At 68.7% G+C, this 45,208-nt stretch carries 40 protein-coding genes and 2 tRNA genes; 22 read left to right on the top strand and 20 right to left on the bottom strand.

Annotated features, from left to right (window positions below; genetic code table 11):
• The 3 genes from D7Y11_RS14455 to D7Y11_RS14465 all read left to right on the top strand — a co-directional run.
• The coding region (locus D7Y11_RS14455) for a ParB/RepB/Spo0J family partition protein (protein WP_233607289.1) at nt 1–917 on the top strand (917 nt) is incomplete at its 5' end.
• Nucleotides 918–920: 3 nt separating this feature from the next.
• Entirely contained in the window at nt 921–1,496 is a 576-nt protein-coding gene (gene pyrE, locus D7Y11_RS14460) for an orotate phosphoribosyltransferase (RefSeq protein WP_126933990.1), read from the top strand.
• A complete protein-coding gene (locus D7Y11_RS14465; RefSeq protein ID WP_120581550.1) occupies nt 1,493–2,122 on the top strand; it encodes a hypothetical protein in 630 nt (209 codons plus the stop codon). The genes pyrE and D7Y11_RS14465 overlap by 4 nt, the downstream gene beginning before the upstream one ends.
• A 17-nt stretch (nt 2,123–2,139) precedes the next feature.
• On the opposite strand, the gene D7Y11_RS14470 is transcribed toward D7Y11_RS14465, so the two are convergent.
• The 3 genes from D7Y11_RS14470 to nadB are packed head-to-tail and all read right to left on the bottom strand — an operon-like array spanning nt 2,140 to nt 5,102.
• The gene (locus D7Y11_RS14470; RefSeq protein WP_120581551.1) at nt 2,140–2,742 is read right to left on the bottom strand and encodes a TIGR00730 family Rossman fold protein; all 603 of its coding nucleotides are present in this window, start codon (nt 2,740–2,742) and stop codon (nt 2,140–2,142) included.
• A gap of 2 nt (nt 2,743–2,744) precedes the next feature.
• Entirely contained in the window at nt 2,745–3,509 is a 765-nt protein-coding gene (locus tag D7Y11_RS14475) for a rhomboid family intramembrane serine protease (protein WP_199745892.1), read from the bottom strand.
• A gap of 6 nt (nt 3,510–3,515) precedes the next feature.
• Nucleotides 3,516–5,102 (bottom strand): L-aspartate oxidase, encoded by a 1,587-nt coding sequence (gene nadB, locus D7Y11_RS14480; RefSeq protein ID WP_120576662.1) that lies wholly within the window; start codon nt 5,100–5,102, stop codon nt 3,516–3,518.
• An 89-nt stretch (nt 5,103–5,191) separates the two neighbouring features.
• Here nadB and D7Y11_RS14485 point away from each other — a divergent pair, with 89 nt between their 5' ends.
• The 11 genes from D7Y11_RS14485 (at nt 5,192) to D7Y11_RS14535 (ending at nt 19,217) form a co-directional block, all read left to right on the top strand.
• Complete coding sequence (locus D7Y11_RS14485; RefSeq protein WP_120576663.1) at nt 5,192–5,881, top strand: transglycosylase SLT domain-containing protein; 690 nt, start codon at nt 5,192–5,194, stop codon at nt 5,879–5,881.
• Nucleotides 5,838–7,598 (top strand): tetratricopeptide repeat protein, encoded by a 1,761-nt coding sequence (locus D7Y11_RS14490; RefSeq protein ID WP_126933991.1) that lies wholly within the window; start codon nt 5,838–5,840, stop codon nt 7,596–7,598. Before D7Y11_RS14485 ends, D7Y11_RS14490 begins: the two co-directional genes overlap by 44 nt.
• A gap of 11 nt (nt 7,599–7,609) precedes the next feature.
• Nucleotides 7,610–8,299 (top strand): CDP-diacylglycerol--glycerol-3-phosphate 3-phosphatidyltransferase, encoded by a 690-nt coding sequence (pgsA, locus tag D7Y11_RS14495; RefSeq protein WP_126933992.1) that lies wholly within the window; start codon nt 7,610–7,612, stop codon nt 8,297–8,299.
• 85 nt (nt 8,300–8,384) lie between these two features.
• Nucleotides 8,385–8,459, top strand: a tRNA-Gly gene (locus tag D7Y11_RS14500).
• A gap of 30 nt (nt 8,460–8,489) precedes the next feature.
• Nucleotides 8,490–8,564 (top strand) — tRNA-Gly (locus D7Y11_RS14505).
• 155 nt (nt 8,565–8,719) lie between these two features.
• On the top strand, nt 8,720–9,499 hold the full coding sequence (locus D7Y11_RS14510) for an ABC transporter permease (RefSeq protein WP_121752067.1): 780 nt from the start codon (nt 8,720–8,722) through the stop codon (nt 9,497–9,499).
• The gene (locus tag D7Y11_RS14515; protein WP_126933993.1) at nt 9,496–10,806 is read left to right on the top strand and encodes an ABC transporter ATP-binding protein; all 1,311 of its coding nucleotides are present in this window, start codon (nt 9,496–9,498) and stop codon (nt 10,804–10,806) included. The genes D7Y11_RS14510 and D7Y11_RS14515 overlap by 4 nt, the downstream gene beginning before the upstream one ends.
• 50 nt (nt 10,807–10,856) lie before the next feature.
• On the top strand, nt 10,857–11,654 hold the full coding sequence (locus tag D7Y11_RS14520; protein WP_233607290.1) for a glycosyltransferase family 2 protein: 798 nt from the start codon (nt 10,857–10,859) through the stop codon (nt 11,652–11,654).
• Nucleotides 11,651–13,072 carry a glycosyltransferase family 2 protein gene (locus D7Y11_RS14525; RefSeq protein WP_126933995.1) on the top strand — a complete coding sequence of 474 codons (1,422 nt, stop codon included), beginning with the start codon at nt 11,651–11,653 and terminating at the stop codon, nt 13,070–13,072. The genes D7Y11_RS14520 and D7Y11_RS14525 overlap by 4 nt, the downstream gene beginning before the upstream one ends.
• 109 nt (nt 13,073–13,181) lie before the next feature.
• Entirely contained in the window at nt 13,182–15,440 is a 2,259-nt protein-coding gene (locus D7Y11_RS14530; protein WP_126933996.1) for a glycosyltransferase, read from the top strand.
• 150 nt (nt 15,441–15,590) lie between these two features.
• The gene (locus D7Y11_RS14535) at nt 15,591–19,217 is read left to right on the top strand and encodes a class I SAM-dependent methyltransferase (protein ID WP_126933997.1); all 3,627 of its coding nucleotides are present in this window, start codon (nt 15,591–15,593) and stop codon (nt 19,215–19,217) included.
• Nucleotides 19,218–19,280: 63 nt separating this feature from the next.
• Here D7Y11_RS14535 and D7Y11_RS14540 read toward each other — a convergent pair whose 3' ends face one another.
• The 6 genes from D7Y11_RS14540 to D7Y11_RS14565 all read right to left on the bottom strand — a co-directional run bounded on the left by D7Y11_RS14540 (nt 19,281) and on the right by D7Y11_RS14565 (nt 25,030).
• Nucleotides 19,281–20,678, bottom strand: a complete 1,398-nt coding sequence (locus D7Y11_RS14540; protein ID WP_120576672.1) for a DUF2142 domain-containing protein — start codon at nt 20,676–20,678, stop codon at nt 19,281–19,283.
• Between the two features lie 26 nt (nt 20,679–20,704).
• Nucleotides 20,705–21,121 (bottom strand): DUF2304 domain-containing protein, encoded by a 417-nt coding sequence (locus D7Y11_RS14545; protein ID WP_233596966.1) that lies wholly within the window; start codon nt 21,119–21,121, stop codon nt 20,705–20,707.
• Nucleotides 21,121–21,819, bottom strand: coding sequence for a glycosyltransferase family 2 protein (locus D7Y11_RS14550; protein WP_120576673.1), 699 nt, complete (start codon nt 21,817–21,819; stop codon nt 21,121–21,123). The genes D7Y11_RS14545 and D7Y11_RS14550 overlap by 1 nt, the downstream gene beginning before the upstream one ends.
• 59 nt (nt 21,820–21,878) lie before the next feature.
• Nucleotides 21,879–22,790, bottom strand: coding sequence for a bifunctional 2-polyprenyl-6-hydroxyphenol methylase/3-demethylubiquinol 3-O-methyltransferase UbiG (locus tag D7Y11_RS14555; protein ID WP_120576674.1), 912 nt, complete (start codon nt 22,788–22,790; stop codon nt 21,879–21,881).
• A 64-nt stretch (nt 22,791–22,854) separates the two neighbouring features.
• Nucleotides 22,855–23,394 carry a hypothetical protein gene (locus D7Y11_RS14560; RefSeq protein ID WP_126933998.1) on the bottom strand — a complete coding sequence of 180 codons (540 nt, stop codon included), beginning with the start codon at nt 23,392–23,394 and terminating at the stop codon, nt 22,855–22,857.
• Nucleotides 23,384–25,030, bottom strand: coding sequence for a glycosyltransferase (locus D7Y11_RS14565; RefSeq protein WP_120576676.1), 1,647 nt, complete (start codon nt 25,028–25,030; stop codon nt 23,384–23,386). The genes D7Y11_RS14560 and D7Y11_RS14565 overlap by 11 nt, the downstream gene beginning before the upstream one ends.
• 114 nt (nt 25,031–25,144) lie before the next feature.
• Between D7Y11_RS14565 and rfbB the strand changes: the two genes are divergently transcribed.
• The 5 genes from rfbB (at nt 25,145) to D7Y11_RS14590 (ending at nt 29,777) form a co-directional block, all read left to right on the top strand.
• On the top strand, nt 25,145–26,170 hold the full coding sequence (gene rfbB / locus D7Y11_RS14570; protein WP_120576677.1) for a dTDP-glucose 4,6-dehydratase: 1,026 nt from the start codon (nt 25,145–25,147) through the stop codon (nt 26,168–26,170).
• 4 nt (nt 26,171–26,174) lie between these two features.
• Nucleotides 26,175–27,074, top strand: a complete 900-nt coding sequence (locus D7Y11_RS14575) for an SDR family oxidoreductase (RefSeq protein ID WP_120565563.1) — start codon at nt 26,175–26,177, stop codon at nt 27,072–27,074.
• 72 nt (nt 27,075–27,146) lie between these two features.
• On the top strand, nt 27,147–28,028 hold the full coding sequence (gene rfbA, locus D7Y11_RS14580; RefSeq protein ID WP_120576678.1) for a glucose-1-phosphate thymidylyltransferase RfbA: 882 nt from the start codon (nt 27,147–27,149) through the stop codon (nt 28,026–28,028).
• Nucleotides 28,025–28,570, top strand: a complete 546-nt coding sequence (rfbC, locus tag D7Y11_RS14585; RefSeq protein WP_126933999.1) for a dTDP-4-dehydrorhamnose 3,5-epimerase — start codon at nt 28,025–28,027, stop codon at nt 28,568–28,570. The genes rfbA and rfbC overlap by 4 nt, the downstream gene beginning before the upstream one ends.
• A 145-nt stretch (nt 28,571–28,715) precedes the next feature.
• Nucleotides 28,716–29,777 carry a YihY/virulence factor BrkB family protein gene (locus D7Y11_RS14590; protein WP_120576680.1) on the top strand — a complete coding sequence of 354 codons (1,062 nt, stop codon included), beginning with the start codon at nt 28,716–28,718 and terminating at the stop codon, nt 29,775–29,777.
• A gap of 53 nt (nt 29,778–29,830) precedes the next feature.
• Here D7Y11_RS14590 and D7Y11_RS14595 read toward each other — a convergent pair whose 3' ends face one another.
• Genes D7Y11_RS14595 through D7Y11_RS14605 form a run of 3 tightly spaced genes read right to left on the bottom strand, consistent with a single transcriptional unit; the run spans nt 29,831 to nt 31,506 of the window.
• Nucleotides 29,831–30,316 carry a hypothetical protein gene (locus D7Y11_RS14595; RefSeq protein WP_126934000.1) on the bottom strand — a complete coding sequence of 162 codons (486 nt, stop codon included), beginning with the start codon at nt 30,314–30,316 and terminating at the stop codon, nt 29,831–29,833.
• A gap of 39 nt (nt 30,317–30,355) precedes the next feature.
• Nucleotides 30,356–30,976 carry a hypothetical protein gene (locus tag D7Y11_RS14600; RefSeq protein ID WP_126934001.1) on the bottom strand — a complete coding sequence of 207 codons (621 nt, stop codon included), beginning with the start codon at nt 30,974–30,976 and terminating at the stop codon, nt 30,356–30,358.
• A 23-nt stretch (nt 30,977–30,999) separates the two neighbouring features.
• Complete coding sequence (locus D7Y11_RS14605) at nt 31,000–31,506, bottom strand: helix-turn-helix domain-containing protein (RefSeq protein ID WP_126934002.1); 507 nt, start codon at nt 31,504–31,506, stop codon at nt 31,000–31,002.
• 97 nt (nt 31,507–31,603) lie between these two features.
• Between D7Y11_RS14605 and D7Y11_RS14610 the strand changes: the two genes are divergently transcribed.
• Nucleotides 31,604–32,263, top strand: coding sequence for a glutathione S-transferase family protein (locus D7Y11_RS14610; protein ID WP_126934003.1), 660 nt, complete (start codon nt 31,604–31,606; stop codon nt 32,261–32,263).
• Between the two features lie 7 nt (nt 32,264–32,270).
• Here D7Y11_RS14610 and D7Y11_RS14615 read toward each other — a convergent pair whose 3' ends face one another.
• On the bottom strand, nt 32,271–33,806 hold the full coding sequence (locus tag D7Y11_RS14615) for a serine hydrolase (RefSeq protein WP_233607291.1): 1,536 nt from the start codon (nt 33,804–33,806) through the stop codon (nt 32,271–32,273).
• Between the two features lie 237 nt (nt 33,807–34,043).
• On the opposite strand from D7Y11_RS14615, the gene D7Y11_RS14620 reads away from it, so the two are divergent.
• Complete coding sequence (locus D7Y11_RS14620; RefSeq protein ID WP_158624397.1) at nt 34,044–35,141, top strand: serine/threonine-protein kinase; 1,098 nt, start codon at nt 34,044–34,046, stop codon at nt 35,139–35,141.
• Here D7Y11_RS14620 and D7Y11_RS14625 read toward each other — a convergent pair.
• Nucleotides 35,128–36,579: a hypothetical protein gene (locus D7Y11_RS14625; RefSeq protein ID WP_126934004.1), complete on the bottom strand. Its 1,452-nt coding sequence runs from the start codon at nt 36,577–36,579 to the stop codon at nt 35,128–35,130. The genes D7Y11_RS14620 and D7Y11_RS14625 overlap by 14 nt on opposite strands.
• A 243-nt stretch (nt 36,580–36,822) precedes the next feature.
• Here D7Y11_RS14625 and D7Y11_RS14630 point away from each other — a divergent pair, with 243 nt between their 5' ends.
• Nucleotides 36,823–38,721 carry an AAA family ATPase gene (locus D7Y11_RS14630; RefSeq protein WP_120576687.1) on the top strand — a complete coding sequence of 633 codons (1,899 nt, stop codon included), beginning with the start codon at nt 36,823–36,825 and terminating at the stop codon, nt 38,719–38,721.
• Nucleotides 38,722–39,103: 382 nt separating this feature from the next.
• Here D7Y11_RS14630 and D7Y11_RS14635 read toward each other — a convergent pair whose 3' ends face one another.
• From D7Y11_RS14635 to D7Y11_RS14660, 6 genes are all read right to left on the bottom strand, one after another.
• Complete coding sequence (locus D7Y11_RS14635; RefSeq protein ID WP_233607292.1) at nt 39,104–40,579, bottom strand: IS66 family transposase; 1,476 nt, start codon at nt 40,577–40,579, stop codon at nt 39,104–39,106.
• A 46-nt stretch (nt 40,580–40,625) separates the two neighbouring features.
• On the bottom strand, nt 40,626–40,991 hold the full coding sequence (tnpB, locus tag D7Y11_RS14640; protein WP_120578478.1) for an IS66 family insertion sequence element accessory protein TnpB: 366 nt from the start codon (nt 40,989–40,991) through the stop codon (nt 40,626–40,628).
• Between the two features lie 4 nt (nt 40,992–40,995).
• The gene (locus D7Y11_RS14645; RefSeq protein ID WP_120578479.1) at nt 40,996–41,310 is read right to left on the bottom strand and encodes a hypothetical protein; all 315 of its coding nucleotides are present in this window, start codon (nt 41,308–41,310) and stop codon (nt 40,996–40,998) included.
• Nucleotides 41,311–41,402: 92 nt separating this feature from the next.
• On the bottom strand, nt 41,403–42,770 hold the full coding sequence (locus D7Y11_RS14650) for a radical SAM protein (protein ID WP_120576693.1): 1,368 nt from the start codon (nt 42,768–42,770) through the stop codon (nt 41,403–41,405).
• Nucleotides 42,771–42,872: 102 nt separating this feature from the next.
• Nucleotides 42,873–43,310: a hypothetical protein gene (locus D7Y11_RS14655; RefSeq protein ID WP_120576689.1), complete on the bottom strand. Its 438-nt coding sequence runs from the start codon at nt 43,308–43,310 to the stop codon at nt 42,873–42,875.
• Between the two features lie 163 nt (nt 43,311–43,473).
• Nucleotides 43,474–45,072, bottom strand: coding sequence for an ABC-F family ATP-binding cassette domain-containing protein (locus D7Y11_RS14660; protein WP_120576690.1), 1,599 nt, complete (start codon nt 45,070–45,072; stop codon nt 43,474–43,476).
• Between the last annotated feature and the right edge of the window lie 136 nt (nt 45,073–45,208).

Below are 45,208 nucleotides of genomic sequence, written 5' to 3' on the forward strand. Positions count from 1 at the left end.
CGGACGCGGAGGCCTCTTCGGGCCCTGGCCGCTACGTGGAGCTGCCCTCGGGCGAGAGCGTCCAGGACGCCTCCGGCACGGGCAGCGACGGTGGCGGGGAGGCGAAGGACGTGGTGGCGGAGCCGCCCTCCGGTCCGGTGTCGGGCGCGGATGACGCGCTGCTGAGCGCCGGCATCTGGGACGTGGCGAGCCGTGCGAGCCAGGAGGACGCGGGCTCCATGGGCTCCGGAGACGGTTCGGAACACAGCGCCAACGACGGCGCGGCGACTTCGGATGGGGAGCCCCACGCGCAGGCCATCGAGCCGCGCGTGATGGGACAGGTGACGGCGATGGTGCTGCCGCTGGAGCGACTGGAGGAGGACACCACCTTCCGCCTGCGGGACGAGGGCGACGTGTCCGAGCTGGCCACGGACCTGGCGCGACTGGGCCAGCTGTTCCCGGTGGACGTGCGCCCGCGCGGCGAGGAGCGCTACCAGCTCATCTGCGGCTTCCGGCGCGTGGCGGCGCTGCGCTTCCTCAAGCGCGACCAGCTCCAGGTGCGCGTGCACGAGGAGCTGTCCGACGAGGACGCGCTCCTGTTGTCCCTGGCGGAGGCCATCCACGCCTCGCCGGTGGAGCACGACGTGCTGGAGGCCAAGCGCGAGTCGCTGGAGGCCGAAGGCCGGCTGACGGCGCCGGTGCGCGACATGCTGGAGAAGGCGCTCGCCACCGAGGAGACGCTGGCTCCGGAGGGCGTCGAGGAGGAGATCGACGCGGACGAGCTGGCGGTGGACGTCGCGCAGCGCATGGGCGCCCTCAATCAGGACCTGTCGCTGCTCGCGGACGTGTTCGCCGCGCTGGACGAATCGCGCAAGGCGGAGCTGCTGATGCAGCTGCGCTACTCGGCGCAGCTGGTGGCGTACCTGGAGGGTCTGTAGGCCATGGCGGAAACGCTCGAACGCGACCGCGCCCGGCTCCTGGAGGTGCTCACGCAGCGCTCCTTCGAGCGCAGGCGCGTGGTGCTCTCCTCCGGCAAGGAGTCGGACTTCTACATCGACTGCAAGCGCACGGCGCTGCTCGCCGAGGGCCACTACCTCATCGGCCGGCTGTTCCTGGAGGCCATCCGGCGCGACGCTCCGTCGGCGGTCGCCGCGGGCGGGCTGACGCTGGGCGCGGATCCGCTCGCGTCCGCGGTGAGCCTGACCAGCTTCCTGGAGGGCGGCGGCCAGAAGCCCCTGCACGCGTTCATCGTGCGCAAGGAGCCCAAGGGCCACGGCACCGGCCAGTGGATTGAAGGCCTGTCCGCGCTGAGCCCCGGCGCACCGGTGGCCATCGTGGAGGACGTGGTGACGACGGGCGCGTCCACGATCAAGGCGATTGAGCGCGCGAAGCTGGAGGGCCTGACGGTGCTGGGCGCCTTCGCGCTGGTGGATCGGCTGGAGGGCGGACGCGAGGCCGTGGAGTCCGCCGGCCACCGCCTCACCACGCTGTTCACGCGCAAGGACTTCATCCCGTGAGAAGGCTGCTGTTGGCCGCGGTGCTGCTGGGCGTGCTGGGCGGCTGCTCCACCTCGCCCCCCATCGTCGGAGAGCCCGCGCCCACGCTGGATGACCCGAAGCAGGAGTCCGCCTACATGGCGGTGTTGGACCGGTACTCGGACCGCAAGGAGATCTACGACGGCTTCGACACGCGCGTCTTCGCGGGGGCCACGTTCCAGACGCCTGCGTTCCGCGAGGCCCGCATCCACCGCCGCGCCATCTTCCAGACGCTGCCTGCGGCGAAGGTGGAGCAGCTGCTGGCGGAGGAACTGGCCGACGCGGCGAAGTTCCACGAGTTCTTCCTGGCGGTGCACGTCAACGACTACCGCTACGACGACTTCGCCCACCGCAACAGCATCTGGCGGATCGCGCTGGTGACGCCCGCGGGCGAAATCACGCCCATGGAGATCCGCCGCCTGGGCCGGGCGGACCTCAACGTGCGCGCCTACTACCCCTACGCCAGCCTCTTCTGGGTGGGCTACCGCGTGCGCTTCCCCAAGACCTTCACCGACGGCCAGCCCGTCATCCCCGAGGGCACCGAGCAGGTGATGCTCCGCGTCGCCTCGTCGCTGGGGAACGCGGAGCTGAAGGTCCACGCGCGCTGAACGCGGCGGGATGGCCTTCAGGTCTGCTGGCCGTCCTTCAGCCACTTCGACGTGAGCGGCATCGTGGGCCCCGCGAGCAGGCGGTCCAGGAGCGCGTCCGGCGAGGCATTCACCGCGAAGGGCACGCCCTGCGTCTCCGGGACGAAGCCCGCCTCCACCATCTGCTTCGCCATCGCGAGCAGCGGCTGGAAGAAGCCGTCCACGTCCAGCAGGCCCATGGGCTTCCGGTGCAGGCCCAGCTGCGCCCAGGTGACGATTTCGAAGAGTTCGTCCAGCGTGCCGAAGCCGCCGGGCAGGGCGACGAAGGCGTCCGAGCGCTCGGCCATCATCGCCTTGCGCGAGTGCATGGAGTCCACCCGGTGCAGCTCCGTCAGCCGCGGGTGGGCCAGCTCCTTCGCGTCCATGAAGTGGGGGAGCACGCCCACGGTCTTGCCGCCGTTGGCGATGACCGCGTCCGCCACCGCGCCCATCAACCCCACGCTGGCGCCGCCGTAGACGAGCGTCAGGCCCCGCTTCGCCAGCGCGGCCCCCATCCTGGAAGCGGCCTCGCGGTACTCGGCGCGCACGCCGGAGCGCGAGCCACAGAAGACGCAGACGCTGCGCACGGTGGGTTCAGCCATCGTCAAAGGCCTCCAAGGCGCCCGGGATGGGCGGCGACCACGGCCAGCGCCGCGGCGATGAACAGCAGGACGGGGATGGCGCGCGAGTAGACCTTCGGGCCCATGCGCAGCGCCATGCCGCACGGCAGGCCGAAGATGAAGCCGCCCAGGTGCCCCGCCCAGCTCACCCCGGGCAGCAGGCTGATGACCGCCACCTGCACGAGCCAGAACATGTGATCCCGGCGGCCCTGCTGGTTGAGGATGGGCAGCATCGCGCCGCCCCAGCCGAGGATCATTCCTGACGCGCCCACCGTCACGATGTCGAAGTTGAAGAAGAGCGCGAACGCGGAGCCGCCCAGCGCGGTGACGAGCGACAGCCCCAGGAACCTCAGGCTTCCGATGCCGCGCTCCAGCGACGCGCCCAGCGAATAGACGGCGAGCATGTTGAAGAGCAGGTGCATCGCGCCGCCGTGCTCGAACACCATGCCGAGCAGGCGCCAGTACTCGCCCGCCTGGACCCATGGCCCGTAGAGCGCCAGCGGCCCCACGATGCCGTAGTTCGTCCCGTCGATGATCAGCGGCCGGCCCAGGGACCGACTGAGGACGAACATCCCCACCGCGCCCGCGATGATGGCGAAGCTGACGTAGGGCGTGCGCAGCGCGGGCCGGGGCTGCTGGGGGCCCGGGGGCGGTCCGTCCCCGCCCTGTCCACGTGGCGCGTTGTCCTGCTCATCTCCCAGCCCGGAGGGGCCGGGGAGGTCATCCAGCATGCGGCGCGGACGGGACATGGGTTCTCACAGCTCCCGCGAAAGGATGGTGTCGCGCGTGCCCTGGTGCTCGTCCGTGTGGGGGTAGTCCAGGGTGTAGTGCAGGCCCCGGCTCTCCTTGCGGCGGCTGGCGCAGTCCACGATGAGGTGCGCCACCTCCGCGATGTTGCGCAGTTCGATGACGTCGCGGGTGACCTTGAAGCGCCAGTAGTAGTCGCGGATCTCCTCGCGCAAGAGCTCCAGCCGCCGCCGCGCGCGCATCAGCCGCTTGTCCGTGCGGACGATGCCCACGTAGTTCCACATCAGCCGGCGGATCTCATCCCAGTTGTGGGTGACGACCACGCTCTCGTCGGAGTCCACCGCGCTGCCGGAGTCCCAGGCCGGCGGGTCCTCCTTCGGCAGCGTCAGCGAGGACAGCTCCTCCGCCGCCACCTGCACCGCGCGGTGGCCGTACACCAGGCCCTCCAGCAGCGAGTTGGAGGCGAGCCGGTTCGCGCCGTGCAGGCCGGTGCAGGACACCTCGCCGATGGCGTAGAGGCCCGGGATGTTGGTGCGCCCGTGCAGGTCCGTCACCACGCCGCCGCACTGGTAGTGGGCCGCGGGCACCACGGGGATGGGCTGCACCGCCATGTCGATGTTGAAGGCCTTGCAGGTGGCGTAGATGTTGGGGAAGCGCTCGGTGAGGTACGCGCGGCCCAGGTGCGTCATGTCCAGGTAGACGCAGTCATTGCCCGTGCGCTTGAGCTCTGCGTCGATGGCGCGCGCCACCACGTCACGCGGGGCCAGGTCCCGCATGGGGTGGTAGCGGTCCATGAACGTCTGGCCGCCCTTGAGCCGCAGCTTGCCGCCCTCGCCGCGCAGCGCTTCGCTGATCAGGAAGCTCTTGGCCTCCGGGTGGAAGAGGCACGTGGGGTGGAACTGGTAGAACTCCATGTTCGCCACGCGCGCGCCCGCGCGGTACGCCATGGCCACGCCGTCGCCCGTCGCGACGTCCGGGTTGGACGTGTAGAGGTACACCTTGCCCGCGCCACCCGTGGCCAGCACCGTGACCTTGGAGAGGAAGCGCTCGATGGAGCCGTCCTCCATCAGCGCGTACGTGCCCAGGCACCGGCTGCCGGCCGGGGTGTGCGGACGCCGGTCCAGGATGAGGTCGATGGCGGCCGTGTTCTGGAAGAAGGTGATGTTGGGCTGCGCGTCGCACGCGGCCAGCAGCGCGCGCTGCACCTCGCGGCCGGTGATGTCACCCGCGTGGATGATCCGGCGGGCGGAATGGCCACCTTCGCGCGTGAGGTCGAACTCGCCGCCGCGCTGATCGAACGCAGCGCCCAGCGCCACCAGCTCCTTGAGGCGCGCGGGCCCCTCCCGCACCGTCACCTCCACCGCGTCGCGGTGGCACAGGCCCGCGCCCGCCACGAGCGTGTCCTCGATGTGCGAATCGAAGGTGTCCGTGGGGGAGAGCACACCGGCGATGCCCCCCTGGGCGTAGGCGGTGTTGCCTTCGCCGCGCTCGCGCTTGGTGAGCACGGCGACCGTGCCGTGCCGGGCCGCCTGCAGGGCGAACGACAGTCCGGCCACGCCGCCGCCCATGACCAGGAAATCGAACCGATGGGGCATGGCCAACAGGCTTAATGGCGGTAAGTGCTGGAAACAAGGCGTTTTCTTGAGGACTTTCCGGGTGTTGTCTAAGGTTTCGCACCGCCGCCATGCGTGTCCTGACCGCCCTCGTCGTCCTGTTGACCGCCGCCCTGCCGGCCGCCGCCTCGGACGGCATCTACAGCTACGTGGAGAAGGACGGCACCATCGTCTACACGAACGTGCCTCCCGGAGGCGCGCGCAAGGCCCGCAAGCTGTCCGGGACCTTCACGCCCGCGCCGGCCAAGTCCGCTCCCGTGCGGGGCCGCTCGCGGACGCCCACGGAGTTGGATCCGCACATCACCACCGCGGCGCTGCGCTACCGCATCCCGCCCGCGCTGGTGCGCGCCATCATGCACACGGAGAGCAACTTCAACCCGAACGCGCTCAGCCACAAGGGCGCCAGCGGGTTGATGCAGCTCATGCCGGGCACCGCGTCGGATATGTACGTGAAGGACATCTTCGACTCGAAGGAAAACATCGAGGGCGGCGTGCGCTACCTGCGCGTCCTGGCCAACATGTTCGACGGCGACATGGTGAAGATGGTCGCCGCGTACAACGCTGGGCCGGACGCGGTGAAGAAGTACGGAGGCCAGGTGCCGCCGTACGCCGAGACGCAGGATTACGTGCGCAAGGTCCTCCAGCTCTACCAACACTACAAGGAGCGCGAGCGGCTCGCCCAGGCCGAGGCCAGCAGCCGTGAGCCCACACCCGAGAATGACGACGCGCACGAAGGGGACGAAGCCGCCGGGCCCCGATGACGAGGAGTTCCTGCAGCAGCTCCATCGCGGGAGCGAGCTGCTGGGCGCCGGCAAGGTCACCGAAGCGAAGGACTTCCTGGAGCGTGCGCACCAGCTCCAGCCGCGCCATGAGAAGGCCCAGAACCTCCTGGGCCTGACGTATTTCAAGCTGGGCCTCTTCGATCGCGCCGCCGACCTGTACGAGATGCTCGTACGGGACAACCCGGTGGACCCGACGCTGCGCGTGAACCTGGGGCTCGTCTACTTGAAGACGAACGCGCTCCAGCGCGCGGCGCGTGAATTCGAGACCGCCACCGACCTGGCCCCGGACCACAAGAAGGCCCACAACTACCTGGGCCTGACCTTCGCCCAGATGGGCGAGTACGGCCGCGCGCGCGAGCACTTCCTCCTGTCCGGCAGCGACGCCATGGCGGAGAAGATGTCGCGCGCCATCGCGGGGGAGGTCTACAGCCGTCCGCCCGCCGCCCCCATGCCGGCCCGTCCGCGCGAGGAGGAAGAGGAGACCGCCGCGCCGCCTGCGTCCGCCTCCGGCGAGAGTGACTGGGGTGCCCAGTTCGGTCTGGATGAGGCGCCGCGCAGTCCTCGCACCGCCGCCGCGCCGCCGCCCCAGGTCGCCGCGAAGCCGCCGGACGACGACATGCGCTTCGCGGAGGACGAGGGCCCTCCTGCTCCCACGGATGACCACGCCTTCACCTCGGGAGCCGCGACCCAGGTCCAGGAGGACGAGGACCCCAGCCTGGCCGCGGGCGAGAGCCTCTTTGACGAAGACGCGGAGCTCGCCGCCACCACGGACGCGGACACCTCCGGTGACGACGTCGAGGTCGCCGACGAGCTGCCCCCCACGCCGGTGTCGGAGGAGATCGAGGTCTCCGAGGAGCCGCCCGTCCTCGCGTCCGACCTGGAGTCGGAGCCCGTCGACGCCTTCGCGGAGACCTTCGCAGCGCTGGCCACGAGCGAGCAGCCCCCGGAGCCCCGGCCTTCCGAGCCGATCCAGCTGACCCGGTCCATCGGGTCGCTTCAGGTGACCCACTCCGCCGAACCGCCTTCCTCGCCTGATGCCGGAACGGGCGTGAGTCCGCCGGTGCTCACCGCGTGGGTGCCCTCGGTGGCGCTGCCGGGCGCGGCGCCGGGCCAGCCCTTCACCCAAGGTGCGTCCGCGATGGCGCTCGCGGTGGATGGCGAGCTGCTCACGCGCCTGGAGGGGCTGATCGCCGTGCGCGGCCAGGTCACCTTCGAGCCGGAGATGAAGCGCTTCCGGGGCCGGGCCACCGACAAGCCCTTTGGCGAGGGCGACCAGTCCATGGTGCGCGCCCGGGGGCAGGGGACGCTGCACCTGGAGCCCGTGTCCGGGCGGCAGTGGGTGGCTGTCTCCCTGGACGACGAGTCCGTCTACCTGCGCGATGCGTGCGTCTTCGCCTTCGAGGAGCCCGTCGTCTTCGAGAACGGCCGCGTGCCGTCGGACCTGGCCCAGGACCTGGACCTGGTGCACCTGCGCGGGCAGGGGCGGGTGCTGCTCAGCCTGACGGGCCCGCTGCGCTCGGTGCCGGTGGCCATGGACCAGCCGGTGACGGTGCCCCTCACGCACCTGGTGGGCTGGGTGGGCAACCTCACGCCCCGCGTGGTGCCGCTCGTGACATCCGCTGCCGGGGAGACACTGAAGGCGGCGGTGGAGCTGGGCGGTGAAGGATTTGCCCTCATCGCACTCGGGGTCCGGTAGAACGCGCGCCCATGGCCACCGAGCGAGCCCTCAGGAAGCAGCGCAAGCGCGAGGAGCGGGCCCGCCGCCGCGCGTCCCGCCGTCCCAGCATCCTGGTGCAGGAGTTCTGGAACCTGCCCAACATGCTGACGCTGGGGCGCATCCTCCTCATCCCCGTGTTCGTCTGGCTCACCTACGACGCGGACCCCCTGCACTCGCTGCTGGCCGGCCTGGTGTTCGCCGTGGCCGCCATCACCGACGTGATTGACGGCTACCTGGCGCGCCGCTGGAACCTCATCACCGTCGTCGGCAAGTTCATGGATCCGCTGGCGGACAAGCTCATCGCCATGGCCGCCCTGGTGATGATGGTGCGCCTGGGCCGCATCGCCGCCTGGGTCGTCATCGTGCTGCTGGCCCGCGAGTTCATCGTCACCGGCCTGCGCACCATCGCCGCCAGTGAAGGCATGGTCATCGCCGCGGGGCAGGAGGGGAAGTGGAAGACGTCCCTCCAGCTGGTGGGGATCATCTCCCTGTGCGTCCACTACGTGCACCCGCTGGACGTGGGCTTCCGCGTCGTCACGGTGGACTACAACCAGGTGGGCAAGGTGCTGGTGTACCTGTCGGGTGCGTTCTCCGTGTGGAGCGCGGTCGTCTACTTCCGCGCGTTCCTCAACATGCTCGCCCGCCGGGGCAGCGCGGATCCGGATGCGAAAAGTGTTTGACGTGTCCGAAGGGCCTCTGTATATCGCACCCCACCTCCGGCGCGGCACCGACCGGCGGGTGGCGAGCAACACGGCGGTACCTGATGCGGGAATAGCTCAGCGGTAGAGCATCGCCTTGCCAAGGCGAGGGTCGAGGGTTCAAATCCCTTTTCCCGCTCCAAACGAAGCACGCAGCACCGTAGTACCTGATGCGGGAATAGCTCAGCGGTAGAGCATCGCCTTGCCAAGGCGAGGGTCGAGGGTTCAAATCCCTTTTCCCGCTCCAATCAAAGGCCCTCTGGGAAACCAGGGGGCCTTTTTCTTTTCCAAGATGGCCTCTCCGAGGGCGCGCGAGGGCTGCCGGCCAGACGGGCTTTCGCGCGGATGGCCGGAGTCCCATGCCTGACACCTTCCGGGGGCATGAGGTATGGATGGCGCCGCATGCTTCGCAACCTCCGTGAGCTCTACCAGTACCGGGGCCTCCTGCTCAGCCTGACCCAGCGCGAGCTGAAGGCGCGGTACCGGAACTCGGTGCTCGGCTTCTTCTGGACGTTCCTCAACCCGATGCTCCAGATGGGCGTCTACTCGCTGCTCTTCACCGTCTACATGCGGCAGAAGATCCCCGGGTACACGTTCTTCGTCTTCATCGGTCTGCTCCCGTGGATCTGGTTCTCCACGTCCCTGGGGACGGGGGCCAGCGCCATCAGTGATCGGCGCGACCTGCTCACCAAGGTGCGCTTCCCCGCGCAGGTGCTGCCGGCCACGGTGGTGGTGACCAACCTGTGCAACTACGTGCTGTCCCTGCCGCTGATGGTCGCGCTGGGGCTGCTGCTGGGCTACGTGCCCAGCTGGCACGTGGTGGCGTTCCCGGTGGTGCTGCTCACCCAGCTGTGCATGACGGTGGCGCTGGTCTACATCGTGTCCGCGCTCAACGTGACGTTCCGGGACCTGCAGCAGATCATCGCCAACCTGCTGACGATGTGGTTCTTCGTCACGCCGGTGTTCTACCGGGTGGACTCGCTGCCGGAGGTGGCCCGGGGGCCGATCGTGCTGCTCAACCCCATGGCGGTGATGGTGACGTCGTACCAGTCCATCTTCTACGAACACCAGCTGCCGCAGCCCGGCCCGCTCCTGATGTGGATGGGCATCTCCCTGGCGCTGTTGTGGATCGCGGCCGGCATCTTCGAGCGCCGTCGCGAGGACTTCGCGGAGTTCATATGACCAGCGCCATCGCGTCTCCGGACGCCATCGTGCTCCGCAACGTGGTGAAGAGCTTCCGGAAGAGCACCATCCGGCGCGAGTACACCACCATCAAGTCGGAGCTCATCCGCCTCCTGCGTGGCCAGCGCGACACGGACGGCAAGTCCATGATCGAAGCGCTCCGGGGCATTGACCTGGTGGTGCCCCGCGGCAAGACGGTGGGCATCATCGGGCGCAACGGCTCCGGCAAGAGCACGCTGCTCAAGCTCATCTCCGGCATCTACACGCCGACCACGGGCACCATCGACATCAACGGGCGCATCAGCGCGCTGTTGGACCTGGGCGCGGGCTTCCACCCGGACTTCTCCGGCCGGGAGAACATCCTCATCAACGGCATCATCCTGGGGATGTCGCGCGCGGAGGTGAAGGCGCGCATGGAGGAGATCATCTCCTTCAGCGAGCTGGGCGACTTCATCGACGAGCCGGTGCGCACCTACTCCAGCGGCATGTACATGCGCCTGGCGTTCTCCGTGGCCACGCACGTGGATCCGGACATCCTCATCATCGACGAGATCCTCGCCGTCGGTGACGAGCACTTCGGCAAGAAGAGCCTGGCGAAGATGACGGAGTTCAAGCGGGCCGGGAAGACCATCGTCATCGTCACCCACGACCTGGGGACGCTGGAGCGTTGGTGCGACCTGGGCGCGTGGATCGACGCCGGGCGCATCCGCGAGTTCGGTCCGCCCGCGGACGTCATCCGCAGCTACCGTCGCGCGGTGGCGCTGGCGGAGGAGCGCGGCATGTCCATGGAGGCGCCCGCGCTGGCGTCGGACGGCGGTGCGCTGCCGTCGCTGGCGGCGCCCCAGGCCGACCCGTCTCCGCTCACCGTGGACGCGGTGCGGCTGCTGGGCCGGGACGGCGCGGCGGTGGAGTTCGTGGACACCGAGGACGGCCTGGAGCTGAGCGTGGCGTACACCGCGCGCACGCCCGCGCCGGAGCTGGGCCTGGGGCTGGAGCTCTCCCGGGCGGACGGAGTGCTGGTGCACGCCACGGACACGTTCGCGGAGGAGGTGCCTTTCTGCGCGGCGGCGGCCGGTAGCGGGACGGTGCGCTTCGTGGTGGACCGGCTGGGCCTCACCGCGGGGCGCTACGCGTTCACGGTGGTGGTGCGCGACCGGGCGGGGCAGGTGCTCGAGAAGCGCGAGGCGGTGTGCTCCTTCGAGGTGCGCTCCAGCGTGCGGGACGGAGGCCTGACGCGGCCTCCGCACCGGTGGATCGTGGAGGGCGCCGCGGCTCGCGTGGCGCCAGTGCGAGACGTCGGCTCGTGAGCGGCCCTGCTTCGGCGAATGGGGGAGGGCCGGGCATCTGGCTGGGCATCGTGCTTTACCGGAACCCGGAGCGGGAGCTGGAGCGACTGTGGGAGTCGCTCCGGTGGAACCGCGAAGCCCCGGGTGCGCCCGCGTTCCGGGTCGTCTGGATGGACAACTCGCCGGACGACACGCTGCGCGCGCGGGTGGCGCGGCTGGACGCTGAAGCGGACTACCGGCACGCCGGGAGGAACCTGGGCTTCGGGGCCGCGCACAACCGGTTGATGACGGAGGCCTTCGGCTCGGGTGGGGCGCGGTACTACGTCTGCGTGAACCCGGATGGACTCCTGCATCCGGACTGCGTGCGGGAGCTGGCGCGAGTGGCGGATCAGCGGGCGGACACGGGGCTGGTGGAGGCCCGGTTGTTCCCGGACGAGCACCCCAAGCCGTACCATCCTGCGACGGGCGAGACGCCCTGGTGCAGCGGCTGCGTGCTGCTGGTGACGAAGAAGCTGCACGCGACGGTGGGTGGCTTCGACGAGCGCTTCTTCATGTACTGCGAGGACGTGGACCTGTCGTGGCGGGCGAGGGCCTCCGGGCTGTCCATCCGGGTGGCGCCCTCCGCGCTGGTGCACCACTACACCGTCACCCGGGAAGAGAGCCCGGTGCGCGAGCGGATGGTCCGCCGCAGCGCGGCCCTGCTCGGGGCGAAGTACGGTGACGCGGCCTTCACGAACGCCCGCCTGCGGGAGTACGCGCAGCTGGGCGGCGAGCCATTCCAGACGCCCGACATCCTCAAGCCCGGGCGGCGGCTCGCGGGCATCGCGGACTTCAGGCACCATCTGGAGTTCGCTCGGAGGCGCTGGTGAACGCTCTATCCGAAGAGGCGCCTCCGTCCGCCGCGTCCGCGCGGTGGATGGAGCTGGTGCTGTCGCGTGCGCACGCGGGCGTGGCGGTGTGCCTGGTGGGCGCGTCGCCAGCGCTGGCGGAGGCCCTGCGGGCTCGGGGCGGCTCCGTGCGGGAGCTGCCCGGGCCGGAGTGGAAGCGGGGCAAGGGACCCGCGCCGACGCTCGTGGTGCTGGAGGGCGACGCGGTCGAGCGGGTGCTGGAGGAGGGGCTGGAGGCGCTGCGGCGCGAGGCACCGGGGGCGGAGTTGGTGTTCAGCCTGCGCAACGCCGGTTCAGCGCGGGCGCTGATGGGCGCGCTGACGGGCGAGGCGCCGGTGCGCGCGGGGCTCTCCGAACAGCGGATGCTGCGGCTGCTGGCCGAGGTCGGCTACCGCGTGGCGCACCGTGAGGTGGTGCCGTGCGCGTCCGGAGGCACGGCGCTGGCCGAGGACACCGCGCAGGCGCTGCGGGCGTTACTGGCCCAGCTGTCGCCGTCCACGCAGGTGGAGGAGGGGCTCTACGTCGCGGTGCCGGACGGGCCCGTGCGCGCGCCGGTGGCGGGGCTGCTCAGTGTCGTCGTCACGGTGGAGCCGGGGACGCAGGACGCGGCGCTCGACGAGGCCCTCTTCGCGCTGGCCTGTCAGGAGCAGCAGCCGCTGGAGTTGCTGCTCGCTGCGCCCGAGGGCGTGGACCTGTCCGCCGCGGAGGCTGCGCTGGAGCGCTACGGCAGGCTGGGGTCGTTCCAGGCTCGCACCGTGCGCGCGCCCTCGGGAGCCCTGTACGCGGAGGCCGTGCGCGAGGCCCGGGGACAGTATCTGGCGTTCGTGGATGCGCGGTGCGTGGTGTACCCGCGTCACTTCGTGGAGTTGGTGCGCGCGCTCCAGACGGGCCGCGAGGCCTGGGCGTTGGCGCGGGCGTTCCGCACCGAGTGGGCGTCCGGTGAGGGGACCCCGCCGTACGTGCGCGCGAAGGTGCCGTTCCCGCTGGGTGAGCGGCTGGAGGTGGAGCACCTGGTGATCCACCCGGAGCTCGTCCACGCGATGGTGATCGACCGGAGTCGCATCGGGCCCTTCCCGGTGGCGATGGAGTCGGGACTCGGGGACCTGCCCGCGCGGATGGGGGCGCTGTTTCCTCCGGTGTTCCTGGGCGGCATCGCCTCGTGCGAGGTACGCGGTCCGCGCGAGCCGCCGGCCGTCGCCGTGGCTCCGGGGACCTGGCTGGTGCGCCCCCTGGATGCCTGGGTGGATGTCGTGGCACGGATCCGCGAAGAGACGCTCCAGGCCAGGGAGTTCCGCCACCGGGTGGTGGACATGCTGAATGCCCGCGTCCACGGCATCCCCTGGGTCCACGGCACGCTCAAGGCCCTGGCGAACCGGCTCAAATCCGGCAGCGGGCGCTGAGACGATGGGCACCGCCGACAGTGACGGCTCGCGGAGCACGCCAGGCGTTGAGGCAGCGACGTTGGGCCCATCCGATCGGAAGTCATCTTTCGCCGAGGAGCCCGCGACGTTGGAGTCGGCCGACCGGAAGCCGTTCTCCGCCGCGCAGGTCGCGACGTTGGACTCGGCCGACCGGAAGACTTCTTCCTCCGCGCAGGCCACATCGGGACCTCCCGGCGGCCGGGCGCATCCGCCGCGCGATATCTTCGTCGAGGTGTTGGGCTTCGACGTGCCGCGGTCGCACCGCGCGCGCTGGGGCCCGGTCATCACCGCCGCCAAACGTTTTGGGACGCGGGGGCTTTCGCCCTTGCAGCGCTGGGTGCTGGACCGCCAGCTGCGCTTCGACCTGCGGCTGAGAGCGTTGATCCGTCAGCCGGAGCGGACACTGCCGGAGCTGGCCCGCGAGGAGCTTGGGCGACTCGCGGATCCGCGGCCCGTGGGCTTGGTGGGCCGGTGGCTTCCCTCCGTGCCCGGGCTGGAGGCGCAGCGGGCCTGGAACCTCGCGGTCGTGGCCCTGCTGTCCAGACCTGGATGGCCCCTCCGGACCGAAGGTGCCGCTGAGGCACTGGACGCGCTGGAGGCCCGCTGCGACGTGCTGGCGCAGGAGGCCGGCGCGGTGGGCCTGCCTTTGTGGCGCGAGCTGTGGCGGCGGCAGGTCGCCTTCAATCACGCGACCGTCCGCCTGTTGCGGCGCCTCCTGGGCGTGGCCCGTCCGGCCGTGCTTTTGCCCGCGCCGGTCGGGTACACGCGCGACGCCCTGGAGCGAGAAGCCCACGAGGTCCGCGACGCGACCGCCGCGCTGGCCCGGCTGGAGCGCCGGCCGCTGATCAGTCTGGTCACGCCCGCCTGGGAGACGCCGGTGGACGTCCTCCGCGCATGCGTCGCGTCCGTGCGCGCGCAGGTGTATCCGCACTGGGAACTGTGCATCGTCGACGACGGCTCACGCTCGGCGGCGGTGGCGGACACGCTGCGAGAGGCCGCGGCCGGCGACGCGCGGATCCGCTTCGAGCGGCTGGAGTCGAACCAGGGCATCGCCCGCGCGACCAACGCCGCGCTGGCCCTGGCCACCGGCGACTACGTGGGCTTCCTCGACCACGACGACCTGCTGGCGCCGCACGCGCTGGCCGAGGTCGCGCTGCGGCTGGGTGAAGCGCCGGACGCGGACGTCGTCTACTCGGACGAGGACAAGGTGGACGCGCAGGGGCTGCGCTTCGCGCCCTACCTGAAGCCCTCTCTGTCTCCGGAGTTGCTGCGCGCGGTGAACTACGTGTGCCACTTCCTAGTGGTGCGCGCATCGCTGCTGCGCGAGGTGGGAGGCATCCGTCCGGGCTTCGAAGGGGCGCAGGACCACGACCTGCTGCTGCGTCTGATGGAGCGCACACGACGCTTCGAGCACATCCCCCGCGTGCTCTACCACTGGAGGACGCTGCCCGGCTCCACGGCCACGGACGCCAGTGCGAAGCCCGCGGCCTCCGAAGCGGGACGCAGGGCCGTGGCGGAGCATCTGGCGCGCATGGGGGAGGGTGGCTCGGCGGAGACGGTCTCGCCAGGGCTGTACCGGATCCGTCACCCGCTCGTGGGCCGTCCCCGGGTGTCCGTGCTGCTGTCGGAAGCGCCCACCGAGTCCGAGCTCACGGCGCTCCTCGCCTTCACGGACGACCTGGACGTGGAGGTCCGCGTCCCTGTTTCGTCTCCAGCAGCTTTCTCCACCGGCAACGCCATCCGCGTCCAGGTCGACGCGGCCGCGACTCCGGGCGCCGTGGCGAACCAGTTGCTGCGCGAGGCCCGGGGCGAACTCATCCTCGTCCTGGAGGCAGGCACGCTTCCGACCGGACCGGGGTGGCTGCGGGAGCTCGCGTCGCAGGCCTCGCGTCCCGGCGTCGGCGTGGTGGGCGCGCGCATCGTCTCTCCCTGGGGCCTGGTGCTGGAGGCCGGGCTGCGCTTCGACGCGAAGGGCAGGGTGCTGCGTCCCTTCGCGGGGCTGTTCGATCCCACGCTCGGCGCATTCGGCGGCTCGCATTGGCCACGGGACGTGCGCGCCGTCTCCAGCGCCTGCGCGATGATCCGCCGCGAGGTCCTGGAGTCGCTCGGAGGTTGGGACGCGGCCTTCACCTCCGACGAGGCCCGCGGCGTGGACCTGTGCCTGCGCGCGAGCGAAGCCGGGCTGCGCGTCCTCTATGCTCCCCATGCGCGACTCGTGCGCACCCGTTCCCAGGACGACGCACCCGAGGCCACCCACGACGCCGACCGGCTCCATGAAGCGTGGGTCCGTGCGGGACGGACCGACCCCACCGGACATCCGCGCCTCCGCTTTCTCCAGACACCGTAGAAATGAACAGCGACCGCGCCTCCTCCCATGGGGAGCGGGCGGGCTGCCAGCCTTGACGCTCCCGGAGGGGGGTGACATGGAGGACATCCGCCAAGGAGAGGGGGGCGTGCCTTGCCTGTAGCGAGGGTCGGCCTTCCGGACGCCACCAACATGCATCCACAGCTCAATCCCCTGGAACACCCCCTCTGCCTCACGCAGCCCCTGCGGCTGCTGGCCTCCTCAGCCTGGGTGGAGCACGTCCCGTTCGCGATGTTCCTGATGGACCTGCTGCGTCCCGCGACGCTGGTGGAGCTGGGTGCACACACCGGCGTATCCTACTCCGCGTTCTGCCAGGCGGTGGACGCGCTGAAGCTGGAGACGCGCTGCCACGCGGTGGACACCTGGCAGGGCGACCCGCACGCGGGCTTCTACGGGGCGGACGTGCTCGCGGACCTGCGCGCGCACCATGACCCGCTCTACAGCCGGTTCTCACAGCTGCACCAGATGACCTTCGACGAGGCCCTGAGCCAGTTCGCGGACGGCTCCATCGACCTGCTCCACATCGACGGCTGCCACGAATACGCCCAGGTGAAGGCGGACTTCGAGCACTGGCGCCCCAAGATGAGCGCGCGCGGCGTCATCCTCTTCCACGACACCCACGTGCACGAGCGCAACTTCGGCGTCTGGCAACTGTGGGAGGAGCTCCGGGGTCAGTATCCGTCCTTCGAGTTCGAGCACGGCTTCGGTCTGGGCGTGCTCGCCGTGGGCCCGGAGCAGCCGGAAGGGATGCTTGCCCTGACGAGCACCCGGGACGCGGAGCGCGAAAACGTGCGGCAGGCCTTCGCCACGCTGGGCGGGCGACTGACGCTCCTGCTGCACCGGCAGCACCTGCGCGACGCCTACGGCCAGAAGGAACAGCAGGCCGCGGACCACGCACGCCAGGCGCAGCAGCTCCAGACGGAGCTGGACGCCGCCCGTGAAGCGGCGCGCGACACCGCCAGCACCCTGCGCGAGTTCGAAGGCCGGCTCGCGCGGCAGGGCCTGGCCCAGCGGATGCTCCAGGAGGAGCTGGGCCGCAAGAACGCCCGCATCTACGAACTGGATGCGCACGTGTCGCGCCAGGGCTCGGAGCTGGCGCACATCAACGGCAGCCTCGCGTGGAAGGCCATCAACCGCTACTGGGCCATGCGCGAGCGCGTGCTGCCCCCCGGCACGAAGCGCGGCCACCTCTACCAGAAGAGCAAGGGCACGCTGCACAAGGTGGGCGCGAAGCTGATCAAGCTTCCCGCGAAGCAGGGCGCGCTCAAGGCGCTGCGCGCCGCCAAGGCTGCCCTCACGCCGGCCGCCCCCGCCGCGCCCACCGAGCCCACCGCCTCCATCGCCGCGGTCGTGGCCCCGAGTGCACCGCTCGCGCCCCCGGCTCCATGGACCGCGCCGCTGACGCAGCTCTCCCAGGCCAGCCTGGGCCGGCGCATCCTGATCATCGCGGAGCTGTCGCTGCCCCAGTGCAAGCGCTACCGCGTGGATCAGAAGGTCGCCATGTTCCACCGGCTCGGGTACGACGTCACCGTCCTGCGCTGGAACGACCACGAGGAGTGCAAGGCCGCGCTCCAGTTCCACGGCCTGGTCATCTACTACCGGGTGCCCGCGTTCCCTGGCGTGGAGGAGCTGCTGGCGGAAACGAAGCGCCTGGGCGTCCCGCACTTCTTCGACGTCGACGACCTCATCTTCGACGTGGAGGAGTACCAGAAGAACACCAACGTGCAGCGGCTGCCGGAGAACGAGCGCGAGCTCCTGCTCAACGGCGCGAAGCTCTACCGCAAGGCGCTCAGCCTGTGTGAGCACGCCATCGCCAGCACGCCCACCATCGCGGAGCAGATGGCCCGCGTCATCTCCGGCAAGGTCTACGTCGTCGAGAACTGCCTGGACGACGGCATCCTGGAGCTGGCCCGGGAGATGGAAGCGCGCCCGCCCGCGGTGGACGCGGACACGGTCACCATCGGCTACGGCAGCGGCACCCGCACGCACGACGCCGACTTCGCCATCGCCGCGGACGCCATCCTCGCGGTGATGGAGCGCCACCCGAACGTGCGCCTGGCCATCCACGGCTTCCTGGAGCTGCCGGCGGGCTTCGAGCGCTACTCCGACCGCGTCTTCCGCATCCCGTTCCTGGACGCGGACGACTACCTGCGCGCGCTCGCGTCCTGGCAGATCTCCATCGCGCCGCTGGAGACGACGGTCTTCAACGACGCGAAGAGCAACATCAAGTTCATCGAGGCGTCCATCTTCCGCGTGCCCGCGGTGTGCTCCGGCTCCGGGCCGTTCCGGGAGATCATCGACCACGGCCGCAACGGCTTCGTCGCCACCACCCGTGAGGAGTGGGAGTCCGGGCTGTCCGCGCTGGTGCAGGACGCATCGCTGCGCAAGCGCATGGGCGAGGAGGCCCACCGCAGCGTGATGGCGCGCTACCACCCGGCGGTGGTGGCCACGGAGCGGCTCCAGCCCATCCTCCAGCACCTGCCGCCCGCGCCGCCTCCGCGCCTGAAGGTCCTGGAGGCCAACATCCTCTTCGCGCCCTTGAGCTTCGGCGGGGCGACCGTCGTCGCGGAGCAGTTGGCGCACCAGCTGAAGGCAGAAGGCTGCGACGTCACGGTATTCACCGGCATCCTGAACTCGCCGCTGCCCGCCTACTCGGTGGTGCGCTACGAGGCGCTGGGCCTGCCGGTCATCGCCACCCAGGTGCCGGCCCTCACCGACCGTGCCCAGGAGTACCAGAACCCGCGCATGGGGGAGACCTTCACCCAGGTGCTCAAGGCGGTGCGCCCGGACGTGGTGCACTTCCACTCCATCCAGCTCCTGAGCTCCGCGCTCGCCACGGCGTGCGCCGCGGAGGGCATCCCGTACACCATCACCGTGCATGACGCGTGGTGGCTGTGCGAGCGGCAGTTCATGGTCCGCGAGGACGCCACGTACTGCGGCCAGAAGGGCATCGACCTGCGCGTGTGCACCAAGTGCGTGCCGGACTCGCGCTTCACCTTCAAGCGCACGTTCGCCCTGCGCAAGGTGCTGGACGGCGCGGCCCTGCTGATGGCGCCCAGCGAGTTCCAGCGCCAGCTCTACATCGCCAACGGCGTCGCGCCGGAGCGCATCGTCGTGAACAAGAACGGCGTGCTGCTGCCCACGCGTGCGCGCGCCCCGCGCCCCGCGAACGCCCCTGTGCGCTTCGCCTACCTGGGCGGCCACGCGGTGCACAAGGGGTACTTCTGGCTCAAGGACATCCTGGAGTCGGTGCCGGAGTCCGGCTGGGTCCTGAAGATGACTGACATCCAGCTGCGCATGGGGTCGGCCTCCATCGACGCGAAGGAATGGAAGGTGAAGGGGCAGGTGGAGGTGGTGCCTCCGTATGATCAGGACGGGATGGACGCCTTCTTCGACGGGGTGGACGTGCTGCTGATGCCCTCGCAGTGCAAGGAGAGCTTTGGCCTGACGGTGCGCGAGGCCATGGCCCGTAACGTGTGGGTGGTCACCACGGCGTCAGGCGGCGTCAGCGAGGACATCGTGGAGGGCGTCAACGGCAACGTCCTGGACATGGCCGACGCCGACGGCTTCCGCCGCGTGCTGCGCGACCTGGTGGCCCACCCGGAGCGTCTGTCGCGCGCCCCGAACGCCCAGCGCACCACCGTGCGCGACTACGAGACCCAGGCCAAGGAGCTCCACGGGCTCCTGTCCGGCCTGGTGAGTCCGGCGGCCCGAGGCGCGGCCCGCGAAGACGCCAGCGCCACGGCCATTCAGCGCTGAACCGAACGGAGCCACCCTGCCTGGAGGCGGGGTGGCTCCTGGAAGTGCGGAAGCCTTCAGGCCCTACGCCGGGCCGTAGTAGCGCTGGTACACCGTGGTGAGCGTCACCGCCGCGGTGAGCAGGATGAAGCAGGCGATGAGCACCGGCTTGAAGCGCGTCAGCGTGCGCGGTGCCCAGGCGGGCGGGGCCAGCGCCACCACCAGCAGCGGCGTGTAGGGCAGCAGGTAGCGGCCCTGCACTCCGTCCACGTGGTTCGCGCCCGGCGCCGTCCACGCCAGGTACAGCATGGCCTGGATGGCCAGCACGCCCGCCACCGCCACTCCCAGCGCCACCGCGCGCTCGCGCCAGCCCACCTTTGGCGCGGCCCCGTCAGCGTCCAGCACCATCACTCCCAAGAGCAACGCGGCCAGGGCGAAGAGGGCAGGGCGGGGCACTGGCGTGTCCAGCCAGCCCAGCACGCCGCCGCCCTGATGCAGGAAGTCCGGCAGCCGCCTCCAGAAGTCACTCACCAGCACGCCCAGCACCTGGAAGGGGTGCGCGCGGATGTGGGCCACCTGCGCCACCACCTCGCTGGGGCGGAAGATGTCCCGCACGGTGGAGGACCACGCGAACTGGAGCAGCGCGGGCACGGCGACGATGGCGGCCAGGGCCAGGGCGTAGCGGCCGCGCGTCCCCAGGCGGGTGAGCGGCAGCAGCAGGAACACCAGCGACAGCGGCAGGTAGGCCTGCTTGCACAGCGCCACGAACACCGCGCTCGCCAGCAGCAGCCCCAGCTGCTTCGCGCCCAGCGGCCCCGGGTGCGCGAAGGTGTAGTGCAGCGACAGCGCTACCAGCAGCAGGCACGCTGACATCGTGATGGGGTCCGCGGACACCGACGCGCGCTGGAAGAGCACCATGGGCGTGAGCGCCAGCAGCGCGAAGGCCCACCGCTGGAAGGGCATCAGCCGCAGCGCCAGCGCGGTGAGCAACAGCGCCACCAGCACGTTGCCCAGCCGGCCCGCCCACAGCACCGCCACCGGGGACGCCTCCAACAGCCGCGCGGGCACCATGCCCAACGACTGCGGGAAGTAGACCAGCGGGAAGTAGATGGCGGACGCGGCGAAGCGCCACTCCTGGGTGTCCTGGGGCGCCAGCGCCGCGTGCATCGCGTCGCTCAGGCGCTGCCGGTCCTGGCGCACCTCGGGATGGCCGCCCACTCCGTCGGACACTTCCTGCGCCACCCGCACGATGCTGCGCGGAAGCTGCCCGCCCGCGTCCCCCACCGGGATGCGCGTGGCCGTCAGCTGTCCCTCGGAGACCTGGTACGCGCGGTAGAAGTGCGCGGGCTCGTCCGCCACCTGGAACGGCGGGGTGAGGAAGCTCAGCACCGCGCCCAGCACGGCGGCCACGACGAGGAAGGCCACGACGGGCGCGATGAAGAACGGACGCAGCGGAGACGGGGGCGGTGAAGACGGAAGCATGGAGAAGGGATGGGCCCGGTGGGCCCTCAGACGGCGTGCGAGTCGCGATGGGCGGCGACGGCGGGGGAGATGACTTCAGGACGGGGCTGTGTACGCGCGACGCGCTCGGCCTCCGCGGAGGTGAGCAGGGCGACCTCCTGGGCCAGCCGCTTGAGCTGCTGGCGCTGGTCGGCCACCTGGAGGCTCAGCCGGTACACCAGCCACATGAGGCACGTCAGGGCGATGAAGAAGAGGGCGGACGGGGCGTAGTAGATGCCCATGGCCGTCGCCAGCGCGTCGATGCCCTGGCGCCACAGCGACAGGCCCGCGATGGCCACCGCCACCAGCAGCCACGCGAAGGTGTGCCGCTCGCTGGTGCGCCGGCCCCGGGCCGACCACAGGACGCTGAAGGCGAAGGCGGCCGCGAAGGCCACGCCGATGAGGCTGGAGCGAAGCATGGGCATCAGACGGGACGGACCCGCTCCATGAGCAGGGCGAAGGACACCTTCGCCATGTAGAAGGCCGACTTCCACGGCGTCAGCGAGCTGGTGCCGGTGAGGCGCGGGCGCATGCGCACCGGCACCTCCGCGATGGCGAAGCCCTGCCGTGCCGCCATCAGCACGCTCTCCGGCTCCGGGTAGTCGTGCGGGTGGACGCGCGCGAAGAAGCGGATCGCCTGCGGACCGAAGCCCCGGAAGCCGGAGGTGGGGTCGGTGATGCGGTGGTGGCTCAGCGTGGACAGGAGGCTCGCCAGGAACTGGTTGCCGAAGCGGCGCAGCCACGTGGAGCGGAAGCTGGTGACGCCCGCGAAGCGGCTGCCGATGACCAGCTCCACGCCCGACTGGAGCGCCTCGCGCAGCGCGGGCACGGACGCCGGGTCATGCTGCCCGTCGCCGTCCATGCGGATGACGTGCTCGTACCCGTTGCGGGACGCGAACAGCAGGCCGCTGGCCTCGCCCGCGGCGACGCCCAGGTTGAAGGGATGGCTGAGCACCCTCGCTCCGCAGTCCCGCGCGCGCTGCGCCGTGGCGTCGCGTGAGCCGTCGTCCACGACGAGCACGTCGAACTCAGGCAGCGCCTCGCGCAGCTCCGCCACCGTCGAGCCGATGCACTCCTCCTCGTTGAAGGCCAGCAACACGATGAGGCCCTGTCGGGTGTCCATTCAGCCCCCTCCTGCGTCTTCCGGGCTTCTACCGTTACCCGGCACGCCGGAACAACCCGCTACGCCCGGTTCCCGCTCACGCGAGCGATGAAGATACCCGCGTCCTCCAGGCTCAGGCCCCGGGCCACGGCGCCGAGCCCCTGGCCCGCCAGGGAGACGAGCGGCCTTGGGAGCTTCCGCAGGGCATGCGCCCTGTCCGCCAGGCTGTCGGCCTCGAAGTCCAGGTCCCCGAAGGCGTCCACGCGCTCCAGCCCCACGCGCGGGAGCAGGGCCTCCATGGAGTCGTGGGTGAAGTAGCTCTCGTGCGGAGGAAAGGTGCCGGCCTGGTAGAGCTGCTCCAGCAGCCCCGACGAGGCCACGCCGGCCATGGCACGGGAGACGCGGTAGAGCAGGCCGCTGGCCACCGGCACCTTCAGCACCACCCACTCCAGCTCGGGCGCCAGCTGTGTGACGAGGTGGCGCACCATGTCCGTCAGGTGCGCACCCGGGAAGTGCTCCACGACGTCCAGTAGCGTGAGGATGCGTGGACGGAAGGGCAGGTCCTGGAGGGGCAGGTGCCACTGTCCGCCCTCCGGAAGGGGCAGGCGCATGGCGGGGATGCCCGCGTCGCGCATCAGGTTGACGGACAGCTCGGAGATGTCCGCGCCGGCCAGCTCCTGGACGCCCGCCTCGCGGCAGCCCTCCAGGAACCAGCCCCGGCCCGCACCGAAGTCCAGGAGCCGCGAGGGCTGGGGGATGTGGCGGCGCAGGCGCTCGACGATGCTCCGGGCCTGGCGCTGGCGCGTGACGCGCAGCGAGTCCATGAAGCCGCCGCTGTCGTATTGCGCGTGGTAGTCGGCGGTGTTGCGCGGCGCGCGGTGGGTCGCCACGCGGTGGCCACAGCTCGCGCAGGTCTCCACGTCCAGCCGGGGTCCCTGGAAGGACGGTCGGAGCGAGGACGAAGCGCAGGCGGGACAGGAGGGGGCGGACATAGGGGGCGGCACCCTACCGCTTCCGCGCGTCCCCCGTCACGTGTCCGCCAGGCTCCCAGGCCGGCTAGCGGCCCCGTCGCCGCGAGGGCCCACGGCGCGACGGCTCCTGCGTGGGCTCTGGCGACGGCTTCGGCGAAGGCTTCGGCGAAGGCTCCTGCGTCGCGGCAGGCTGGCGCGACGTCAGCTGCTCCAGCTGTCGCTCCACCTCCTGGCGCCACAGGGACTGCGTGCGCGCCTGGACGCGCTGGTGCTCGTGGATGAGCGCGAGCGCGTCCAGGATGGCCTCGTTGAACTCCACCTGCCGCCGGAGCGCCTCGTTGATGAAGGGCTGGAACGCCAGCCGGAAGGCGCGCTTGGCCATCACCAGCGCGGGCCCCACCACGGGCCGGTGGGACGAAGGTGGGTCCGCGTAGCGCGCGTCGCGCTTCAGCCGCGCGCCCTCCAGGAACGGGGGCCACGCGGGGCTGGTGGCCGGGCCCTGGGTGGCGGCGAGGCGTCTGCGCAGCGCCTCCACCTTCTCGGGCTCGGGCGTGGGCAGCCGCTCCAGGGACTCCAGCACCGCCTTCACGGTGGGGTCGCCGGTGATGAGGTCTTCAGCGCGCATGCGGGCGTCCTCCCACGTCCAGCTCCCTTGCCAGCTCCGCCGCCAGCGACGTCAGGTCGCCCCCCGGGGTGAGCTCCCACAGCCTCTTTCCCAGGACCTGTTTGACGCCCGCGTCCGGCGCGCGGCGAGGCTCCCAGATGCCCGCGACGCGCGAGTCCGGCGGCAGCCGCGACACCGTGCGCCGGGCCACCTCCTCACCAGCACCCGCGAACAGCAACGGCCCCGGGGCGCACCGCACGCCCGTCTCCAGCGACGACGACGGCGGGCTGACCCCATCCAACCCGAAGCACGGCTCGTCCGGCGTGAAGCGCCGCACCCGTGTCACGCCGTCGCGCTCATCGCTCGGGGCCAGCTGCAGGGGCAGCACCTGACGGCGCACCGTCCACAGGCTCGCGTCCGGCAGCCGGTCCACCACCGCGCGCGCCAGCTGGGACATGGGCGCATCCGGCGCGGCGTCGAAGCCCGGGCACACCACGGTGACGGCGGGCGCGGCGGGCGGACGGGCCGGGGGCGCATCCCCCTGGAGGAAGGGCATGAGCGCCTCGCGCACGCGCTGGGCCACGGACTGCTGGTCCAGGGACGCCAGTCGCTGGCGTTGCGCCTCCACCACCCGCGAGCGCAGGGCGGGGTCTCGCTCCAGCACCGCCAGCAGCCCCGCCACCTGCGCGGGGTCGTCCGACAGGGTGGTGAGGCCCGCGCCGCCCATGGTCTCCGGCACCGCCGCGGCTCCATAGGCCACCACCGGCACGCCCCGGTACATGGCCTCCAGGAGCGGCACGCCGAAGCCCTCGTGGCGGCTCATGGAGAGGTACGCGGTGGCGGAGGCGAAGCACGCGGACAGCTGCGCGGCGTCCACGCGGCCCAGGAACACCACGCGATCCGGGCCCAGTTGCTCGCGCAGCGCCAGCACGGACGCGTCATAGGGCGCGCTGCTGTAGAGCGTCCCCGCGACCAGCAGCCGGCTCTTGGGCTGGTACAGGCGCTGGTAGGCGGTGAAGACGCGCAGCACGTCCTCCAACCGCTTGCTGGGCACCGTGCGGCCCACGAAGAGCACGTTGGCGCACCCGTCCTCCACCTGCTCGCGCAGGGCCGTGTCTGGCGGCACGTTGAACGCGTTCCAGTCCACCGCGAAGGGCAGGACGCTCGCGTCCGGATAGCCGGCGGCGGACAGCTCCTCCACGCTGAAGTGCGAGTACGCCCAGGCGTGCGTCACGTGCTCGCGCAGCTGGAGCAGCTCCTCGCGCGCCAGCATGCAGCCGCGGGCGACGTGGCGGTCGGTGCCCTCGAAGAACCGCTCGGGCGTGACGTTGTGGTACAGCAGCGCCTTGCGGCCCTTGGCCTTGGCCACCAGCGGCACCAGCCGCGACTCGAAGCTGTGGTGGACGAGCAGCGCCGTGTCCCGGCCCGCGTCGCGCGCGTAGTCGAGGGCGGGGCGCACCTCGTCGCGACACGCCTCGTCCCACTGCTCGGCGTAGATCTCCGACGCGTATCCCCATCCGCGCAGGAGGTTTCGCAGGTAGCGCACCTGGTTGCCCACGGCGTCGCCCCAGGCCAGCCGCGGCACGAGCTGGTGGATTGCTCCGGCGCTCGAGGACGCGGTCCCTCGCTTGCTGTTCCAGAGGCTCACGTTGGGCATGGCATTTACCCCTGGCCCGGACCGGCCACAAGTGGTCGCGCGCTTGCCTTGACGGGGATCCTTCCCTCCGCTACGGAGGGCGCTTTCTCTCGAAGTGCGAGTGGTGGCTTGTCAATGAACGTCCTGGTGACAGGGGGCTGCGGCTTCATCGGCTCCAATCTGGTGAAGTACCTGCGCCGCGAGCGGCCTGACTGGAAGATCATCAACCTCGACAAGCTCACGTACGCGGGCAACCTCGAGACCCTCGCCGACCTGGAAGGTGACCCGAAGCACGTCTTCGTGCGCGGCGACATCGCCAACCGGGAGCTGGTGGAACACCTCATCGTCCAGCACGGCATTGACGCCGTGATGCACCTGGCGGCCGAAAGCCACGTGGACCGCTCCATCCTGGGCCCGGAGGTGTTCATCAACACCAACGTGCTGGGTACCCAGCAGCTGCTGGAAGCCTGCCGCGCCCGGGGCGTGAAGCGCTTCCTGATGGTCTCCACCGACGAGGTCTACGGCTCGCTGGGCCCCACGGGCGCCTTCACGGAGACCTCTCCGCTGCAGCCCTCCAGCCCGTACTCGGCCTCCAAGACGTCCTCGGACCTGATCGCGCTGGCCTACCACCACACGTTCAAGATGGACGTGGTGGTGACGCGCTGCTCGAACAACTACGGCCGCTACCAGTTCCCGGAGAAGCTCATCCCCCTGATGGTGGTGAACGCGCTGCACGACAAGCCGCTGCCCGTCTACGGCGACGGCGCCAACGTGCGCGACTGGCTCCACGTGGAGGACCACTGCCAGGGCCTGCTGGTGGCGCTGGAGAAGGGCCGCGCGGGCGAGGTCTACAACATCGGCGGCGGCTCCGAGCGCCGCAACATCGAGATCGTCAAGGGCATCCTGGGCCTGCTGAAGAAGCCCGAGTCGCTCATCCAGTACGTCGCGGACCGGCCGGGCCATGACCGCCGCTACGCCATCGACCCGACGAAGATCCGCACGGAGCTGGGCTATCAGCCGAAGCACACCTTCGAGCAGGGGCTGGCGGACACGGTGACCTGGTACATGGAGAACCGCGCCTGGTGGGAGCGGGTGACCAGCGGCGCCTATCGCCAGTACTTCGACACCCAGTACAAGGCCCGTCTGCAGGGGCGGGGCTGACGCCATGCGCTTTCTCGTCACGGGAGCCAACGGCCTGGTGGGCAGCCGCGTCTGCGCGCAGCTGACCGAGCGCGGTCACGAAGTGGTGGGCCTGGGGCGCGGTCCCCGGCGCACGGGCGGCACGCACGGCTACGTGGAGGTGGACCTCACGCGCGAGCAGGACGTGGCCGCCGCCATCGCCCAGGCCCGTCCGGAGGCCATCATCCACCCCGCCTCCATGACGGAAGTGGACGCGTGTGAGAAGGACCCGGACGCGGCCTACGCGGCGAACGTCCACGCCACGGCGGCGGTGGCCCGCGCGGCGAAGCTCGCGGGCGCGCACCTGGTGCACGTCTCCACGGACTACGTCTTCGACGGGGACGCGGGGCCGTATTCCGAGGACGCGCTGCCCAACCCTCGTGGCGTGTACGCGCTGACCAAGCACATGGCCGAGCAGGCGGCGCGCGTGTTCGCGCCGGGCTGCGCCATCGCGCGCACGGCGGTGGTGTACGGCTGGCCCGCGGCGGGGCGTCCCAACTTCGGGGCGTGGTTGGTGGGGGCGTTGGAGAAGGGCCAGCCGGTGAAGCTCTTCGAGGACCAGGTGGTGTCCCCCAGCTTCGCGGACAGCGTGGCCGCCATGCTGGTGGAGCTGGGCGAGCGCCGGCTCGGTGGCGTGTGGAACACCTGCGGCGGCACGGTCATCGACCGGGTGGGCTTCGGCCGGGCGCTCTGCGAGGTGTTCGGCTTCGACGCGTCGTTGATCACGCCCACGCGGATGGCGGACCTGAAGCTGGCCAGCCCCCGTCCGCTGCGCAGCGGCCTCAAGACGGACAAGGTGCGTACGGAGCTGAAGGCCCAGCCGCTGGAGCTGGCGGAGTCCCTGGCGCGCTTCCACGCGGCCTGGAAGGCGCACCGCGCCGGTTGAGCATCGCGCGCGTGGCGGCCGGGCCGCGCGCATCCGTTTCGCGGCCGCGCCGTGGAACACAGGGGAGCACGCATGAAGGGAATCATTCTGGCCGGGGGTTCGGGCACGCGCCTGTATCCACTGACGCGCGTGGTGAGCAAGCAGCTGTTGCCCGTCTACGACAAGCCGATGATCTACTACCCGCTGACGACGCTGATGCTGGCGGGCATCCGGGAGATCCTCGTCATCTCCACGCCGCAGGACCTGCCGCGCTTTCGCGAGCTGCTGGGCGACGGAGAGCAGTGGGGCATCCGCCTCCAGTACGCCGAGCAGCCGCGTCCGGAGGGCCTGGCGCAGGCGTTCGTCATCGGCCGCGACTTCGTGGGCAATGACCCCGTGTCGCTCATCCTGGGTGACAACATCTTCTACGGCCACGGCATGGGGGAGCTCACCCAGCGCGCGTCGAAGCGCACGCAGGGCGCCACGGTGTTCGGCTACTACGTGAAGGATCCGGAGCGCTACGGCGTGGTGGAGCTCAACGCCCAGCACAAGGCCGTCAGCATCGAGGAGAAGCCGACGAAGCCCAAGTCGCACTACGCCGTCACCGGCCTGTACTTCTACGACAACCAGGTCATCGACATCGCGGCGAACCTCAAGCCGGGCAAGCGCGGCGAGTATGAAATCACCGACGTCAACGCGGAGTACCTGCGCCGCGGCCAGCTCAACGTGGAGCTGATGGGACGCGGCTACGCGTGGCTGGACACCGGCACGCACGAGTCGCTGATGCAGGCATCCAACTACATCGAGATCATCGAGCGCCGTCAGGGCCTCAAGGTGGCCTGTCCGGAGGAGATCGCCTTCCGCATGGGCTACATCGACGAGCAGCGGCTGACGGCGCTGGCGGAGCCCATGCGCAAGAACGAGTACGGCCAGTACCTGTTGGACCTGGTGGAGAAGCGGGGGGCGGTGTCGTGAAGGTGACCCCGCTGGCGATTCCGGACGTCCTGCTCATCGAGCCGAAGGTGTTCGGCGACGACCGGGGCTTCTTCCTCGAGTCCTTCCACGCGAAGCGCTACGCGGACGTGGGGGTGGTCGGCCCGTTCGTGCAGGACAACCTGTCGCGCTCGGTGAAGGGCACGCTGCGAGGCCTGCACTTCCAGGAGCCGAACGCGCAGGGCAAGCTGGTGCAGTGCCTGGCGGGCGCGGTGTGGGACGTGGCGGTGGACATCCGCAAGGGGTCCCCCACGTTCGGCCGTTGGGTGGCCGCGGAGCTGACGGGCGAGAACAAGCATCAGCTCTGGGTACCGGCGGGCCTGGCGCACGGGTTCTGCGTGGTGAGCGACTCGGCGGACTTCTTCTACAAGTGCACCGCGCTGTACTCCCCGGAGTTCGAGCGGAGCGTGGCCTGGGATGATCCGGACCTGGCCATCCCGTGGCCGGTGAAGCAGCCGCTCTTGTCGGCGAAGGATCAGCGCGCGCCCCGGTTGAAGGACGCGCCCGTGCTGCCCGTTTTCTGACGCGAAGGGCGGCCGGGCAGGCGTGGCGCGGGGGCTTGTCATTCCCCGCCCCCTGCGCGGTGAGCAGGCAGGGGGGCGAGCTGCGTCCCAAGGGAGGAAGCCAGCCGGGGGATGGAATGCCCAATCTCCTCCGAGGAGGAGACGCATGGTCCTGCCCGGCAGGGGAATGAGTTGGAAGGAGTTCTTCAAGTCCCTCAAGGATGAGTGGGGGCGCGACAACGTGGGCAACGTCGCGGGCGCGCTGACGTTCTCCGCCATCATGGCGCTGTTCCCGTTCCTGCTGTTCCTCGTGTCCCTGGCCGGTGTGCTGATTGATCCGCACCAGGCGCAGCAGCTCATCCAGGAGCTGTCGAAGGTGGCGCCCCAGGAGGTGACGAAGATCCTGGGCGAGCGGCTGGAGGCGCTGGCGAGCAGCAATCCGGTGGGGCTCTTGACGATCGGTGGCGTGGGCGCTGTCTGGGCGGCGTCGGGCGGTGTGGTGGCGCTGATGGACGCGCTCAACACGGTCTACGGCGTGACGGAGAAGCGCCCGTTCTGGAAGAAGCGCGGCCTCGCGCTGCTGACGACGCTGGGGACGGCGGTGACGGTGGTGCTGGCGGCCCTCGTCGCCATCGTGACGCCGGCGATCGCGAACCGGCTGGGCGAGCCGTTCACCAGCGTCGTGCTGTGGCTGCGCATGCCGGTGGCGGGCCTGCTGATGATGATGCTGCTGGCGGTGCTGTACTACGTGCTGCCGGACGTGAAGCAGAAGTTCAAGTTCATCACGCCGGGCTCGGTGGTGAGCGTGGTCATCTGGGTGATCGCCTCGTGGGGCTTCTCGAAGTACGTGGCGAACTTCGGCTCGTATGACGTGAACTACGGCGCCATCGGCGGTGTCATCGTGATGCTGCTGTGGATGCAGATCTCCTGCATGGTCGTGCTGCTGGGTGCGGAGATCAACGGCATCCTCGAGCACAAGTCGCCGGACGGGAAGGCTCCGGGTTCGCGTGATCCGGACGCGCCGGGACCGAACGTGACGAAGACGGAGGCGGAGGAGCAGGGCGCGAACCTCCCCGGCGCCACGGACTTCCGTCCCGTTCCGCCCCAGCCGCGGTACGAGAACCGCCCGGTGCCGCTGAGCAAGACGCCGCTGGCCGCCGCGGCGAAGTGGGCCGCGGGCGTGGGCCTGGGCGTGTTCCTGATGCGTCGCAAGTCCACGGCGCGGTAGGCCTGTGGGTCAACGGCGGGCGGTCCTCGAAAGGGGGCCGCCCGTTGTCATTTTCACGGCAGCGGTGACGTGACGTAGTCCGTCCCGTCGGAGTGGCAGCCGTGGCAGGTCGAGTGGGCGCGGCCGTAGTAGTTCCGGGTGTAGTCGGGGCCGAAGCCCTCGTAGAAGATCCAGGTGTCCTTGCCGGGGCCTTCCGAGACCTTCACGTCCAGCGCGTGGCCTCGGAGTGTCTTCCCGTCGTCCTCGAAGAGCTCCTTCACCAGGATGCTGCCCACGGGGTGTGTGGCGTTGCCGTCGCGCAGCGAACGCACGACGACGTCGTTGAAGAACACGCGGACCTTGCTGCCGTGGGGCGCGCGCGTGTCGTGGACCGAGGGCTCCGCGAGCCAGGAGGTGTATTCGCCCGAGCGGACGAAGGCGGTGATGCCGGTCTCGGATGTGTCGATGCCCTGGACGACGCCGAGCCCCTCGTCCACGGAGGAGGAGGGACCACAGGCGGCGGCGAACAGGACCATGAGCGGCAGGAGGTGGGCGCGCATGGTCAGGACTACGTCGGGGGCGGGGGAGCGGTTACAGCCTCATTGCGGCGCGTAGTTGTGGCTCAGGTCGAAGACGAGGGCCTTCACGATGGGCGTGATGGAGATCTCGATGCGGCCCAGGTTCAGGTCCGCGCGGGTGACCTGGTAGGAGAGGCCGCCGAACTCGTCATCGAAGGTGAAGTCGTCGTTGTCGAAGATGGAGATTTCGAGCGGGTAGCGCAGCAGGTTGGACGTGATGACCTGGCAGCCGCCGGAGCGCCATTCGGGGTCCCAGCTCTCGTCCTCCTCGGTGCGGGAGCGCTCGGGAGCGCCGGGACACTTCATCTCCACGACGACGTCCGGAGGAGAGCCGTCGGAGTCCCAGTCCTCGCCCGTATCCGGGTCGACGTCCGCGATGGTGGCGTACCGAGGCTGGATATAGGTGCGCATCACGCCCACGTAGCAGGTGTGCTGGTCGAGCCGGCAGACGCTGCCCTCCGCGCAGGGTTCACAGGCGCTGCCATTGGGGCCGCATTCCGAGTCGCTCCGGAACGAGATGCACTCATTGAACGAGGAGCAGCAGCCGTCCGCGCAGTTCTCCGGGGTGCAGTCGTAGGGACCGCAGGCGGGGAGCCACAGCGCGCACAGCAGGACGAACATCCACCAGCCGATGGCTTTCATGAGCGCGGTGAACGCTACCCGCTTCAGGTCCGTCCGTCCCGAGCGTTGCGAGCGACGGCCTTCTCGTAGGCGGCCTGAAGCTCGCGGAACACCGAGCGGGAAGGGCGCGGCGCGTCCAGGTGCAGATGGCGCAGCTCGTCCATGAACGCGTTCCAGAGGGCCGGGCCGCCCTTCTCCAGCAGCTCCGCGCGCACCGACAGCTCTTCGCTCACCTGCGTGTGCCGGCGGCCCCAGGCCCCCATGTGCGCGAGCAGGGGCACCAGTTGGATGGACGCCTCCGTGAGGCTGTAGATGCCTTTCTGCTGGTGGTTCGGATCCGGGCGTCGCGACAGCAGGCCGGACGCGGTCAGGCGCTTCAGCCGGTCCGCGAGGATGTTGGAGGCGATGCCTTCCTCGCTCTGCGAGAGCAGGTCGCCGTAGCTGCGCCGGTTCCCGAACATGACGTCGCGGATGACGATCAGGCTCCAACGGTCGCCAAGCTGTTCGAGCGTCAGGTTGATGGGACAGCCGGAGCGCCCTGTCTGCGGCATGGCCGTGCTCCTGGGGTTCCTGCTTGCAGTATGCAAGCGGTCCAAATACGGTTCAACCCGTTGTGAAACGCAAGTGGTCGAAAGGAGAGGTCCGACGATGTCGCTCGCGGTCTACGGTCACTATTTCTCTTCGTACACGCAGAAGGTGCTCATCGCGCTGTATGAGAACGGCACGTCCTTCGAGTTTCGAAGTATCAGCCCGGAGACACCGGAGCATTCAGCCGAATGGCTGCGCCGCTGGCCGCTGCGCAAGTTCCCGCTGCTGGTGGACGGTGACCGTCAGGTCGTCGAGACCAGCATCATCATCGAGTATCTCCAGCTGAAGCATCCCGGGTCGGTGCGCCTGCTGCCCGAGGACCCGATGGTCGCGCTGGACGTGCGGTTCCTCGACCGCTTCTTCGACCTGCACGTCATGAACATGGTCCAGCACGCCGTGGACGGGGCGTTGACGGGGGACCCGGTGAAGCGCCAGGACGGGATGAAGCTGGCGGTGGAGAAGCTGGAGCGCGCCTACGGTTGGATTGAAGGGCAGCTGGGTGGCCGGACCTGGGCCGCGGGCAACGACTTCACACTGGCGGACTGTGCGGCCGCGCCGTCCTTGTTCTACGCGGATTGGACGCACCGGATTCCCGAGTCATGTCCCCAACTGCGCGCCTATCGCGCGAGGTTGCTCGCGCGTCCGTCCGTGGCTCGGGCTGTGGATGGCGGGAGGCCGTACCGCCCGATCTTCCCGCTGGGAGCGCCGGACCGGGACTGAGGGACGGTCAAGGCCGCGGGGGCGTAGAGACCGCGGCCATGATGTATCGAGGCAGGAGCTCCTCACGGAACTTCCGCCAGATGGCGACGTGGTTGTAGTTGCCCGCGGTGAACAGCACGACGAGGTCCAGCTCCGGGACGACCATCACCAGCTGGCCGCCGTTGCCGCTGGCTTCATACTGTGAATACACGCGGTCGCCGACGCGAAGCTCATGGCGCCACCACGTGTAGCCATAGGTTCGTCCGTCCGGCATCGTCGCCTGGTTCGCGACGGAGCGTTCCACCCAGCGCTGGCTGACCACGCGCTTCCCGTTCCACGTTCCACCGGAGAGGTAGAGCTGCCCGAGCTTCAGGGCATCGCGCGGGCGCATGTAGATGCCGCCGCCCAGGTACTGCTCGCCGTCGGGCATGAGGTCGACGTGGTAGCCGCGCATCTGGAGGGGCGTGGCGACGTTCTTCGTGAAGAACTCGGGGATCCAGGTGCGGGTGGTGTTGCGGAGGACGCCGCCCAGCAGGTTGATGTTCGCGGAGCAGTACACGGCCTTCCCGTCGCCGGGAGCGCGGACCATGGGGAGGTCCAGCGTGTACTTGTACCAATCCGGCACGGAGTCCTCGAGCCGGTCCTCGTTGCCGGGTGAATCCGGATTGTCGTCGTCACAGGCCAGGCCCGTCGCCATGGTCATCAGGTGCGCGACGGTGAGCTTGCGCTTGCGCGCGTCCAGGTTGGAGAGCTTGCCCTTGTAATCGGGGAACAGTGAGACGACAGGTGTGTCCACGGTGAAGGCCGCACCCTGGTCCATGGCAATGCCAATCAGCAGGGACGCGTAGGACTTGGAGGAGGAGCGCAGGTCGTGGGGCCGCTCCTTGTCGAAGCCCTGGAAGTACTCTTCGACGATGAGCTTCCCGTGGCGCGCGATGAGCAGACCTTGGATGGCGGGCACTGACTCCGGGCTGGGTTCCTGGTCGAGGATGCGCTGCACGAGCTGCTGGAGCGGTTGGACGTCCATGCCGACGTCGGCCGGTGAGGCCGTGGTCCAGCCGTCGTCCTCCGCGAAGGGCTTCTGGTAGGCGTAGGGGCCTGGGGCGGGCGTGCGGGAGTAGAGCCCCACGGCCTGCGACCGGTCCCGGCGGGTGAAGTCGAACGTCGTATCGAAGGGAGGGTAGGGGAGGGACAGCCGACCGGACTGCGCGTCGAACGTGCCTTCGATCTGGGTGGTGCCCGTGGTGGCCGTGAGCCGGACCGTGCGGTCCTGGAGCTCCACGCGGAACAGCATCCGGTTGCCGAAGTTCCGCTCCGGATTGCGGATGAACGCTGTCACGGAGCCATCAGGCTGCTTCTTGACGACGAGGTACAGCGAAAACCGGTCCTCCAGCGGCGTCACGGTGCCGCGCCAGACACCCGGCTGAAGTGTTCGCAGTTCCACCGGACTGGCGAACTTCATTCCGCTCAAGAGCACGCGCGGCTGGATCCAGTGACCGGTGATGCTCTGCCCGTTCTCAGCCAACGTCGCTCGGAGTTCGCCTCCTGGGAAGACGACGGACACCTTCAGACTCTGAACCCGGGCAGGAACATCGAATCCGGCGATGCGCGCGCGCCAGGTGTTCCCTTCCCGAACCAGCGTCAGTTCGCCTCGGACTTGAGGACCCAGGACGCGCTCACTGCCCCAGCTGCCCACCAATTGCTCGGCTGGAATGGAAACAGCGCCGACATGGACAGGGAGCAGCGCCAGCAGAAGCCCAAGGAAGCGGTAGCGGGTCATGGTCTGCTATTCATACGTCTCGTGACATCCCATGTCGGCAAATACCAGCGCATCCGCCTGCTCACCGAAGGCATCATCGAGGATCATCTGGCCAAGACCGCGGGCCCGCAGGGCGTCGATAAGACGCTGGTGCTCCAGTGCCTCCGCTCGGACATGGCCGAGCAGGTGGATTTCCCGGAGATGTTCCTCGACACGGCGAGGGACGCCGCCCAGCTCACGCACCCGCACCTCGCGAAGGTCTTCGACGTCGGTGAGGCGGACGGCACGTACTTCCTCGCCAGGGAGCACATCGATGGGCCTGGTCTGCGCAGGGTGATCAAGCACGTGGCGGCCGAGCGGATGACCCTGCCGGCGACCCTGTGCGCGCGCATCATCTCGCAAGCCTGCGAGGGGCTCGCCTATGCCCACGACCTCACCGACCCTGAGACGAACCAGCCGCTGCGGCTCATCCACCGCTGCGTCCGGCCGTACAACATCCTCCTGTCGCGCCAGGGGATGGCCAAGGTGGTGGACTTCGGCATCGACCACTTCCGGGTCCGGTGGGCCCCCCAGCACCACATCCCCGACATGAGCAAGTACCGGTACATGGCGCCCGAAGAGATCATGGGCGTGTCGGTGGACCGGCGGGTGGACGTCTACGCGCTGGGTCTGGTGCTCTACGAACTGCTCACCACGCGCAGGCCCTTTGAATCCACGTCCGACTGGGACTTGTTTCGGGCCGTCGTATCCGAGCCCATCGTGCCCGCCGAGCAGCACCGGCCGGACCTGCCCGATGCCCTTCGAGCCATCCTCGCTCGGGCGCTCGCGAAGGATCTCGATGAGCGCTATCCGGACTGCCACGCGTTCCGGAAGGACCTGGAGGATTTCATCCGCTCGGTGGGTGAGCCCGTGACCCCGCGGCAGTTGGCCCAGCTCGTCCAGCAGGTCTCTCCGAGCGACGACCCGACCGTCATCGCCCCGGCTCCGGACGGTCCGGAGAGCCAGGCCCGGCCCCGCGTGGGACGAGGCTGGATCCTCTTGGCGGCAGTCGGCCTGGCGGTCCTGCTCGGAGGCGGCGCCCTGCTCTGGAAGATGGGCGCCGCGCCAGAACCCGGGAAGGTTCGCGCTACTCCACCGTGAGCAGGAGCTGGGCAGATGCTGGATGGCCCGTCACCGCGAGGACGCGAGACTCCTCTTGGGTCTGCCACTGCCACTCTTTGCCCTGCGACTGCCAGGAGCATGGCTCGACGGTGATGGTCAGCGGTCCTGAGCCCTCGCCCCGGGGCTTGAAGCTCACCTCCAGCTCCGCGGTGGCCCCTCCCTCCAGACCGGCGGTAACGCCCACAACGTTCACGCGGTGCTCCTCCACCATCGGGAGCGGCTGGCCGCGATACCGCACGCTCACGTCCACCACGCGAGCGCCGACGAGCACCCCGGACACCCGGACCCGCACCGCCTCGCACGCGGTCCCGTCATTGCGAACCACCGCCCGCCATGTCTCGGTCACGGGCGCGGACACGGTCAGCGGCGCAGAGGTGTGCTCGGTCCAGTGGATCGCGGGCGTTTTGTAGCCCACGTGCATGAGCGGCGAGCCCGGGCTCACCGGACGGTTCGAGGCGTTGAGGCGCAAGGGGTGTCCGGGCTCGGCGGTGAGCAGGAAGAGCGCGTCACTGTCCTCGGGGCCCACCCACCACCGGTCAGGCCCCGCGGGTGTCACGGACACGAAGTGGGGCCACTCCCCCACGAGCGTCTCGAGCACCTGGAGCCCGGGCAGGGACACCAGGAGGATCTTGTCCTGGACGAAGAGGAGCGCCCGGTCCGCGTCGAGGACGCACACCCCGGCACCGCCCCAGGTCAGTTCATCATCCTCATCGTCCTCATCATCCTGAGCCGGGATGGAGCCGAGCAGGGTGCCGTCGAGCGCGAAGTGAAGGAGCACCGTCTGCCGGTAGTTGATGACGAGCAGGAGAAGCACGCCGTGGGGAGTGGCCAGGACACGCCAGATGTCCTGCTCATGGCCCGGCTCCAACTGGAGCGCACCCTCTGGCTGAGCCGCCCCCGGGCGGAGTACGCAGACGCGGCCCCGGCCCTTCTCCACGACGGTGATGCCAAAGGGGCTCGTGTCGAGGAACGCTCCATCGGGGGACTGACGGTGGGGGCGCCCCTCGCTATATCCGTACCCGTGGCGGGCGGGCACGGGCTTGGGCAAGGTCATGGGCTCCCATCGCTGCCCGGACCCATCGGTCGTGAAGAGGGTGGTCAGCTTGAGGGAGCCGTCCACCACCGTTCCGATGAGCCGGTCCCTATCGGTGGTGAGATCGAAGCACTCCCGCGGAAAGGCCTGGACGGGAGCGCTCGCGCCGTCCCCCACGGAGAAGACACGCCGATCCCCGCACCCCACCCAGACGCCCGTCGCCTCGTCGAGCGCGGCGAGCACCACGGGCGCGGACGGAGGATTCGGCACGTCTCCACTGGCCTCCCGGCGCACGCCTTCGGCTCCGTGGAAGACGATGAGCCGATGCGGCCTGAGATCGAACAGCCACTGTCCACGGGCCAGAAGACGACGTCTCGGGTACATGGCCCTGCATCATACCCACTGACGCCCACCACAGTTCGATGGGATTGAGGTCGGGACTGTGGATGGCCCCGCGGTGCGTCTTGCCCTGGGTGCCATCCAACGCCAAGCAATCTTCGCCAGGCTGTCGTAGGCCAGTAGCCCCTGGTGTCAGAACCCGTGGAAGCGGATGGCAAATGGCGGTCGCTTTCAACGCGCTCCATTGGACGGGTATAGTGGTCGCGCTTTTGCGAGCCAGGAGGACTGATGCTGATCACGGAAGTGAAACTTCCTGAGGACTACGAAGGGAAAGGCATGGGCCGGACGAATATGAACCGGCTGGGATCCGTAGTTGTGCTTGCAGGACCCAATGGGGGTGGAAAGTCACGGCTGCTGCAGTCTATTTTCAGGGCAGTTGTGAACCAGCCTACGCCGATGCAGTTAAGTGATCTTCAGGATCAGGTGCGGGGACAGCGGAAACAACTGGAGCAATTGCGCAGCGCCCGCATGGCCATGAGTAGAGAAGACAATTTCGTGCAGATACAGCATCAAATTCAGGGCGTTGAACAATGGCTTCAGGTGTACGAAGACACCATGGCGCTCGCGGGCATGATCGCGCTCAAGCACTCAAGGGATGACAGGCCTGTATATTATTATGTGCCTCGGCCAGTTGAACTTGTGGATCCATCCACCAAGATTCGAAGGGACGCGCTCGCAGCGGCAGAGGAGGTGAGAAATGGTGTTGGCTTTGAATCCCTGAAAGACGGCTGCCTTGCGTACATTGGCAACGTGCAGGATCGCTGGTTCCAAGCCACCCACCCACAGGTAACGATAAAAGAATCCGAAAAGGCAAAGGCCGTTGAGGATTATCAGCGCCTGTGTGATGACATCAAGAATCTTCTGGGAGCACAGCTCGACCGGAGCCTTGATGGTGCCCCTACGCTCTGGGGCCGCGCTATCCCAACAGCTGGTTTGTCTGAGGGTCAGCGGCTTTTACTGCAGCTGTCTGTTGCATTGCATGCGCAGGGCATGCGATTGAGCGAAGCTGTCCTTCTGTTGGATGAGCCTGAGACTCACCTGCATCCTGCGGCAGTGGTTGACGTACTCGAAACGCTCCGCAAGGCGACACCTGACGGACAGCTTTGGATTGCGACTCACTCATTGTCCATACTTGCTTGGGCGCCAACCGATTCCCTATGGTTCGTCCGCGGAGGCCATGCGAAGTGGGTTGGCCGAGAACCAGAACTTGTGCTCACCGGCTTGCTTGGAGATGAGCAAGGTCGCGAGCGCCTGGAGGCATTTCTCCAGCTGCCTGCGCAGCTCGCAAGCAACCGTTTTGCAGCAGACTGCCTGCTCCCTCCAACCGTTGTCATGACTGATGGCGACGACCCCCAGCTTCAGCAGATCCGCAACGCAATCCATGCATTCCGTCGTCCCTCCCAGCCGCTCCGGCTACTTGATTTCGGCGCAGGGAAGGGACGGTTGCTGGCGGCACTGCGCGAAGCTCACGATGATGGCCGGCCGTTCACCGAGGTTGTTGATTATCGTGCTCTTGATGCATCTGTGAATGACCGCGATCACTGCATTGCGTTGATCAATGCAACATACGGCATGGGGGCGTCGGCCGTGCGGCACTTCAGGGGAGATGCTGACTTGGAGTCCCAGCTCGATGTCGAGAGTATCGATGTGGCGATCATGTGCAATGTCCTGCACGAAGTTCCGCCAAGTCAGTGGCTTTCAGTGCTCGGTCCCAAATCGGCGCTTGCTCGACGCATGCGCCCCAGCGGATTTCTGCTCATCGTCGAGGACATGCACATTCCTGTCGGGGAAAAGGCCCATAGTCATGGTTTCCTCCTGCTGGATACGTATCCCCTGAAGGGCTTATTCGGTTGGCGCGAAGCCGATCCCGCCATTCAGTTGGTTGCTGAGCGAGATGGACGCTTGAAGGCATGGCTGGTGCCGGCATCGCTGCTAAAGCGAGTCAGCCCTGAAACCCGCAGCGACGCGTTGCTGCGCCTGCAAACGTATGCGCGTAAGGAGCTGCAGGCTTTGCGACAGCAGCCTCCGAGTTTCCGCAATGGTCAGCTCCATGGTCTGTGGACCCAACTTTTCGCCAATGCGAGTCTCGCTATCGACGATTTCGGGGGACGGATCGAACACGGCTAATTCGGCCAGCGCCGCGATGGACTCCAGGTCCAGGTGGTTCGTCGGCTCGTCGAGGATCATCGACAGCCGGTCGGTGATGGACGCTGAGTTTATCCATCACAATCACGTCGTGAGGCTTGAGGATGGGTGGCAGTCCATCCATCGCAGTGAGGGTTTAGAAGAAGTGACCTGCCGACCGTGGGCGACGCGCCTGGATCCCCAAGAATGAGGGAAAAGCTCGTGCGTATCGCACGCGTCGGCCGCCATCACGGGCTCTGTGAGCGGGTGTATCCGTCCGGCGAGCGACGTGACCGAGCCTATTGCAGAGGGACGGGGACCGTGCTCGGCGATGGTCGCGAGCCTGTGCGAGAGCGGGCTGACGGGGCGGACCTGAGCAGGGGGCTCAGGACGAATCGGCGGCGCGAAGGCGCTTCCACTCGTGCGGCAGCAGCTCTCCGATGCGGGCGTTCGGGTGCGTCTGGACGCGCAGCAGCACGTCGGCCAGGTACTCCTCGGGATTGACGCCGTTGGCCTCGCAGGTGGCCACCAGGGCGTAGAGGCCCGCGAGGTTTTCACCCGCGGCCTCGTGGCCGACGAAGAGAAAGTTTTTACGCCCCAGGGCTGCCTTGCGCAGCGCCGATTCCGAGCGGTTGTTGTCCAAGGGCAGACGCTCATCCGAGACGAAGCGGCTCAGCGCATCCCACTGCTTGAGCGTGTAGGAAATGGCCTGGCCCAGCGGACTCTTGGGCGGGTGGCGCGGCGCCTGCGCATCGAGCCAGGCACGAAGTCGCTTGAGGACGGGGGTGCTGCTGAGTTGGCGCAGTTCGCGGTGCGCGGCGGTGCGCACCACGTCCGCGCCTCTCGCCTGGGCCTCCACGCGGTAGAGTTCGAGGATGAGGTCCATCGCCTCGCGGGATTCGGGCGCGGTGGAAAGCGCGTCGAAGAAGCGGCGGCGCACGTGTGCCCAACACCCGACGCGGATTCTCCCCTCCGGCAGCGTCACCGCGTTGTAGCCCGTGTACGCATCCACCACGAGGGCGCCCCGGGTGCCGCCCAGGACTTCCTTCGGCGTCTTGCTGGCCCGCCCCATGCTGAAGCGGTAGCCGATGAGCCACTGGCCCGCCTCATTCTGGGTGAGGAAGGTCCAGAGGTAACCCAGCCTTGTCTTCTTCACGTCCAGCACGCGCAGCGGGGTCTCGTCGGCCCACACCACCTCTGCGGCGGCAATGACTTGAAGCAGGTGGGAGGACAGAGGCAGTAGGACGGAGGCGGACTTGTGGAAGAGGTCCGTCAGGGTGCTGCGACTCATGGGCACGCCGCTTCTCTCCACCCGCTGGGCGAGTCGGTGCAGCGGCATGGCATCCGCGCACTTCGACGTCACCACGTGGGCCAGGAAGCCGGGGCCGTACTCGCCCCTGTCCACCACCCGGGCTGGAGGCGGGGCGGTGACGATGCCCCGGCCGCACACGCACGCCAGCACCTCCTGCACGTGCACCTGCTTCTCGAAGCGGGCGGGCACGTACTCGTACACCACCGAGGTGCGGCCCTGGCCCAGGGGCTTCAAGTCCTCGCTGCCGCACGCCGGGCAGTGGCGCTCGTCGGGGGGCACCGCGTGGCGAATCTCTCGCGCCGGAGCCTCCTCGGCTTTCCGGGTGGCTCTCTCCTGGCGCTTCTTCTTCGCCGCCTCGGCCCGGGCCGCCGTCGAATCCGCGTCCTTGCGCAGCTGCGTCGCCACCGGGGGCAGCTTCTCCGCCCTGCGGCCGAAGACGTGGCGCTCCAGCGTCGCCATCTTCGCCTCCAGCGACGTCAGGCGCTCCTTGAGTTCCTCCGCCTCCTCGCGCCAGGGGCAGAAGTGGTCCTGAGGCAGCTCTCGGGGCACCAGGCCTCAACACGCCACCGCCGCGCGGCGTCCCGGGCCGGGCGCGTCAGGTGCCAGTGCGCCCGGGAGGCGTCCAGGCGGGCTGGCGCCTCACCTGGGCCACGTCGATGCCATCCAGCAGCATCGCCAACTGCGTGGCGTCCAGCGTCACCGCCTGCGCGCCCGCGTCCACCGGTGGCAGCCGGAAGCGGCCCGCCTCCAGCCGCTTGTACAGCAGCACGAAGCCGCCCCGACTCCACGTCAGCACCTTGATGCGGTCGCCCCGCCTGGAGACGAAGGCGAAGAGGTGCCCCGAGTAGACGTCCTCGCCCCACGCGCCGCGCACCAAGGCCATGAGGCCGTCTATCGACTTGCGCATGTCCACCGGCTCCACCGCCAGCACCACGCGCACCGACGCCGGAAGCGCGAACACCCGCTCACCGTCCCAGCGCGGCGACGAGCCGGGCCACGTACGCCACGTCGGTCCCCACGGCGAACCGCACCCGCGCTCCGCTCGCCGCCACCACCTCCAGCAGGCACTCCGTCGCCACCGGCGGCGGCGCCACCTGCACCGGCAACAGCCGCACGGCTTCCGCTCGCGACGGCGCGGCTCGTCGTGCCCGGTACACCCACGACTGCAACGTGCTCAGCCGCACGCCCCGCGCCAACGCGAACTCCCGCTGCGTCTGCCCGCTGGCCTCGAACGCTTCCGCAATCCGCGCCCACTCCGGCTTCTCCACCTGCTTCGACATGCCCGGAAGCGTCCGCCGCGAACCGCGCCCCCGGCAATCCCTCACGGCACGTCATTGGCCGGACGGTTACGTGAGCGGGTGGCCATGGGCCTCTACGCTGCGGGTGACCACCAGTCGGAAGTGTCCGGTGCAGACGCCACTTGAGCCTCCAGCGCTTCGACGGAGGCCGGATGTCTTCCTTCTGTCTTACGAAGGACTTCAGCGAGTGCTACCATCCGATTCCACTCCCGCTCGTCAAACGTATGGCTGCGGATGACGCTTGGGATGGGTGCGTCGTTCTCCTCAAGCCCCCAGCGCGCTCGCTCTCGCTCCAGTTGGGTCCCCCTCAGCAGCATGAGTGGAAACGCCTTGAGCACGGGCACTTGCCGCCGGAGACAGAAATCAATCGTCTGCCGGAATGAAGCCAACGTCTGCTCGGGCAGTCCGAAAATGATGGAGACCTCGAATGGAGTGCTGCGCGCATGGAGCTTGCGGATTCCTTCCACCACCTTCTCAAGATGATTCACTCGCTCTACAGCTCGTGCTTCCTTCTCATGGATGGTCTGGAGTCCAAACTCAAGCCGAACATCGAGCCCTTCGCAAGCGTGGAGGAACTCGTCATCCAGCGTCGAGAAGTGGCACTGCAAAGACAGTCGCCCGCGATAGCCAAGCCTTCGAAACGTTCGTAGCACCGTCAGTGCGTGGTCGCCGAGGTTGAAGAGCGGGTCCAATACGGCGATGTCATCCACTCCTGAGCGCACGAACAGTTCAATTTCTTTCTCAAGGCGTGCCATGGGGAGGTCACGCCGCCGCAACCGGCTGCCAGCCTCTCGGTGCTGGCAGAACGAGCAGCGGAAAGGACATCCACGCTGCGTTTCCCATCGGATGAACCGTTGCTCCACTGAAAGTTCGATCACGTTGCAGAGGAAGGGGGATGCGAGGGACTCCAGTTTTGCCTGTGCCTGGAGACCGACGTCCACCTCTCCAGCCCAGTGGATGCCTGGAAACCGGATGCGCTCGGGCGTGGCAACAAGTGCCACCATGGCCTCTTCGCCATACCCCCGAACGAATCCATCTGCTTCGGGGTAGAGTTGTTCAAGGCCGGTCCCCGCGTAGGAGATCTGTGGCCCTCCGAGGATGATGCGGCCCTCGAATCCGCTCCGTCGAAGTGTCCCCAGTAGCCTCTTCACCACCCGGTCATTCCAAACGTAGACACCAAGGCCCAGGTCCACGTCCCGGGATTCAATCCCCTGGATGCATTCGAGAATGCTCCACAGGATGCGCTCCTCATTGAAGTCGGAGCGATTGATGGCAAAGGAGAAGGCCCGCACGTCGACGTTCGCGTTTCGCAGTGCCGCGACGATGGAGGCGTGCCCTAGCGGAAGGCGGGGATCCTTGTCTCGAGTCCAGTCGATCGAGACCAGGATGACCCGCCTCGCCTGGGGTGGGGCAGGAATGATCTTGGAAATCAGCGTGGACATGCGCCCCCCGGATGCGGTCCGCGTGGAATGGTCCGCGGTGCCGACGACTCCCATTGTCTCCCAGACGGCCGGGGCCCCGGGAGATTCAATTCCGGAGGAGGACTATGGGTTGACGGTCGCCTTGATGTGTACGACCATTCCTTTCATTAAGTTGTATTTGTTGAGGACGACAAACATATACTTCCCTGCAGGGACATCGTGAGTGTTCGTCGCGCTGGAGACTTGCAGTCCTTGGAACGCAGGGAAGTGGCGGAACTCCTTGGCGGCTTGCATCTTCTCCAGGTTGTCCTCGGTCATGAGGTAGACATCGAAGCCCTTGTCGGTGTTCTTGACGCCCTTGACCTCGAGCTTGAGCGTGGCGCTTCGATTCAGTGTGAAGCCCCGGGTTTGCATGCTGCGTGAGGGGATCGCGACTTCCTCATCGAAGATGACCTCGGTCTTCGAGAATAGACCACTGGCATGTGCCTTGGGCGCCAGCGTCACGCTGGTGAAGGCGACAGCGACGGAAAGGCAGAGCACGGCGGACGCTGACTTCAGCATTCGGTGAATCCTCTTCTCCAGGGTGGAGGAGGAGCGTTCTTACTGATCTTGCTCCGCCTGGGCATCCCCCGGAAGAGGGATGGACACGCGCACGAAAACGCCGCCTCGCTTCCGGAGGACCGGAAACGGGCGGCGTTCGCACTGCCTCGGACTTCTGTGCTGACTACCGGCGCTTCAACGCCGCGTCCGCGTGCTTCTCCCTGAACTCCGAATACGGGCCGTTGAAGTCGAGCACTTCCTTGCCCGCCTCCAGGCTCCAGATGCGGGTCGCGACCTCGGAGATGAGCTCCTGGTCGTGCGTCACGCAGATGACCGTGCCGTCGAACTTCGACAGGCCTTCCGCCAGCGCCGCGATGGACTCCAGGTCCAGGTGGTTCGTCGGCTCGTCGAGGATCAGCACGTTGTCCTGCGTGATCATCAGCTTGGACAACAGCACTCGCACCGTCTCACCACCGGAGAGCGTGTCCGTCGCCTTCATCCGCTCCTCACCCGAGAAGAGCATCCGGCCCAACACGCCCGAAATCTCCTCGTTCGTCAGCTTCTCGCTGATCTCCCGCAGGTAGCCGAAGCACGTCGTCCCCTTGTGGATGACGCCGTGGTGGTCCTGCGGCAGGTAGCCCACCGTCGCCTGGTGGCCCCAGGTGATGGTCCCCGCGTCCGGCTCCAGCTGGTTGGCCAGCATCTTCACCAGCGTGGACTTACCCACGGCGTTGCGGCCAATCACGCAGATGCGCTCGCCCTTGCAGACCAGGCCCGTGAACGGCTTGATGACCGGCACCCCGTCGAAGGACTTCTTCAGGCCCTCGAACATCAGCGTCTGACGACCGCTGATCACCTTCTGGTCGAACCGGATGAACGGCCGCGCGATGTTCGAGCGCTTCAGGTCCTCCGTCTTCAGCTTGTCGATCTGCTTGATGCGGCTCTGCACCTGCGACGCTCGCGTACCGGCGTGGAAGCGCGCCACGAAGTCCTGCAGCTGCGCGATCTTCTTCTTCTTCTCTTCCGTCTCGGACTCGACCCGGGTGCGCAGCTGCGACTTCTGCCGGACCATGTCGTCGTAACCACCCGTGTACTGGATGATGGTCTCGTAATCGATGTCCGCGATGTGCGTGCAGATGGAGTTCAGGAAGTGCCGGTCGTGGCTGATGGTGATCAGCACGCCCTCGTACACATGGAGGAAGTTCTCCAACCAGCGGATGGAGTCGATATCCAGGTTGTTCGTGGGCTCGTCGAGCAGCAGCCCTTCCGGCTTGCCGAACAGCGCCTGCGCGAGCAGCACTCGCAGCTTCAGGCCGCCCGTCAGCTGGCGCATGGGCTCTTCGTGGAAGGACTCCTCGATGCCCAGACCGGCCAGCAGCGTGGCCGCGTCGCTCTCCGCGGAGTAGCCGTCCTCTTCCGCGATGACGCCTTCCAGCTCACCCAGCCGGTTGCCGTCCTCCTCGGTGATGTCGGCCTTGGCCAGGAGCTTGTTCTTCTCGTCCATCGCCGCCCACAGGTGGCGGTTGCCCATCAGCACCACGTCGATGACGCGGTCGCTCTCGTAGCGGAAGTGGTCCTGGCGCAGGATGCCCAGCTTCCGCGGGCGGATGATGTCGCCCATGTCCTGCTCCTCGTCTCCCGCGAGGATCTTCATGAACGTGGACTTGCCGGCCCCGTTCGGACCGGTCAGGCCGTAGCGGCGGCCCGGCGAGAAGGCGACGTTGACCTCCTCGAACAGCTTCTTGGGCCCATAGGCCTTGGAGACGTTGATGACGTTGAACATGGCGGCGGCTTGTAACGGAAATGGCGCGGCGACCCAAGACGCGCGGTAAATCGAAGCCCGGCGGCGTACCGGAGGACCCAATGTAACCGCCGGACCGCCCCGGAAATGCCGCCTTCCCACCGGGTTTCCATCCCCC

The organism is Corallococcus sp. AB018 (genome assembly GCF_003986945.1).
GTDB lineage: Bacteria > Myxococcota > Myxococcia > Myxococcales > Myxococcaceae > Corallococcus > Corallococcus exiguus.

Bases quoted from the DNA above. Each gene is read 5' to 3' on its own strand.
- pyrE (WP_126933990.1), top strand. From the start codon at position 921: ATGGCGGAAACGCTCGAACGCGACCGCGCCCGGCTCCTGGAGGTGCTC.
- D7Y11_RS14470 (WP_120581551.1), bottom strand. From the start codon at position 2,742: ATGGCTGAACCCACCGTGCGCAGCGTCTGCGTCTTCTGTGGCTCGCGC.
- D7Y11_RS14475 (WP_199745892.1), bottom strand. From the start codon at position 3,509: ATGTCCCGTCCGCGCCGCATGCTGGATGACCTCCCCGGCCCCTCCGGG.
- nadB (WP_120576662.1), bottom strand. From the start codon at position 5,102: ATGCCCCATCGGTTCGATTTCCTGGTCATGGGCGGCGGCGTGGCCGGA.
- D7Y11_RS14485 (WP_120576663.1), top strand. From the start codon at position 5,192: ATGCGTGTCCTGACCGCCCTCGTCGTCCTGTTGACCGCCGCCCTGCCG.
- D7Y11_RS14490 (WP_126933991.1), top strand. From the start codon at position 5,838: ATGACGACGCGCACGAAGGGGACGAAGCCGCCGGGCCCCGATGACGAG.
- pgsA (WP_126933992.1), top strand. From the start codon at position 7,610: ATGGCCACCGAGCGAGCCCTCAGGAAGCAGCGCAAGCGCGAGGAGCGG.
- D7Y11_RS14510 (WP_121752067.1), top strand. From the start codon at position 8,720: ATGCTTCGCAACCTCCGTGAGCTCTACCAGTACCGGGGCCTCCTGCTC.
- D7Y11_RS14515 (WP_126933993.1), top strand. From the start codon at position 9,496: ATGACCAGCGCCATCGCGTCTCCGGACGCCATCGTGCTCCGCAACGTG.
- D7Y11_RS14535 (WP_126933997.1), top strand. From the start codon at position 15,591: ATGCATCCACAGCTCAATCCCCTGGAACACCCCCTCTGCCTCACGCAG.
- D7Y11_RS14540 (WP_120576672.1), bottom strand. From the start codon at position 20,678: ATGCTTCCGTCTTCACCGCCCCCGTCTCCGCTGCGTCCGTTCTTCATC.
- D7Y11_RS14545 (WP_233596966.1), bottom strand. From the start codon at position 21,121: ATGCCCATGCTTCGCTCCAGCCTCATCGGCGTGGCCTTCGCGGCCGCC.
- D7Y11_RS14550 (WP_120576673.1), bottom strand. From the start codon at position 21,819: ATGGACACCCGACAGGGCCTCATCGTGTTGCTGGCCTTCAACGAGGAG.
- D7Y11_RS14555 (WP_120576674.1), bottom strand. From the start codon at position 22,790: ATGTCCGCCCCCTCCTGTCCCGCCTGCGCTTCGTCCTCGCTCCGACCG.
- D7Y11_RS14560 (WP_126933998.1), bottom strand. From the start codon at position 23,394: ATGCGCGCTGAAGACCTCATCACCGGCGACCCCACCGTGAAGGCGGTG.
- D7Y11_RS14565 (WP_120576676.1), bottom strand. From the start codon at position 25,030: ATGCCCAACGTGAGCCTCTGGAACAGCAAGCGAGGGACCGCGTCCTCG.
- rfbB (WP_120576677.1), top strand. From the start codon at position 25,145: ATGAACGTCCTGGTGACAGGGGGCTGCGGCTTCATCGGCTCCAATCTG.
- D7Y11_RS14575 (WP_120565563.1), top strand. From the start codon at position 26,175: ATGCGCTTTCTCGTCACGGGAGCCAACGGCCTGGTGGGCAGCCGCGTC.
- rfbA (WP_120576678.1), top strand. From the start codon at position 27,147: ATGAAGGGAATCATTCTGGCCGGGGGTTCGGGCACGCGCCTGTATCCA.
- D7Y11_RS14590 (WP_120576680.1), top strand. From the start codon at position 28,716: ATGGTCCTGCCCGGCAGGGGAATGAGTTGGAAGGAGTTCTTCAAGTCC.
- D7Y11_RS14595 (WP_126934000.1), bottom strand. From the start codon at position 30,316: ATGCGCGCCCACCTCCTGCCGCTCATGGTCCTGTTCGCCGCCGCCTGT.
- D7Y11_RS14600 (WP_126934001.1), bottom strand. From the start codon at position 30,976: ATGAAAGCCATCGGCTGGTGGATGTTCGTCCTGCTGTGCGCGCTGTGG.
- D7Y11_RS14605 (WP_126934002.1), bottom strand. From the start codon at position 31,506: ATGCCGCAGACAGGGCGCTCCGGCTGTCCCATCAACCTGACGCTCGAA.
- D7Y11_RS14610 (WP_126934003.1), top strand. From the start codon at position 31,604: ATGTCGCTCGCGGTCTACGGTCACTATTTCTCTTCGTACACGCAGAAG.
- D7Y11_RS14625 (WP_126934004.1), bottom strand. From the start codon at position 36,579: ATGTACCCGAGACGTCGTCTTCTGGCCCGTGGACAGTGGCTGTTCGAT.
- D7Y11_RS14630 (WP_120576687.1), top strand. From the start codon at position 36,823: ATGCTGATCACGGAAGTGAAACTTCCTGAGGACTACGAAGGGAAAGGC.
- D7Y11_RS14645 (WP_120578479.1), bottom strand. From the start codon at position 41,310: ATGTCGAAGCAGGTGGAGAAGCCGGAGTGGGCGCGGATTGCGGAAGCG.
- D7Y11_RS14650 (WP_120576693.1), bottom strand. From the start codon at position 42,770: ATGTCCACGCTGATTTCCAAGATCATTCCTGCCCCACCCCAGGCGAGG.
- D7Y11_RS14655 (WP_120576689.1), bottom strand. From the start codon at position 43,310: ATGCTGAAGTCAGCGTCCGCCGTGCTCTGCCTTTCCGTCGCTGTCGCC.
- D7Y11_RS14660 (WP_120576690.1), bottom strand. From the start codon at position 45,072: ATGTTCAACGTCATCAACGTCTCCAAGGCCTATGGGCCCAAGAAGCTG.